General features: G+C 49.2%; 45 protein-coding genes and 1 tRNA gene (2 of these 46 cut by a window edge). 17 read left to right on the forward strand and 29 right to left on the reverse strand.

What is annotated here, in order from left to right:
- The 4 genes from GN278_09365 to GN278_09380 all read left to right on the forward strand — a co-directional run.
- A protein-coding gene (locus GN278_09365; protein ID XAT60924.1) for a DUF21 domain-containing protein crosses the window boundary here: on the forward strand, positions 1-762 show its 3' portion. It extends 546 nt beyond the left edge of the window; the window shows 762 of its 1308 coding nt (coding positions 547-1308); its start codon lies beyond the left edge, outside the window; it ends in the stop codon at positions 760-762.
- Between the two features lie 154 nt (positions 763-916).
- Positions 917-4513 carry a 5-oxoprolinase gene (locus GN278_09370; GenBank protein XAT60925.1) on the forward strand — a complete coding sequence of 1199 codons (3597 nt, stop codon included), beginning with the start codon at positions 917-919 and terminating at the stop codon, positions 4511-4513.
- 252 nt (positions 4514-4765) lie between these two features.
- Positions 4766-7153 carry an FAD-dependent oxidoreductase gene (locus tag GN278_09375; protein XAT62617.1) on the forward strand — a complete coding sequence of 796 codons (2388 nt, stop codon included), beginning with the start codon at positions 4766-4768 and terminating at the stop codon, positions 7151-7153.
- Between the two features lie 100 nt (positions 7154-7253).
- Positions 7254-7853, forward strand: coding sequence for an NTP transferase domain-containing protein (locus GN278_09380; protein ID XAT62618.1), 600 nt, complete (start codon positions 7254-7256; stop codon positions 7851-7853).
- Between the two features lie 75 nt (positions 7854-7928).
- Here the strand turns inward: GN278_09380 and GN278_09385 are convergent, their stop codons facing one another.
- The gene (locus GN278_09385; GenBank protein XAT60926.1) at positions 7929-8636 is read right to left on the reverse strand and encodes a hypothetical protein; all 708 of its coding nucleotides are present in this window, start codon (positions 8634-8636) and stop codon (positions 7929-7931) included.
- Between the two features lie 681 nt (positions 8637-9317).
- On the opposite strand from GN278_09385, the gene GN278_09390 reads away from it, so the two are divergent.
- Positions 9318-11090: an ATP-binding cassette domain-containing protein gene (locus tag GN278_09390; GenBank protein ID XAT60927.1), complete on the forward strand. Its 1773-nt coding sequence runs from the start codon at positions 9318-9320 to the stop codon at positions 11088-11090.
- A 16-nt stretch (positions 11091-11106) separates the two neighbouring features.
- Here the strand turns inward: GN278_09390 and GN278_09395 are convergent, their stop codons facing one another.
- The 4 genes from GN278_09395 to GN278_09410 are packed head-to-tail and all read right to left on the reverse strand — an operon-like array spanning position 11107 to position 15365.
- Positions 11107-12321, reverse strand: a complete 1215-nt coding sequence (locus tag GN278_09395) for a beta-ketoacyl-ACP synthase II (GenBank protein ID XAT60928.1) — start codon at positions 12319-12321, stop codon at positions 11107-11109.
- Positions 12318-12575, reverse strand: coding sequence for an acyl carrier protein (locus GN278_09400; GenBank protein XAT60929.1), 258 nt, complete (start codon positions 12573-12575; stop codon positions 12318-12320). Before GN278_09400 ends, GN278_09395 begins: the two co-directional genes overlap by 4 nt.
- 35 nt (positions 12576-12610) lie before the next feature.
- Entirely contained in the window at positions 12611-13705 is a 1095-nt protein-coding gene (gene lpxD / locus GN278_09405; GenBank protein XAT60930.1) for a UDP-3-O-(3-hydroxymyristoyl)glucosamine N-acyltransferase, read from the reverse strand.
- A 25-nt stretch (positions 13706-13730) separates the two neighbouring features.
- Positions 13731-15365, reverse strand: a complete 1635-nt coding sequence (locus GN278_09410) for a L,D-transpeptidase family protein (GenBank protein XAT62619.1) — start codon at positions 15363-15365, stop codon at positions 13731-13733.
- Positions 15366-15670: 305 nt separating this feature from the next.
- On the opposite strand from GN278_09410, the gene GN278_09415 reads away from it, so the two are divergent.
- Positions 15671-16240: a DUF882 domain-containing protein gene (locus tag GN278_09415; GenBank protein XAT60931.1), complete on the forward strand. Its 570-nt coding sequence runs from the start codon at positions 15671-15673 to the stop codon at positions 16238-16240.
- Positions 16241-16305: 65 nt separating this feature from the next.
- Here the strand turns inward: GN278_09415 and GN278_09420 are convergent, their stop codons facing one another.
- The 4 genes from GN278_09420 to GN278_09435 form a co-directional block, all read right to left on the reverse strand.
- Positions 16306-18117, reverse strand: a complete 1812-nt coding sequence (locus GN278_09420) for an adenylate/guanylate cyclase domain-containing protein (GenBank protein XAT60932.1) — start codon at positions 18115-18117, stop codon at positions 16306-16308.
- A 180-nt stretch (positions 18118-18297) separates the two neighbouring features.
- Complete coding sequence (tgt, locus tag GN278_09425; GenBank protein ID XAT60933.1) at positions 18298-19428, reverse strand: tRNA guanosine(34) transglycosylase Tgt; 1131 nt, start codon at positions 19426-19428, stop codon at positions 18298-18300.
- Between the two features lie 321 nt (positions 19429-19749).
- Entirely contained in the window at positions 19750-21084 is a 1335-nt protein-coding gene (locus GN278_09430; protein ID XAT60934.1) for a trigger factor, read from the reverse strand.
- A 25-nt stretch (positions 21085-21109) separates the two neighbouring features.
- A tRNA-Leu gene (locus GN278_09435) sits at positions 21110-21194 on the reverse strand.
- Between the two features lie 356 nt (positions 21195-21550).
- Here GN278_09435 and GN278_09440 point away from each other — a divergent pair.
- Both GN278_09440 and glnA read left to right on the forward strand, forming a co-directional pair.
- The gene (locus tag GN278_09440; protein ID XAT60935.1) at positions 21551-21889 is read left to right on the forward strand and encodes a P-II family nitrogen regulator; all 339 of its coding nucleotides are present in this window, start codon (positions 21551-21553) and stop codon (positions 21887-21889) included.
- A 28-nt stretch (positions 21890-21917) separates the two neighbouring features.
- Positions 21918-23324, forward strand: coding sequence for a type I glutamate--ammonia ligase (gene glnA, locus GN278_09445; GenBank protein XAT60936.1), 1407 nt, complete (start codon positions 21918-21920; stop codon positions 23322-23324).
- 88 nt (positions 23325-23412) lie between these two features.
- Here the strand turns inward: glnA and GN278_09450 are convergent, their stop codons facing one another.
- A complete protein-coding gene (locus GN278_09450; GenBank protein XAT60937.1) occupies positions 23413-24144 on the reverse strand; it encodes a DUF3445 domain-containing protein in 732 nt (243 codons plus the stop codon).
- Positions 24145-24247: 103 nt separating this feature from the next.
- Here GN278_09450 and GN278_09455 point away from each other — a divergent pair, with 103 nt between their 5' ends.
- The 3 genes from GN278_09455 (at position 24248) to GN278_09465 (ending at position 28284) form a co-directional block, all read left to right on the forward strand.
- Positions 24248-25591: a M24 family metallopeptidase gene (locus GN278_09455; protein ID XAT60938.1), complete on the forward strand. Its 1344-nt coding sequence runs from the start codon at positions 24248-24250 to the stop codon at positions 25589-25591.
- Positions 25592-25733: 142 nt separating this feature from the next.
- Positions 25734-27035, forward strand: coding sequence for an adenylosuccinate lyase (locus GN278_09460; protein ID XAT60939.1), 1302 nt, complete (start codon positions 25734-25736; stop codon positions 27033-27035).
- A 196-nt stretch (positions 27036-27231) separates the two neighbouring features.
- A complete protein-coding gene (locus GN278_09465; protein XAT60940.1) occupies positions 27232-28284 on the forward strand; it encodes a flagellar motor switch protein FliG in 1053 nt (350 codons plus the stop codon).
- A gap of 63 nt (positions 28285-28347) precedes the next feature.
- Here GN278_09465 and GN278_09470 read toward each other — a convergent pair whose 3' ends face one another.
- Positions 28348-29088 carry a DUF1223 domain-containing protein gene (locus GN278_09470; protein ID XAT60941.1) on the reverse strand — a complete coding sequence of 247 codons (741 nt, stop codon included), beginning with the start codon at positions 29086-29088 and terminating at the stop codon, positions 28348-28350.
- Positions 29089-29264: 176 nt separating this feature from the next.
- Between GN278_09470 and acnA the strand changes: the two genes are divergently transcribed.
- Complete coding sequence (gene acnA, locus GN278_09475) at positions 29265-31952, forward strand: aconitate hydratase AcnA (GenBank protein XAT60942.1); 2688 nt, start codon at positions 29265-29267, stop codon at positions 31950-31952.
- A gap of 102 nt (positions 31953-32054) precedes the next feature.
- On the opposite strand, the gene GN278_09480 is transcribed toward acnA, so the two are convergent.
- The 9 genes from GN278_09480 to yajC form a co-directional block, all read right to left on the reverse strand.
- Positions 32055-32597, reverse strand: coding sequence for a DsbE family thiol:disulfide interchange protein (locus GN278_09480; protein XAT60943.1), 543 nt, complete (start codon positions 32595-32597; stop codon positions 32055-32057).
- Complete coding sequence (gene ccmD / locus GN278_09485; protein XAT62620.1) at positions 32590-32739, reverse strand: heme exporter protein CcmD; 150 nt, start codon at positions 32737-32739, stop codon at positions 32590-32592. The genes GN278_09480 and ccmD overlap by 8 nt, the downstream gene beginning before the upstream one ends.
- On the reverse strand, positions 32739-33467 hold the full coding sequence (locus GN278_09490) for a transcriptional regulator (GenBank protein XAT60944.1): 729 nt from the start codon (positions 33465-33467) through the stop codon (positions 32739-32741). Before GN278_09490 ends, ccmD begins: the two co-directional genes overlap by 1 nt.
- A gap of 40 nt (positions 33468-33507) precedes the next feature.
- Complete coding sequence (gene ccmB, locus GN278_09495) at positions 33508-34164, reverse strand: heme exporter protein CcmB (protein XAT60945.1); 657 nt, start codon at positions 34162-34164, stop codon at positions 33508-33510.
- Complete coding sequence (gene ccmA / locus GN278_09500) at positions 34161-34781, reverse strand: heme ABC exporter ATP-binding protein CcmA (GenBank protein ID XAT60946.1); 621 nt, start codon at positions 34779-34781, stop codon at positions 34161-34163. Before ccmA ends, ccmB begins: the two co-directional genes overlap by 4 nt.
- A gap of 53 nt (positions 34782-34834) precedes the next feature.
- Positions 34835-35191 carry a hypothetical protein gene (locus GN278_09505; protein ID XAT62621.1) on the reverse strand — a complete coding sequence of 119 codons (357 nt, stop codon included), beginning with the start codon at positions 35189-35191 and terminating at the stop codon, positions 34835-34837.
- Between the two features lie 116 nt (positions 35192-35307).
- The gene (gene secF, locus GN278_09510; GenBank protein ID XAT60947.1) at positions 35308-36267 is read right to left on the reverse strand and encodes a protein translocase subunit SecF; all 960 of its coding nucleotides are present in this window, start codon (positions 36265-36267) and stop codon (positions 35308-35310) included.
- A gap of 2 nt (positions 36268-36269) precedes the next feature.
- Positions 36270-37925, reverse strand: a complete 1656-nt coding sequence (gene secD, locus GN278_09515) for a protein translocase subunit SecD (protein ID XAT60948.1) — start codon at positions 37923-37925, stop codon at positions 36270-36272.
- Positions 37926-37958: 33 nt separating this feature from the next.
- Complete coding sequence (gene yajC / locus GN278_09520) at positions 37959-38243, reverse strand: preprotein translocase subunit YajC (protein XAT60949.1); 285 nt, start codon at positions 38241-38243, stop codon at positions 37959-37961.
- Between the two features lie 218 nt (positions 38244-38461).
- Between yajC and GN278_09525 the strand changes: the two genes are divergently transcribed.
- The gene (locus GN278_09525) at positions 38462-39691 is read left to right on the forward strand and encodes a hypothetical protein (protein ID XAT60950.1); all 1230 of its coding nucleotides are present in this window, start codon (positions 38462-38464) and stop codon (positions 39689-39691) included.
- 81 nt (positions 39692-39772) lie between these two features.
- A complete protein-coding gene (gene serS / locus GN278_09530; protein ID XAT60951.1) occupies positions 39773-41062 on the forward strand; it encodes a serine--tRNA ligase in 1290 nt (429 codons plus the stop codon).
- Between the two features lie 18 nt (positions 41063-41080).
- Here serS and GN278_09535 read toward each other — a convergent pair whose 3' ends face one another.
- The 3 genes from GN278_09535 to GN278_09545 all read right to left on the reverse strand — a co-directional run bounded on the left by GN278_09535 (position 41081) and on the right by GN278_09545 (position 44583).
- Complete coding sequence (locus GN278_09535; protein XAT60952.1) at positions 41081-42517, reverse strand: ribosome biogenesis GTPase Der; 1437 nt, start codon at positions 42515-42517, stop codon at positions 41081-41083.
- Between the two features lie 47 nt (positions 42518-42564).
- Positions 42565-43854 (reverse strand): PQQ-binding-like beta-propeller repeat protein, encoded by a 1290-nt coding sequence (locus GN278_09540; protein XAT62622.1) that lies wholly within the window; start codon positions 43852-43854, stop codon positions 42565-42567.
- 69 nt (positions 43855-43923) lie between these two features.
- Complete coding sequence (locus GN278_09545) at positions 43924-44583, reverse strand: hypothetical protein (GenBank protein ID XAT60953.1); 660 nt, start codon at positions 44581-44583, stop codon at positions 43924-43926.
- 223 nt (positions 44584-44806) lie between these two features.
- Between GN278_09545 and GN278_09550 the strand changes: the two genes are divergently transcribed.
- Both GN278_09550 and GN278_09555 read left to right on the forward strand, forming a co-directional pair.
- A complete protein-coding gene (locus tag GN278_09550) occupies positions 44807-46111 on the forward strand; it encodes an efflux RND transporter periplasmic adaptor subunit (protein XAT60954.1) in 1305 nt (434 codons plus the stop codon).
- A complete protein-coding gene (locus GN278_09555) occupies positions 46108-49695 on the forward strand; it encodes an AcrB/AcrD/AcrF family protein (GenBank protein ID XAT60955.1) in 3588 nt (1195 codons plus the stop codon). The genes GN278_09550 and GN278_09555 overlap by 4 nt, the downstream gene beginning before the upstream one ends.
- Before the next feature lie 7 nt (positions 49696-49702).
- On the opposite strand, the gene GN278_09560 is transcribed toward GN278_09555, so the two are convergent.
- Positions 49703-51520 (reverse strand): ATP-binding cassette domain-containing protein, encoded by a 1818-nt coding sequence (locus GN278_09560; GenBank protein ID XAT60956.1) that lies wholly within the window; start codon positions 51518-51520, stop codon positions 49703-49705.
- Positions 51521-51620: 100 nt separating this feature from the next.
- The gene (locus GN278_09565; protein XAT60957.1) at positions 51621-53498 is read right to left on the reverse strand and encodes a LysM peptidoglycan-binding domain-containing protein; all 1878 of its coding nucleotides are present in this window, start codon (positions 53496-53498) and stop codon (positions 51621-51623) included.
- Between the two features lie 103 nt (positions 53499-53601).
- Between GN278_09565 and GN278_09570 the strand changes: the two genes are divergently transcribed.
- A complete protein-coding gene (locus GN278_09570; GenBank protein XAT60958.1) occupies positions 53602-54153 on the forward strand; it encodes a TIGR00730 family Rossman fold protein in 552 nt (183 codons plus the stop codon).
- Here the strand turns inward: GN278_09570 and rarD are convergent.
- The 4 genes from rarD to GN278_09590 form a co-directional block, all read right to left on the reverse strand.
- On the reverse strand, positions 54129-55010 hold the full coding sequence (gene rarD / locus GN278_09575) for an EamA family transporter RarD (GenBank protein ID XAT60959.1): 882 nt from the start codon (positions 55008-55010) through the stop codon (positions 54129-54131). The genes GN278_09570 and rarD overlap by 25 nt on opposite strands.
- Before the next feature lie 123 nt (positions 55011-55133).
- Positions 55134-55733: a superoxide dismutase gene (locus tag GN278_09580; GenBank protein ID XAT60960.1), complete on the reverse strand. Its 600-nt coding sequence runs from the start codon at positions 55731-55733 to the stop codon at positions 55134-55136.
- 161 nt (positions 55734-55894) lie between these two features.
- Positions 55895-56485, reverse strand: a complete 591-nt coding sequence (locus GN278_09585) for a sarcosine oxidase subunit gamma (GenBank protein ID XAT60961.1) — start codon at positions 56483-56485, stop codon at positions 55895-55897.
- Positions 56454-57671 carry the final stretch of a sarcosine oxidase subunit alpha family protein gene (locus GN278_09590; protein ID XAT60962.1) on the reverse strand. Its footprint extends 1782 nt past the window's final position, so 1218 of the gene's 3000 nt are visible here — the last part of the coding sequence; its start codon lies beyond the right edge, outside the window; its stop codon occupies positions 56454-56456. The genes GN278_09585 and GN278_09590 overlap by 32 nt, the downstream gene beginning before the upstream one ends.

Below are 57671 nucleotides of genomic sequence, written 5' to 3' on the forward strand. Positions count from 1 at the left end.
GCTCTTAAACTGGGCCATTCCGAAGGCGTAGTGGAAAAAGAGGACCGTGACCGCATTTTAGGTGCGCTTGATTTGTCCGATCGCACTGTTGAAGAGATCATGCTTCACCGCTCTAGCATTGAAATGATTGATGCTGATCAAACGCCGATGGCGATCTTGAACCAATGTTTGGAAAGCAGCCATACACGGCTACCCGTGTATAAAAATGAACCTGAGAATATTATTGGTGTCATCCATGCCAAAGATTTGGCCCGCACCATGTACCGCATCGTAAGCGAGACCAACCAACCGCTGCAAGCGCTAGAGGGGTTCGATATTCGCGAAGTGGCGATGGAGCCGTATTTTGTCCCCGACACAACTGCACTTGATGATCAAATGCGGCAGTTTTTGCATCGCCATACGCATTTTGCATTGGTGGTTGATGAATATGGAAGCCTAGAGGGTTTAATCACTCTAGAAGATATTCTGGAAGAAATTGTCGGTGAGATTACTGATGAATTTGATGAAAGCGAAGAAGACCCGATCGCAAAATCAGAGGACGGTCATTTTCTGGTCGAAGGCACTATGACAATTCGGGACTTCAATCGCGCCACGGAATGGACCCTGCCCGACGAAGAGGCAAATACCATAGCCGGTTTGGTGATGCATGAAGCCCAGATGATCCCAAGCATTGGTCAGGTGTTTAGCTTTCACGGGTTTCGCTTTGAGGTCACAGGCCGCGAAGCCAACCGGATCACGGAACTCAAGATTCGTCCAATTTGAACCGTTGGTAAAGATAACCTTTGCGGATCGCTCTTTTATTGGCTGTCCCAGACATCGCATTGTGGATGCCATCACTGTTGTATTGACAGTAAATCATAGACACTTATCACATTAGCAAGGGAAAAGATCTTTGCGATCAAAGGAGACCTGACTAATGTGGCAATTCTGGGTAGATCGTGGCGGTACCTTTACCGATATTGTAGGCCGCGCGCCCGAGGGCACATTGCACTCGCATAAGCTTTTATCGGAAAACCCCGAGCAGTATAAAGATGCCGCGGTTCAAGGCATTAGAGAACTCTTAAAACTTGCCTCTGGTGATCCGATCCCGAAGCATTCGATCTCGGCAGTCAAAATGGGCACCACGGTCGCCACCAATGCTTTGCTTGAGCGCAAGGGCGAGCGAACGCTCTTATTGATCACGCAGGGGCTTGGGGATTTATTGCGCATTGGCTATCAAAACCGGCCAAAGCTGTTTGATCTTAATATCAAGCTGCCGGAACAGCTTTATGAACGTGCTGTTGAAGTCCCCGAGCGGGTAACAGCGCAAGGTGAGGTGATCACCCCTCTGGATGAGAACGCCGTGCGAAATAGCCTCCGCGATGCCTATGCCAGCGGTTTTCGATCGGTCGCCGTAGCTTTGATGCACAGTTACAGATTTCATAATCATGAGCTAAAAATTGGTGAAATTGCACGCCAAGAAGGCTTTACTCAGATTTCCCTTAGCCACCAGACCAGCCCCTTGATAAAACTAGTCGGGCGTGGGGACACCACAGTTGTCGACGCCTATCTCTCCCCGATCCTGCGCCGCTATGTTCAGCAGGTCAGCGATGCGCTCGGCGACGGGCTTCAGTCCGGCGGCGCCTTGATGTTCATGCAATCCAATGGCGGGTTGACCGATGCGGGACTGTTTCAGGGCAAAGACGCCATATTATCCGGCCCTGCGGGCGGCGTTGTAGGCATGGTCAAAAGCGCACAGGCCGCTGGCTTTGACAAGCTTATCGGGTTCGACATGGGCGGTACATCCACAGATGTGTGCCATTTTGCAGGCGACTATGAGCGGTCCTTTGAAACCGAAGTGGCCGGGGTGCGGATGCGGGCCCCGATGATGAGTATTCATACCGTGGCAGCGGGTGGCGGATCTATTTTAAGCTTTGCAAATGGCCGCATGCAGGTTGGCCCGCACAGCGCCGGGGCAAACCCCGGCCCCGCCTGTTACCGCCGCGGCGGACCGCTAACCGTGACGGATTGCAATGTGCTTTTGGGTAAATTGCAGCCGGATCAATTTCCCCATGTCTTTGGCCCGAATGCCGATCAACCGCTCGACCCAAAAGTCGTTCGCGATCTGTTTGAGAAGTTATCCAAACAAATCGCCGCAGAAACCGGTCAGGCGCAAAAATCGGCCGAAGACCTGGCCGAAGGCTTTTTGCGCATTGCGGTCGAAAACATGGCCAACGCGATTAAAAAGATTTCGGTTCAGCGCGGCTATGATGTCACGCAATATACTTTGAACTGTTTTGGCGGCGCAGGCGGGCAGCATGCCTGCCAAGTGGCCGATGTTCTTGGGATAAAAAGCATCTTTATTCACCCCTATGCCGGGGTGCTGTCGGCCTTTGGAATGGGTCTGGCCGATATAAGATCCATGCGCGAGCATCAATTTGCAGAAGATATTTCTCAAACTGCCCAAGCTGAAGAAATTTTCACCAAGCTCGAGGCAACAACCCGGCAAGAAGTGCTTGATCAGGGCATTATGCCCGATCACATCACACTGTCGCGCATTGCCCATATTCGCACCGCTGGTTCACAGCAAACCTTAGAGGTGGCGTTTGGCTCTGAGCAAAAGATGCGGTCCGATTTTGACGCAGCTCATCTAAAACGGTTTGGCTTTATCCCTAAATATCAACAGCTTATTATTGATCTCTTAAGCTCGGAAGCAATCGGGGCCACAGGAGAGGCAGCTTCAGCTTCGGTGGAAAGCAGCCCCAAAGCCGCCGCTGATAAAGTCACGGAGCTCTATGAAAATGGCGCAGGAAGCACGGTGGCGCTCATTGACCGCGCCAGCTTGCAAAAAGGACAAAAACTCACGGGGCCAGCGGTTATCTTTGAAGACACCGGCACCAATGTGATTGATCGGGGCTGGCAGGCAGAAACTATAGACGGCGGAAATTTGGTTCTAAGACGTATCGAGCCGATAATGCGGGCCGAGGCCATTGGCACCTCGGTCGATCCGGTCATGCTTGAGGTGTTTAATAATCTTTTTATGTCTACTGCCGAGCAAATGGGGGCCACTTTGGCCAATACGGCCTATTCGGTAAACATCAAAGAGCGGCTCGACTTTTCCTGCGCAATTTTTGGCCCTGAGGGGGATCTGGTGGCCAATGCGCCACATGTGCCCGTACATCTTGGCTCGATGAGTGAAAGTGTGCGCCGCATTTTGCAGCAAAATGAGGGGAAAATCCGACCCGGGGATGTGTTCATGATGAACAATCCGTTCAATGGCGGCACCCATTTGCCAGATGTCACAGTCATCACTCCGGTTTTTGATGACTGCGAAACGGATATTATTTTTCTGGTTGCCTCGCGCGGGCATCATGCGGATATCGGCGGCAAAACCCCCGGCTCTGCGCCACCCGACAGCCAGCATATTGAAGAAGAAGGCGTGCTGATTGATAATTTTTTATTGGTAAGCAAAGGTGTGTTTCAAGAGAGTGAAACCCGCGATCTATTGGCCTCAGCGCGGTATCCTTGTCGCAATATCGATCAAAATATGGCCGATCTGGGCGCACAAATTGCCGCCAATGCCACCGGCGCAGAGGGGCTGCGCAAAACCGTAGATCATTTTGGACTGGATGTGGTGCACGCCTATATGGGCCATGTTCAGGACAATGCCGAAGAAAGCGTGCGCCGGGTGCTTGATGTGCTTAAAGATTGCTCATTTCGCTATCCTTTGGACAGCGGCGCCGAAATAGCCGTAAAAATCGAAGTGGATAAATCTGCGCGCAAAGCGGTGATTGATTTTACCGGCACGTCGCCGCAGGACCGGCAGAATTACAATGCGCCGCGCTCGATTTGCCGCGCTGTGGTGTTATATGTCTTTCGCACTCTTGTTGGCGCCGATATTCCGATGAATGAAGGCTGTCTGAAGCCGCTTGATATTCGCATCCCAGACGGATCAATGATCAACCCCCGCTATCCCGCTGCCGTGATATCCGGCAACACCGAAGTAAGCCAAGCGATCGCGGATACGCTTTACGGCGCTTTGGGCGTGATTGCCGGCTCGCAGGGCACAATGAACAACTTTGTCTATGGCAATGAACGCTATCAAAACTATGAAACCATTGGCGGCGGCACTGGCGCCGGTCCTGACTTTTGCGGCGCCAGCGCTGTGCACAGCCATATGACCAACACCCGAATGACAGATCCCGAGGTTCTGGAAAGCCGCTTTCCGGTGCGGGTTGATGAATTTTCCATTCGCCATGGTTCAGGCGGCCAAGGGGCCTATAGCGGCGGCGATGGCATCACCCGCAAGTTGGCCTTCTTAGAGCCGATGACAGTGACTGTTTTATCGTCTCACCGTGTAACTGAGCCCACTGGATCCATGGGCGGCGGTGCAGGAAAATGCGGAGAAAACATGATCGCGCGGCAAGATGGGGCATTAGAAAAGCTGCAGGGCAATGATGCAGCACAGATGAGCGCGGGGGATGTGTTTATCATGCACACACCTGGCGGGGGTGGGTATTTTGCGCAAATATAACACGTCCTGAAGCAGTGAGCGGCATTTGAGTATTTGAGCAAAAGAAAAATTGGAACTTTTGTAAAAAGGCTATCCGCAATGGCTATAAGCCATCTGATAGCATAAAACTAAGGTGGCTTTCCTACCGTAGCATTCGATATATTGCACATTCTGCCAGTGAAAAATGATCTTTTCCGACAGAGGATGTCGGTCTACGGCTTGCGAAATGCACGCATGTTACGGAAGTTGAAAGGCAAGGAAAGCGAGGCTTTGATGAAAACCACCACCCAAGTCGCAGTTATTGGCGGCGGCGTTGTCGGCTGCAGTGTGTTGTACCATCTGACCAAACTGGGATGGTCCGATGTGTTGTTAATCGAGCGCTCGGACTTAACCTCGGGCTCTACATGGCACGCGGCGGGCGGGTTTCACACGCTAAATGGCGATACCAATATGGCAGCGCTGCAGGGGTATACCATCAAGCTTTATAAAGAATTGGAAGACATCACCGGCATGTCCTGCGGTTTGCACCATGTGGGCGGCATTACACTTGCCGATAACCAAGACCGGTTCGACATGCTTTTGGCCGAGCGGGCGAAACATCGCTATATGGGGTTGGAGACCGAAATTGTCGGTCCTGAGCAAATACGTGAAATTGCCCCCATCACCAATACCGATGGCATTATCGGGGCGCTTTATGATCCGCTTGACGGTCATCTGGATCCGTCGGGCACCACCCATGCCTATGCCAAAGCGGCCCGTATGGGCGGCGCAGATATCATCACCCACACCAAAGTGACAGCCACCGAGCAGCGCGCCGATGGCAGCTGGGATATCACCACCGATAAGGGCTGCATTCATGCAGAGCATGTGGTCAATGCCGCTGGACTTTGGGCACGCGAAGTGGGGGCGATGGCCGGTCTATATTTTCCTCTGCACCCGATGGAGCATCAATATATTGTCACCGACGATGTGCCGCAAATATATGAGCGAGATCAAGAGCACCCGCATGTTATGGACCCTGCGGGCGAAAGCTATTTACGTCAGGAAGGGCGCGGATTGTGCATTGGGTTTTATGAACAAGCCTGCAAACCCTGGGCCGTTGATGGAACGCCTTGGAATTTTGGCCATGAGCTTTTGCCGGATGACTTTGACAAGATTAACGACAGTATCGAGTTTGCCTATCGCCGCTTTCCAGTGCTTCAAAGCGCCGGTGTAAAATCGGTTATTCATGGACCTTTCACCTTTGCGCCGGATGGTAATCCTCTGGTTGGACCGGTGCCCGGGGTGCGCAATTACTGGGCCGCTTGCGGGGTAATGGCGGGCTTTAGCCAGGGCGGCGGTGTGGGGCTTATGTTGGCCCAATGGATGATCGAAGGAGAACCAGAGCGCAATACTATGGCCATGGATGTTGCACGCTTTGGCGATTGGATCAGCCCCGGCTATACGCTTCCCAAGGTTATCGAAAACTACCAAAAACGATTCTCTGTGAGTTATCCGAACGAAGAACTGCCTGCGGCGCGGCCGCTGCGGACCACACCGATGTACGACATCTTTGATGCGATGGGGGCGGTTTGGGGCGCGCAGTACGGGCTTGAGGTTGTAAATTATTTTGCCCAAGACGATGAGCCGCGTTTTGAAACGCCCTCTTTTCGCCGCTCAAACGCCTTTGAGGCCACACGGCGCGAGGTTCGGGCTGTGCGCGACACTGTCGGGATCAATGAAACCCATAATTTTGGCAAATATAAAGTCACCGGAGACGGGGCACGAAGTTGGCTAAATCGTATTATGGCAGGCCGGATTCCAAAACCGGGAAGAATGAGCTTAACGCCGATGCTGTCACCTAAGGGGCGGCTGATAGGCGATTTTACCGTGTCTTGTCTGTCTGAAAACGAGTTTTTCCTGATCGCAAGTTATGGCAGTCAAAACTATCATATGCGTTGGTTTATCAGTAATTTATGTGGGGAAGTTGAGGTTGAAAATATCTCGGATGAACGGACTGGATTTCAGATTGCCGGCCCCAAAGCGCAGGCGCTTTTAAAGGCTGCGGCAGGCTCGGATATCTCGGACATCAAGTTTATGGATGTTCGTAAGATTGTTGTTGGGATGATCCCTTGTTTGGTGCAACGTGTCAGTTATACCGGTGATCTTGGCTATGAAATTTACTGTCAGGCCTCTGAGCAGCGGCAGCTTTGGCACAGTTTGTGGTCCAAAGGGCAAGCCTTTGGGCTTAAACCCTTTGGCATGCGGGCCATGATGAGCCTTCGGCTAGATCGGTTCTTTGGGTCATGGTTATCCGAATATTCCCCCGACTACACCCCGGCGGAAACCGGCCTTGACCGCTTTATATCATGGTCAAAACCCATTGAATTTATTGGGAAAGAGGCTGCACTTGAAGAAAGGAAAAATGGCTCAGCTCGGAGGCTTGTGGCCTTTGAGGTGATGGCGAATGATGCAGATGTTGTTGCCTATGAGCCGGTCTGGATGGAGGGGGCTGTGGTAGGGTTTTGCACATCAGGCGGCTATTCGCATTATGCGGGTAAATCAATTGCGCTGGCGCTTATTCCTGCCGAACGGGTAACGCCCGGACTCACGGCCGAGATTGAAATTCTTGGCCAGAAGTGCGCCGCTCAATTGCTGGATAGCCCTTTGCTGAAGGTTTGAGCCGAGTAAATTATCGCTCTCTGTCCTAGCTTTAGATTGCTTTGGGTCAGGTTTGCAAAAAAATGTTTTGTTAAATGGATCGATAGCTGTATTCTTGGCTATGGTTCAAATTGGCATTTTAATCTTGGCAGCGGGCAAATCATCCCGGATGCGCGGCGATGACAAGCTGACTCATAAAATTGATGGGGTTGAACAAATCAAGCGCATTGCCCTTTCAGCATGTGCAACCGGCTGTGTTGTTGCGATAACATTGCCGGATGCAGCCCATCCACGAGCGAGTTATCTACTTGATCTTGATTTGCAGATAGTATCAGTTCCCGAAGCGCATTTGGGCATGGGGAGATCAATTGCAGCGGGGATTTCGCTGCTTGCCTCAAAAGATTTAGATGGGGTAATGATTGTGCCCGCAGATATGCCTGAGATAACACAAATTGACTTCGGCACTGTGATGAAAGCGTTTTTTAAAGCGCCGCACTTAATTGTTCAGGCCTGCACAGCAAAAGGTCAACCTGGGCATCCGGTCATATTTCCAAAATCCGTATTTCATAATCTTCAGAGGCTCTCGGGTGATCGCGGAGCACAGGCAATCATTCAGGCAAATAAGCATTTACAACAGCTCGTCAAACTGCCGCATCTTAATGCAACCACAGATCTTGATACGCCCGAGGAATGGCAGGAATGGCTGTCAGAACCTAAGTGAGGTTTTGATGTTTGTAATAATTTTTAAACCTACATGCATTCCTGAGCTATTTTTCCGATTTCATCAGTGCCGCACTTAGTTTGATCCATAAATCCCAAGCGCGCGGTTGGTGCGAGAAAACTTCTGTTTTGCGCGGGTGCCACTCATAACTGGGCGGCTGATGGCAATTGGATTGGGTTCCTCTACCGCCAAAAGTGCATTTTGTGCTGCCGTTAAAATAGTGCTGCAGGCATCTGAAGGCATAAAACTTGATGAGGACCAAATGCCGTTTGCCAGAATAATTTCATGGTTTTCGAATAGAACGGCAAATATAGAGCCCTGGTTCGTTTGATACCGCACACCAGCCCGATCTTGAATCAGATCTTCGGCGCGAACCAGATATTCGCAAAAACCGGTTGCAGCGGGCGTATCCAAGACTAGCAAAAGTTGCTCAGCCGGCATATATATGTCTTCCATCGGAAGGTTGCAGCCTAGGGCACCTTTCCGAATTAGGACCGTTTTAAATCCTCTGTTTGCTGGACGATCAGGGCATCGCAATAAACCTGCCAAAGGTTGATATCCATGATCGCGGGTCAAAATAGGTGTACCAACGGATAATTGTGAAACCGGAGCCAACCCGTGTTTTGTCGCTATCATGCTCTCGTCACAAAACCCACAGTGATAACCCTGCGAATACGAGTGCTCTTCTGCAGCAAACTGAGTGCTAAAATCTAAAACAATAGGAACCGCCGTCGAACTAACCCGATCCCATGAAGTATTTCGGTCAAAATGTTGTTCCGACATAAATATTAGTCCCAACCAAATCCCTAAATCGCGCTTTGGCACTTTTAACAACTACCAATTACCAATCACGAAACTTCCAACCAGACTGATAAAATAATTGGCTGGAATTTAACTAAAGCTTTTAATAAAAGTGCCCGCCCCCGTGAACACGCCATCAACCTAATCCTTACGAATACTAATATATATACTTTAGGATATTTTTGTCAAAAGTGAGGCGATCGAGAAACTCAATAACATATCATAAAGATATTCATTTTTATGTATTATATTCATTATGTTAAGTGAACTTATTTATCTAAATTTTAGGTAAGAGAAAAAATTTATTTTTAAAAATAGAATGCGCCCGACAAAAAAAACAAAACTAAAACGTCCATGAGATCATCATTGTATCTAGGGTGGCAACAGACAGCCTCTGCCGCTTCCATATATGCGAATCACCTACCCACTATTTGGAACTACAATAAATTTGTTGTATCAAGAATTCTTTGGTGAAAGCAGCGTCAGCCATAAGTGGCTGTGAAAAACAGTTTTGGTCAGCTTCAAATATATCCACCGCAAGAGCGGTTTAGGATCGGCTAAGTTTTGCAGGTTTTAATTGTCCAAAGTTTGGTTGATTGAAAATCTGTTGAAAGCACTATAGGAACAGACCCAAAGCGTTCCCGGTGCAGGCATAACAACTCAATGCGTAAAAAATTGTTCACGCCCAAAGATATTGCCAATATGCGCTGGTTCTGGAGCGATTACCTAAAGCAAAAAACCGGCTGGCTGTTTGTGATTTTCTTGATGATTGTTCTTCAGGGGGTCGTTCTTCAACAATTTCTGGCCATCACTGAAACCGGCCTAAGGGTGATTTTTACCCAAGGCGATCTGCGCGATCTGTTTGAGGTTTGCGCGTTAATCTTTGGCATCTTTGCTGTGCGGGCTGCTACGTCCTATTTCATTCCCAGCCTCTCGGCACGGCTTGCCGGCGAAGCCATTTTTCAAATGCGATCAGATTTAATCACCCGCGTACTCTATTTCGATCAGAAGTTTTTTGACAGCACACATTCCACAGACCTTATCCTGCGCTTGGTCAATCAGGTTCAGGATCTTGGTCTATTTGTAGGACAGGCCACCGTGAATGCCCTACGGGATTTCGTGATTATCGTGATTGTATCGGGCTATTTAATTTACAAATCGCCCCTGCTGTTCTGTTCGGCCTTGGTGGCATTGCCGGTTATTTTCTTGATGATGCATTTCGTTTCCGCGCGCATCAAGGTTATCCGGCGTAATTTTGAATCCGTTCTGGGCCGCTACATGAGCAATATTGACGAGATGGCCGGCGGCATGCGGACGATCAAAATGGCGCGTCAGGAAAAGCCGGAAATTAACCGTATGGTAGAGGCCTCTTCGGGGATTAAATCGCTGTTTGTCAAACTGCAGCAAAGCGAAGCCCTGATGTTGCCATCTATCGATCTGTCTTCGGCCGTGGTCTATATGCTTGTGGTGGGCGGCGGCGGATATATGGCGCTATCGGACCAGTTTGATATCGATGGCGCATCGATTATTTCCTTTTTGCTCGGACTGGTGATTATTTTTGATCCGGCTAGGTTATTGGCGCAATTTTTTGCCAAACTGCAAGCCAGCCTGATCCTGCTTGATAGTATCCGCAGCTTAATGCTGACCGAGCGAGAAGTCAGTGACCGCGACGATGCCAAAGTCTTTGACGCCAAAGATATCGAGATTAAAATCGCCAGTGGGCGCTTTGGCTACACCCCCTCTGAAGCGCTGTTCAACGATTTGAATCTAACATTCAAAGCGGGGCAAAAAACCGCCATTGTTGGCGCCACAGGATCAGGTAAAACAACAGTTCTAAGCCTTATCACACGGCTTTATGAACTTACATCTGGCAAAGTTTTGTTCAATGGTCACGATATCAAAGATTTCACTCTTCGCTCTGTTCGCGACAAGTTTTCTATCGTTGCGCAGGATGTGGTTATTTTTGATAAAAGCATTAAAGATAACATTCGCTATGCTGATCCAGACGCCAGCGATGAGGCGGTACTAAAAGCTGCGCAACTGGCGCGCATTGATGATTTGATGCTTTCTCGCGGGGATGCCTCGGTGGGGCCAAAAGGAAATTTGCTGTCTGGCGGCCAAAAACAGCGGATTGCCATCGCCAGAGCGTTTTTAAAACCAGCCCCTGTTTTATTGCTGGATGAAGCCACCTCGGCGTTGGATGCCATCACCGAAGAAAGTGTTAATTTGGCATTTCAAGAATTGCAGCACGGGAAAACCACTATTGTGGTGGCTCATAAACTATCCGGTATTCAGGATGCAGACCATATTTATGTGCTCGACAGTGGACGGGTGATCGAAGCGGGCACGCATGCGCATTTGATTTCGGAAAACGGGCTTTACGCCAGCATGTGCATGGCACAAAGCAAACCCAAAGAAAGCCTGCAATCTCGTTGATTTTTGTGCGGTGCAGCTAGCCGTTAAATTTTCGCAGCGCCAAAACCGCGTTTAGCCCGCCAAAGGCAAAAGCATTACTGAGGGTCGCTTCGACATTCACTTCGCGGGCTTGATTGGGAACCACATCAAGCGCACATTCCGGATCAGGTTCTTCATAGCCGATGGTGGGGGCTATCACCCCGTCCCGCACCGCCATAATACAGGCTAGCAATTCAACTGCGCCAGTGCCGCCGATCAGATGGCCATGCATGGATTTGGTTGAACTGATCATCAACTGGTCGGCATGGCGGCCAAAAACCCCTGCAACAGCAGCGCATTCGGTTTTATCATTCGCCGAAGTGCCGGTGCCATGGGCGTTGATATAGGTCACATCCTCAGGTGCCAGCCGCGCATCACTGAGTGCGCCCGCAATGGCGCGCCCTGCCCCTTGTTTTGAAGGCATCACAATATCAGAGGCATCTGACGACATCGCAAAACCGGCCACCTCAGCCTGAATGTCCGCGCCGCGCGCCTTGGCGTGCTCTAGCTCTTCAAACACAAAGACCGCTGCGCCCTCGCCCTGCACCATTCCGTTTCTGTTGGCTGAAAACGGCCGGCAGGCATCATGGCTCATCACACGAAGTCCTTCCCAAGCTTTAACACCACCAAAGCACAGCATAGACTCCGAGCCCCCCGCGAGCATGGTTGGCGCCATGCCCGAGCGCACCATTTGAAACGCCTGTGCCATCGCATGGTTTGAGCTTGCGCAGGCTGTGGACACCGTGAAGCTGGGGCCTTTCAGGTTGTATTCTATTGAAATATGACTGGCCGCCGCATTGTTCATCAATTTGGGCACAACAAAGGGATGCACGCGGTTTTTGCCCTCTTCGTAGACCGCGCGGTAATTATCATCCCATGTGCTGACACCCCCGCCTGCGGTGCCCAAGACCACGCCGGATTTTGCGGCAAGCTCACCCGCAAAGCTTAGACCCGCCTGCCCCAAAGCTTCTTTGGTGGCCAGCAGGGCAAATTGGGTAAAGCGATCGTAAAGCGTCATTTGCTGGCGATTAAACCCCTGCTCAGCTTTGAAATCGCGCACCTGACCACCGATTTTAATCGCCAGCCGGTCTACATCGCGAAAGTCCAGAGGTCCAATACCGCAACGCCCTTCGCGCATCGCTTCTTCGGTCTGCGCTACGTTCTGGCCAAGAGCATTTATGGTGCCTGCCCCAGTGATGACAACCCGTTTCACGATTGCTGGGCCACCAATGCGCTAATACCGGCGATGATACTATCAACGCTTGAGATATCAAAATCACTCTCACTGGGATTATTGGCATTGAAGGGCACCTGAATATCAAAGGCTTCCTCAATTGCGAAAATACTTTCGACCAACCCTAAACTGTCAATTCCCAAGCTTTCCAAGGTACTGTCCAGCGTTACGTCCGCAGGGTCGAGCACCGCTTGCTCAGCAATAATATCAATTACTTTGTTTTGAACGCTCATTGCACTTCTTCCCTTATCGACTTGCAAGGCTAAAATTAGTTTTTCCCTGTTGGCTTGAAAACTGCTTTTTGCAACTTTGCCACTTCGCGAAATAATCTCGGAAGACGGCGTAAAGCTTTGTAGGTTTCTAAATGCTGATCCATCTTTATGGCAGGATAGCCAAGCATAACACGGCCTGCCGGAACATTGGACAGTACTTTTGTCGCACCACCTGTGATTACATGATCACCGACAAAGACATTATCGCTAATACCTGTTTGCCCACCTAAAACAACATGATTACCAATCCGCGCCGAGCCGGCAATACCAACCTGCGCACAAATAAGACAATCATTGCCGATCTGCACATTATGCCCGATCTGGGAGAGGTTATCGCATTTGACCCCATTGCCGATCACCGTATCGCGTACTGTGCCGCTGTCAACGCAGCTATTGGCACCAAGTTCCACATCATTGCCAATCCTGACACTGCCCAAAGAATGGATGCGAGACCAGCTTTGAGCGCTAAGCTCACCGCGCTCTTCACCCAAGCTGCTGCGCACATGCTCAACTGCAGATACTTCTGGCGTAACAAAAGAAAACCCATCTCCGCCTACCACCACGCCAGGCTGGGCAATAAATCGATCACCGATCGTCACCCTCGCACCGATTTTAACCGCTTCGCGCAGTTTGGCATCCCTGCCTAATTTTGCTCCGCTTCCGATGTAGCACTGCGCACTTATTTGGGCATTATCGCCAATCACAGCCTCTTTCCCGATATAACAGAAAGGTCCAATTGCCACATCTTGGCCCAAAGTTGCGCTGTTTTCGATCACTGCAGTTGGATGAATGCCGTTTTGCGCGGATTGCCCCGGATCCATCATTTCTGATAGCCCTGATAAGGAAAAGCGCGGCCGTGGGGCAACTATCGCAGCGCGAAGCCCCATCGCTTGCCAATCAGCACCAGGCCAAAGCATGGCGACTTGCGCTTGTCCTTTGGGCAAATCAGCGGCGTATTTTGCATCCATCGCCAAAGCAATATCGTTAGCTTTGGCTTGGGAGGGTTCGGCCACGCCAGAGACAATAATATCGCCATCGCCAAAAACTTTAGCGCCTAGAGCTTTGCCAATCTGTTTAACCTGATAGTCCATCACCATTCCCATATTGGGCTATGGATTACCCTTGATTTGAGGTTATGACCACCCCTGCTTTTTGCAAAGCGGCAAATATCTGGGCATCGCGCCCATATATATCGCGGCGAAAACCGATCCGTCCGTTAGGCGCGGTTACCGCAGTGCGATAAATGATATGAACCGGAACCGGCTGCCGCAAGAATATTATATTCTCTTGGCCTAGATCCAATGCGGTCTGGAACCTTTTTTTCGGCGTACTGGTTTGCCGCGCCAAGAGCGCATAGGCAAAATCAAATGGTTGGTGCAGCCGTATACAGCCGTGGGAAAACGCACGTTCATCCCTAGAAAAAAGCGCTTTTTGCGGTGTGTCATGCAAATAAATATTATGCGGGTTGGGAAACATAAATTTAACCAGCCCAAGAGCATTACTATGCGATGGCTTCTGTTTCAAATCATATGGAAAATCTTCCGGAGTATAATCATTAAAGTTAACCTCAAAACGATCTACTTCTTCGCCTTCTGGGCTGATTAACGTCAACTCGCTTAACGCAAATGGATCCAATTGCAGTTCGGGCAAATATTCCCCTACGGTGATCGAACGCGGTACATTCCATGTCGGATTGACAACCATATGTTCCATCCGATCCGAAAATTCAGGGCTTCGGCGCTTTTCATCATTGGCCCCAATCACGGAACGCGTTTCAAAAACCACGACACCATCGTCTAAAATTTTGGCCGAAAAATCAGTGAGGTTTACTTGAATTTGTCGTGCGCTCTTTGGCAGATCGAGCCAGTTTTCACCATTGTTCCATCGTTCACGTTCCATAGCCACGCTGATGGCTTTTAAACGATCTTTTACAGAAACGTTTAACTCAGCCAATGTCATTGGCCCTGCCACGCCATCAGGGGATAGGCCATGATCTTTTTGAAATCGCTGCACTGCGCTGCGCAAGATTTTTCCATACCGATCAGACAGAGTGTTTTCCATATACCCCTGCTCTATCAAACGGTTTCTCAACGCCACGACCGCCGGACCACGTTCACCCGGGCGCAATTGTTCTTCGATTAACTGTGGACCCCATCCACCTGTTTTAAGCACAGCAAGAAAATCCTGACGTGCCGCCAATAGATTGCGGTAATTGTCTGTTTGCGGCGACAAAAGCGCAAAAAACTGTTCAGCACCTGTCGATAAAAGCGGGTTCAAATAAGCCGCGTCATCAAGATAATTGACCTTACGAAAAATATTTTCGTCGACTTTTTTAGGAACCACCAAACCAGTATGAACATCAGCAGAATATCGCAGAAAGGACAGCGTCATCTGACCCTCTAGCACACCCAAATCATATTGTGATTTTGCAGTGCGACTAAGCGCCAGCAACCTATTAAGGCCATATTTATATTTTGGAAGCCCATGGGTATCAGCAGTCTCAAGGGCCTGAATAAGGGCGTTACGCCGCGCCTGAGCTGAGGGGCTTGGGTTGACCCAAATTGGTGTGAAATTACGACTTTGATAAAAGGAAAGTGCTGTTTCGCGACTTTCAAGCGTTTTGGCAAGAGCAAGCCGAAAACCAATATTTTCTGCTGCGGACCCTGTCGAGAACAGTGTTGAAAACATGAAAAACGCAACACTTAAAAACAGTAAGAAGCGTGCCGTGTAAAAAGTTGATTTGCCGATCATAAAGTGGATCATGATTTAACGCCCTAAAGGTCAATTGAGTGACTTCTAATCTATGCTAAAGACTTACTCATTTGTCCAATCACATTCAAGATAGCGAACCGCTTTTGCTATCTTTGTTTGAGGGTGCTGAGCTCAGCGAAGATATTTAAACAAGCAGGATAATGCGCAAATCAACTCTCAAACCTTGTGGCGTTTATTTTTGACTTGGTTGAACAGGGTTTTTATGCAATAAGCCTTGCTATCTGGGGAGATACAAGCGACCTGTACCCATGCCAATGGGCGCAGATAAGAAAAGACAACGCGTGATGGTTGAAACATCTAATAAAATGATAACCCGGCGTGGTTTGCTCGGAGCGTTCGCCGCGACGGCACTTGTCGCGGCACCAGTATATTCACGCGCAGCCGGCTATGTGAAAGGCGCAGGTGATTGCCGCTTTATCAACATTTACTCGCGGCGCAGCGGTGAAGATTGCAAAGCTGTTTACTGGATTGACGGCGAGTATTTTAAAGAAGCTGTTGATGAGATAAGCATGATCATGCGTGACTGGCGGCGCAATGAGATCAAAGATATCGACCTTCGGACCATTGACATTATGGCGGCTACCCATCGTCTTTTGGACACCAGTGAACCGTTTCAACTTCTATCAGGATATCGCAGCGCCAAAACCAATGCGATGCTACGGCGTCGGTCACGGTCGGTGGCGAAGAAATCGCTGCACATTACGGGCCAAGCGGCCGACTTACGGCTTTCATCACGTTCAGTCCGTCAACTGGCGCGCGCTGCGCGCTCCTGCCAAGCCGGCGGCGTAGGCAGCTATTCGCGCTCGCGCTTTGTACACTTGGATTGCGGACCGGTCCGCACTTGGGGTCGCTGAACAGCGATAAGATCAAGTTTCACGTCTGCCCTTTATGGGCCCCCTGCCTTATAGCCTCAGAAAGCTTACGCAGCGATCCGGCAATGCGGCGCCATGTGATCGACGAAGACTTCACGCAATGTGCTTTGCACCACTAGGTCAATTTGCCCAAAGTTATCAATCACTGGCTCTAAACTTGTAGCATCGGTAATTTTGAGGTCATTCACCAACCAAGAGACATCTTTAAGGCCTGAGAATTTCTCAACCGCCAGCGCCGCTGCACAAAGTAAAGTCCGCGCATCGCGGCTTTCAATTTCTTCGGCCAAAGACAGGCCCTGATCAATACGGTCATCCATAAAACAGGCAAATACCGCATCGGCTTTACGCTTGTCGCCGTTGGTCTGCCCTTGCGGAACCGGATCATATTCAAGCGCCAAGAGCGTCAGGTCACAGCCCTTTTTCGTACCACCCGTTTTAAGCAGCGCCTCGCCGTATTGCTGCAAAATTCGCGGGTCGTTGGGCACCATATCATAGGCTTTTTTACCATGCTCAACAGCCAGCTTTAGCTTTCCGGTTCCGCTGTAAACGGCAGAGAGCAGGCGGTGACATTCAAAATCATTTGCATCTATCTTGACCGCCGTATCTAGAAGCTTGCTAAATTCGGGTACCAGTTCTTCGAAAGAGCGTTGAATAAAGCCCCGCGCCATGCCCTGGCCAAGGGTGCAGGCCTTCCAGGCATAGGCCTGTGCATTGTTTGGATCCGCTGCAATTGCAGCATCAAACATTTCGAGCGCCAACTTATTAGAGGCACTTTCAAACTGGTGGTGCATTTCCTTGCCTTTGAGCAAAAACTCATAGGAACTCATATTTTCGGTTGGCTTACGTTTGGCCCGCTGCAGGCTCACCAGCTCAATTTCGCCCAATATTTCTTGGGTTACGCTTCGCACAATTTCATCTTGCACTTCAAAAATATCATCAATGCTGCGATCAAACCGTTTGCTCCACAAAATCTCGTTGGCATCGGTTTCAATCAGCGAAACAGTCACCCGTACTTTATTGCCCGATGACCGCACAGATCCCTGAATCATGTAATTGACTTTGAACTGTTTGATAAAATCGTCCAAATCATCATCACTACCGGCAAAATTAACACTGGACTGGCGCGACACGATCGACAATTGCCGCACCATAGACAATTCGGTTAGGATATCTTCGTAAATACCATCGATCAAAAACGAGCTGTCCTCGTTCGCATTCATGTTTTTAAACGGCAACACCGACAAGATGGGCTTGATATCACGTTTAATGTCTTCCTTTTCCTCTTCAACCTCGGCAACTTCTTCTGCCGCCGCTGTCTGATTGGTGGAAATCGTAAAGACTTCAAATTCGCTAGAAATATTTTTGAGCTTTTTAGTACCAGCAGCGCGGGATATGGCTTCTATCCGGGAAGCCACCTGTTCATTAATCAAGCGCGACACTAAAATTTGACCTGGGGTACATTGGGCCTCTAAGCGAGCCGCAATATTAACACCGTTGCCATAAACATTTTCTTTCTCAACGATCACATCGTCACAATGAATACCCACGCGCCAAACAAGCTTTGTATCCTCTACCTTACCCTGATCTTGGGCTTCGATGCCCTTGTTTCTTTCGGAAATCGCCTCTTGAAAATTAATTGCACAGTTTACCGATTCAACAGGGCTGGCAAATTCAGCCAGTACAGAATCTCCTGCTGTATGGAAAATTCGGCCACCATGTTTGGCAATAAACGCATCAATGATTTCCCGGCATGCGTTTAAGCTTTCCAAGGTTTGTTCTTCGTTTTCAAGCATATGCTTGCTAAATCCAACGCAATCCGTGGCTAAAATGGTTGCAAATTTTCTATTAACGGACCGCAATTTGGTTCTCCAATTAGATAATGTTCTAAGCACTGAACAGAAGCTGGTTTATAAAGCTTAAAATATATCATTGAATTCTATCAGCAATTCAAATCATACCCTGCCACCCCTTTGCCCAATGCCCATACCAAATGGGCAGATAGACAGACAAAAGTATTGGCAGAGAGAAAATGGCCTGCGTTACAAAGGCTCTATATCACCGGCAGCGCGCACCGCATGGAAGCTTTGCTCGAACTCCGCAAATTTCTGCATTGCAATAGCATCTCGCATGGATTGCATAAGCTCTTGAAAATAGTGCAAGTTATGCCAAGTGAGCAACATACCAGAGATCATTTCCTGAGCCCGAAACACGTGATGTAAATAGGCCCGAGAATATCCGGTGCAGGCCGGACAGCTGCAATTTTCATCAAGCGGCCTTGGATCGTTTTGGTGGCGGGCGTTTTTAATATTGATCACACCGCGGCGGGTAAACACTTGTCCTGTGCGGCCGGACCGCGACGGCAAAACGCAATCCATCATATCAATGCCGCGCTTGACTGCCCCGACGATATCATCGGGCTTGCCAACGCCCATCAAATACCGCGGTTTATCACTGGGTAGCATATCGGGTGCATATTCAAGCACTTTAAACATCGTCTCTTGGCCTTCGCCCACCGCAAGGCCGCCCACCGCATAGCCGTCAAATCCGATGCTTTTTAAGGCTTCCGCACTTTCTGCTCGCTGGTCTTGATAAATGCTACCTTGTTGAATGCCAAACAGCGCATGGCCCGGGCGGTCACCAAAGCCATCGCGCGATCTCTTGGCCCAACGCATGGACAATTGCATGCTTTGCAATGAAGTATCAGGATCGGCAGGAAACGGTGTGCATTCGTCAAAGGCCATCACGATGTCGCTGCCCAGCAAGCGTTGAATTTCCATTGAACGCTCAGGTGATAAAACGTGCTGTGATCCATCGATGTGCGATTTAAAGGTCACACCACTTTCGGTCATTTTACGCAATCCGGACAGCGACATAACCTGAAATCCGCCACTATCGGTGAGAATCGGGCGATCCCAATTCATAAACTTGTGCAAGCCCCCCAAAGCGTCAATGCGCTCTGCCCCCGGGCGCAGCATCAAATGATATGTATTGCCAAGCAAAACATCCGCGCCTGTCGCCCCTACGCTTTCCGGCAGCATGGCTTTTACCGTTGCCGCAGTGCCCACCGGCATAAAGGCCGGTGTTCTAATATCACCACGCGGGGTCGAGATGAGACCGCTGCGCGCTTTGCCATCAGTGGCATTGAGGGAAAAGGAAAAATTTTTACTCATGAGGCCGTCTATTGCCGTATCACACCGCAAAAGCCAAGCCCAATAGCAACCGAAATCGATGCCTTGTAAGGGGCATTTTTCGCACCTGCGCAATACTGCCGTGAAACTGACGCAATACCGACAAGGAAAATCAGCTTATTCTGTGCAGAAATCACCAGTAACAGCATCACCTAATCTCACCAAAAAAAGGGCTAAATCCCCATTACTTGGGCTATCAAATAGATACTTTAAATTTGGCATTGGAAAATACCGCACACGAAAAAACCCGCCCTGATAGGGGCGGGTTTATCAAACTTACACGCGATGCGTTTCAGCTGTTGGTTAGGCCTCTTCTTCGAGCGCCTCAACAGCTTTTTGCAAATCGTCCTTGCTAACTTCTTTTTCTTCGACCTGTGCCAGCTCAAACATGTAATCCACCACTTTGTCTTCAAAAATCGGAGCCCTGAGCTGTTGCTGCATTTGTTGATTTTTCTGCACGAATTCAAAGAATTCACGTTCTTGACCGGGGTATTGACGCGCCTGCGCCATCACAGCTTGGTTGATTTCAGCTTCGCTGACCTCAACCTTGGCCTGTTGGCCCAATTCCGCCAGCAACAGCCCAAGACGTACACGGCGCATTGCCAATGTTGTGTGCTCTTCTGTGGTCTCGATCTCTGGGTGATCATGGCCTTCGACATCCGGATTGTCTTCATGCCACAATTGATGCGAAATCTGCTTGGCTTCGGCATCGACCAATGAGGGTGGAAGCTCAAAGCTAACAAGGGTGTCTAGTTGATCCAGCAACCCGCGTTTCATCACCGCCCGCGCCGCACCAACATATTCGGCTTCAAGCCGTTCGCTGACTTGCGCTTTGAGAGCATTTAAATCTTCAGCGCCAAATTTTGTCGCCATTTCATCGTTCAATTCTGCAGGGGCAGGTTCTTTTACGGCTTTGATTTTACATTCAAAAACGGCAGCTTTACCGGCCAGATTCTCGGCGCCATAATCAGCCGGAAAGGCCACTTCGACGGATTTGTCTTCATCGGCTTTGGCGCCGATAAGTTGATCTTCAAAACCCGGGATGAAGCTGTTTGAGCCTAGCACCAGAGGATAGTCTTCGGCAGATCCACCTTCAAATGCTTCGCCGTCAACCTTGCCCAGAAAATCAAACACAACCTGATCGCCCGATTTGGCTTTGGAGCCCTTGCGGCGGTCTTTGAAATTTGGTGAGGTTTCAGCCAGCTTTTCCAGCGCTTCGTCAACGGCAGCGTCATCGGCTTTGGTAACAAGCTTTTCCAAATTGATAGATTTAAGGTCAACTTCAGGGATCGTGGGCAGCGCTTCATACGTCAGATCGACATGCACGTCATCGCCCTCTTTCCAATCTTCATTGGTCATCTTAACATCCGGCTGCAACGCCGGCCGTTCACCACTTTCTTCAAAGTGCTGGTTCATCGCACCGTCGATACTTTCTTGCATTGCTTCACCAAGAAGGCGTTGACCGAATTGTTTTTTAAGCAAGCTCATCGGCACTTTGCCTTTGCGAAACCCTTTCATTTCGACTTCAGGCTGAGCTTTCACCAGCTTTTCGTTTACTTTTGCGTCAAGCTCGCTGGCGCTAACGATGATAGAGTAGCCACGCTTTAAGCCTTCATTCAAGGTTTCGTTGACCTGCATATCCTGTGCGTCCTTTTTTACATTTTGGTGCGGGTGGAGGGACTTGAACCCCCACGCCTTGCGGCGCCAGAACCTAAATCTGGTGCGTCTACCAATTCCGCCACACCCGCTAAAAATATTATCAAGCCGCAATAGTGCTGCCCAATCTTTCGACGCTCTCTAGCAAATGATTCTAGCAGATGCGAGAGTAAAAATGCAGCTAAAGCTAAGATAAATGATGTTTAAAATCGCCAAACAATAATGCAATCATCAATTAACAATGCAGAATTGTGCAAAGTTTATGCTAAATCCATTCATACGCATCAGCTCATAGATTTATTTATTGCCTAATTTTTAGGCATTCCGCCCACTTTTGGTTCAATAGATGATTTGAAGCTCACTAAAAGCCACCTCAACCCAATAGGTATATTGTTAGATATGGACCACTATGTTGAGTGCAAAAAGTATCTAAGAACCGGAGGTCTTAATGAAAAAAATAGAGGCTATAATAAAACCTTTTAAGCTCGATGAAGTGAAAGAGTCCCTACAAGACATTGGTGTTCAGGGTCTGAGCGTCATTGAAGTTAAGGGGTTTGGGCGGCAAAAGGGCCATACGGAACTATATCGTGGCGCTGAATATGTGGTTGATTTTTTGCCAAAAGTGAAAATCGAGGTAGTTCTTGATGATGATCAAGTAGATGACGCGATCAAAGCCATCGTAGAGTCCGCAAAAACTGACAAAATTGGCGATGGAAAGATTTTCGTTAGCTCAGTCGAACAAGCCCTCCGCATTAGAACCGGTGAATCTGGTTCCGACGCCCTTTAAACAAACTCACTAAAAAGGAATAACTGAGATGAGTACACAAGCAGTTCTCAAGACTATTGCAGATGAAGATATCGAATATGTAGATATTCGCTTCACTGACCCGCGGGGAAAGCTGCAGCACGTTACTGTGATGGCGGATCAAGTTGATTCTGACTTTATTGACGAAGGCTTTATGTTTGACGGATCTTCAATTGCCGGTTGGAAGTCAATTGAAGCTTCGGATATGAAATTGATGATCGACACTGAAAGCGCGTATGTTGATCCTTTCTACGCAGAAAAAACCTTGTGCGTACATTGTTCGGTGGTAGAGCCAGATACAGGCGAAGCATATGAACGCGACCCACGCGGAACAGCACAAAAAGCCGAAGCTTACTTAAAATCGTCCGGCATCGGAGATACGGCTTTCTTTGGCCCTGAAGCCGAGTTTTTCCTTTTTGACGATGTTCGCTTCTCGAACTCAATCAACAAGGTTTCATACGAAGTTGATGCACTTGATGCGTCATGGAATACTGACACCGAGTATGAAATGGGTAACACCGGCCACAGACCTGGAGTCAAGGGTGGTTATTTTCCAGTTAACCCAATTGATGATGGTCAGGATATCCGCTCAGAAATGCTTTCGACCATGAAGCGTCTGGGCATGAAAGTGGATAAACACCACCATGAGGTCGCCTCTTGCCAGCATGAGTTGGGACTAATTTTTGATAGCTTGACCAAACAAGCCGACGAACTGCAAAAATATAAGTATGTCATCCATAACGTCGCGCAAGCTTATGGCAAATCAGCAACATTTATGCCCAAACCTATTGCGGGTGACAACGGCACAGGGATGCACTGCAATATGTCAATCTGGAAAGATGGCAAACCACTTTTTGCAGGCGATCAATACGCAGACCTTAGCAACGAAGCGCTTTGGTTCATTGGCGGCATTCTAAAGCATGCAAAGTCTCTGAACGCGTTCACCAACCCATCCACCAATAGCTACAAACGCCTTATCCCTGGGTTTGAAGCCCCGGTTTTGCGCGCGTATTCAGCACGTAACAGATCAGGATGCGTGCGTATTCCATGGACTGAATCGCCAAAAGCAAAGCGGGTTGAGGCACGTTTCCCAGATCCTTCTGCAAACCCTTATTTGTGCTTTGCTGCCTTGTTGATGGCCGGTCTTGATGGTATCAAAAACAAGATTGATCCTGGTGAGGCCATGGATAAAAATCTGTATGACCTGCCAGCGGAACAACTAGCAGATATTCCGACTGTTTGTGGGTCACTGCGCGAAGCCACTGAAGAATTGCAGGCGGATCACGACTTCTTGCTGGCTGGTGATGTCTTCACAAAAGATCAAATTGATGGATACATCGAGTTGAAAATGGAAGAAATTGAAACTTATGAACATACTCCACACCCTGTGGAATTTGGCATGTACTATAGCTGCTAATTTAAAGTTCATTTCAGGAGAAGGCGCTCGTAATTGGGCGCCTTTTTTAATTGTAATCACCATTTTGAAACAAACCCACTAACCAATCCTAAACCACCATTAAAATATGGGTATGTATTGAAAAAATGACAGAATTCGACCGCGGGAGCCTAAAAAGAACCTGCCTTTCTGAACGCAAGAACCGTCGATCAGTTCCTTTCAAAATCGGTCTTCGATTTGCGGTTTTTCTTGGTTGGAATAAATTTGGTGTGTCATAATAAAGCTCATTAAATCGCCACAATGGCTTTTGCGGCTTGATACCGTCAAACAAGCGCTGAACACGGCGAGTTACATCTTTATCATAGGATTGAATTGGCCCGTGAATGATCGATAAAGGTCGCAAAAATTGTTCTTCTAGGCTCCAACTAGATGGAAAACATAAAATTGCGCCTTTCAAAACATGCTCATCTTTATGTTTTTGTAAAATGCAAAAGTCACATTGCACTAAATTACCAATTGTTGACAAAGGTTCCGAATAGTCCAAGGAAACCACACGGCCATCCGGGCACTTCACAATCTCTTTGGTAATATTAAATCCATGAAGCAACGGAAGAAAATTCAGAACAGTTTCTAATAACTCTTGCGCCGCTCCAAAGGCCAATGGGTCAAGCCGCGTGACGTCCTTTGTGCGATATTTAATCAATCTTTCTCGCTCTGCCATTTGTAAAGCATAGGCGCTGTCGATGATGATTAGATTCTTCGGATCAAGCGGTGCCACCGCTGGCAATGACCTTTTGGGGTTCAACCTGTATGGCAAACTGTCTTGTAAAATCTCTGTCATGGTCAAAGAATTCTACTAAAGCGACCCTAAAGCAAGTCGTAAACGGACGAGAAGGTACTGTTTTATGGGTTAGCATCCTATCAAGCAAAGCCGGAGTAGCAAAATGAACAGCCACTATAGTAACAGGCGCAAGATTGATCCAACGAAAGGCAGCGTTTTAGGGGACAATACCCCAAATGATATGAACAGGGTTGAAATTGGGCCCACCCAACTTGCATTTGAAGAGTGGGAAAAAGCCAGCTTAATCCTTCCAGACTTGCAAAAGATGCGCAAATACCGCTGGGAACGATTAACACAGCACATTGTCGACCGAGATTATGGCGGGCTTTTAATGTTTGATCCTCTTAATATCCGCTACGCAACTGACAGCACGAATATGCAGCTTTGGAATACCCACAATCCATTTAGAGCCGTATTGCTCTGCGCTGATGGATATATGGTGATTTGGGATTATAAAAATTCTCCTTTTTTGTCGGAGTTTAACCCCTTGGTAAAAGAACAACGCTCGGGCGCAGACTTATTTTACTTTGATCGCGGTGACAAAGTAGATATCGCAGCAGATGTTTTCTCAAACGAAGTTCGTGAACTCATTGCAAGTCATGGGAATAATAACAAGCGCCTGGCCGTTGACAAAATTATGCTGCATGGACTTCGAGCTTTAGAATCGCAAGGCTTTGAAATTATGGAAGGCGAAGAGGTAACTGAAAAATCTCGTTCGATCAAAGGCGCCGATGAAATACTGGCAATGCGCTGCGCTTCTGAATCTTGTGAAAATGCAGTGCAAATTATGGAAAAAGTTGCCCGTTCTGGTGTGCCAAGTGGAAATATGAGTGAAGATGATATTTGGGCAGTCCTACATGCCGAAAACATCAAGCGCGGGGGCGAATGGATAGAAACGCGACTTTTGGCTTCCGGGCCGCGCACGAACCCTTGGTTTCAAGAATGTGGCCCGCGGATTGTACAAAACAACGAAATAGTTGCATTTGATACGGACTTAATCGGTTCCTATGGGATATGTGTAGATATTAGCCGAACATGGTGGATCGGCGATAAACCACCGCGGCCAGATATGATCTATGCGATGCAGCACGCGCACGAACATATCATGCGAAACATGGAAATGTTGCGGCCAGGCGTTCACATGCGTGACCTTACAATGAACACACATGTTTTGGATGACCAATTTCAAAAAGGTAAATATGGCTGCTTGATGCATGGCGTTGGCTTATGTGATGAATGGCCATTAATTCCCTATCCAAATAAATTTGTTGAGGGCGCATATGATTATCATCTCAAAGAAGGGATGGTTTTATGTGTTGAGGCTCTGGTCAGTCCAGAGGGTGGTGATTTTTCCATCAAGCTAGAGGATCAAGTGTTAATCACAGCTAATGGATTTGAAAATCTTTCCAAATATCCATTTGATGCTCAACTTATGGGGCTAGGATAATCAGGTAGCTGACCTTTATCAGTAAGAGGTTCATTTAGTCAGAGTTTTGCACCGCTTTTGTAGCCTGTTAGCTTGTGGCTCAATGGCTGCAGTGCTATGACCGCCCTAACTTTTCACATTACTCACACAGGCTAAAAGCAAGATGATTCCACGTTATTCTCGCCCCGATATGGTTCAGATTTGGTCACCAGAAACAAAGTTTCGTATCTGGTACGAAATCGAAGCGCATGCCTGTGACGCGATGGCAGATTTGGGCGTAATACCAAAAGAAAATGCTGAAGCAGTTTGGAAGGCAAATGAGGTTGAGTTTGATGTTGTCAGAATTGACGAAATTGAAGCTGTCACAAAGCATGATGTTATCGCATTCCTGACGCATTTGGCAGAGCATATTGGCTCAGAAGAAGCGCGTTTTGTGCATCAGGGCATGACAAGCTCAGATGTGTTAGACACCTGTTTTAACGTGCAACTTGTTCGAGCCGCTGACATATTGATAGCAGATGTAGATACACTTCTGGCAGCGCTTAAAAGACGTGCATTTGAGCACAAAGATACTGTTCGTATTGGACGCAGTCATGGCATACATGCCGAACCAACCACACTCGGGCTTACCTTTGCGCGCTTCTACGCGGAAATGGATCGAAATAGGCAGCGATTGGTGGCTGCACGCAGTGAGATCGCGACCGGTGCCATTTCGGGCGCAGTTGGAACATTTGCCAATGTTGATCCAAAAGTTGAAGATCATGTTTGTGCAAAACTGGGTCTTACACCTGAGCCCATTAGCACCCAGGTCATTCCTCGTGATCGTCATGCCGCGTTCTTTGCTGCTTTAGGCGTGGTTGCAAGTAGCCTTGAAAATATCGCGACTGAAATTCGTCATATGCAACGGACAGAAGTTCTCGAAGCAGAAGAGTTCTTTTCAAAAGGCCAAAAGGGCAGTTCGGCGATGCCCCACAAACGAAATCCCGTTTTAACCGAAAATTTAACAGGCTTGGCCAGATTAGTGCGTATGGCGGTTGTGCCGGCGCTTGAAAATGTTGCGCTTTGGCATGAACGCGATATTTCCCACAGCTCGGTTGAACGCAATATTGGACCGGATGCAACAATTACACTTGATTTTGCTCTGGCTCGGATGACCCAAGTCATCGAAAAACTTGTGGTTTATCCCGAAAATATGTTGAAAAATTTACATAAATTTAAAGGGCTGGTAATGAGCCAACGCGTCTTATTAGCTCTTACGCAATCGGGGTTAAGCCGCGAAGATTCTTATCGTCTTGTCCAGCGCAATGCAATGAAGGTTTGGGAACAGGATAAAGATTTCAAAACTGAACTATTAGGGGACATGGAAGTAACTGCTGCCTTAAGCGCCGAGGAAATCGAAGAAAAATTCGATCTTGGATATCATACAAAGCATGTAGATACTATTTTTTCTCGGGTCTTTGACTGAACCCACAAAGCTTGAAAAATAACATTAGGTTTAGGATTCTTTTCATAATTTGTTTACGCGGTGCGTATTTGTGCACTTTGGAACAACACAAATAATTGTGCTATTTATCGAAAGAGCAAATTAAAAGACAAAGCTTCAGACTTCTTTCATCCTTGCGTGATTTCTATGACCAATTAGAACTCACAAAGGGAAAACAATGCCTGAGGAGCAGTACAATCAAAAGTTAGAAAACCTTCCGCCTGTAGGCTCGGCTTACCCACCAGTTATAGAAATTAACCATCGACAAAAAGCAGCAATTGTCGTGAGTTTATTGCTTCAAAATGGCGCCGATATGCCCTTATCTCAATTGCCTGGTGACTTACAAACTGATTTGACGCACCAAATGGCGCAGCTTCGTCTAGTGGATCAAAAAACATTGAAAGCTGTTATTGATGAGTTCACGCGTGAACTCAATTCAATTGGGCTCAGTGCAAGTGGAGGGCTTGAACGCACATTAACTTTGTTAGAGGGAAAAATATCTAAATCGACCATAAACCAGCTTCGAAAAGATGCTGGTGTGCAACTTGTTGCAAATCCTTGGGCGCGTATAAAAGCTCTGAAAACATCAGACCTATTACCTTTTGTTCAAAATGAATCCGTTGAAGTATCAGCAGTGATTATGTCCAAGCTCGATGTACAAAAAGCAGCTGAGATATTATCCCAGTTACCTGGTGATCAAGCCCGTAGCATCAGCTATGCCATATCAATGACCGACAATGTGACACCTGCCAGCATGGATCGCATCGGTCAAAGTCTAATTGCTCAAATGGATAATCAGCCAGAACGCGTTTTTGAAAAATCGCCTGCCGAAAGAATTGGCATGATTTTAACCGTGACCTCACAAAAAATAAGAGAGGAAGTTTTATCTGGGCTTGGAAAAACAAATCAAGCGTTTGCAGACATGGTTCGACAATCTGTATTTACATTTGACGACATATCCGAACGCTTATCGGCAAAAGACATCCCCCAAATCATTAGAAGTATTGACCATGAGGATTTGGTTAAAGGGCTTTCACATGCAAAAACCCAAAATTCATCTGATACTGTTGACTTTATTATTTCAAGCCTGCCCAAAAGATTAGGCGAAACTCTTTTAGAAGATATTGAAAGCCTAAGCGCAATCGCGCCAAAAGATGGTGAACAGGCAATAAATAGGCTTATTGGTTCTTTGCAATCAATGCTCGCAAAAGGCGAACTTTTTTTAAACTAAATTTGCCTGAAGTCGTTGCAAGGGGATATTTTTAAAAACAGGTGTCATTTAAACTTAGTATATTCAACGTAGAATAGATGCCGCGACGACCTTACCCTGCCCGACCAACTGAACGATCACTGCAACATTCTGATCCGGCTTGGATAAAATGGTTTTATGCCAAGGCTCTTGAGCATCCCATTGACCAAGGTTTTTTACTTTCGTTACAATATTTGAGTAATTCATAACACGGCCCGAATTTTCACCTCTTTCGATTTTAACCCGTGCTTCTGGGATGAAATATATGGCAAGGATATCTGCCCTAAAGGCCTCAGCTGACTCTGCTGCATTAACTTTAACCTGAACTTGATCGCCCGCAGATTTAAACGCGATTTCAAAAAACTGTTTTCTTTGAAGGGACTTGGAAATTTCGCGCTTGAGTTTATTGGGTTTGGATCCAGCAATAGCTGTTTGTCCATTAATCATGAATTGTGGAGTGTAAACCGCTGTTTGGGATGCCAGACGGGCATATATCTTTTGCCTTTGGGAAAAACTGGGGTCTGCAAAACTGTCTTTCCAGCCAATATAATCCCAATAATCAACATGAAACGCTAACGCCACCACATTAGGATTGTTAGATAAACCCGTTAGAATTATATCTGCCGGGGGGCAGGAAGAGCATCCTTGTGACGTAAATAGCTCTACCAACACCGGGGCACGCTCATCAGCGGGTACGTGGGAAGCCCAAAATGCAATTATGAAACCAACAACAATTTTTTGAATTGTAAACAATAGAGATGCCCCAAAGTAATCTACGATACGCATGAGTTACGCTAATCTGCTGCAGATGACCAATCAATGATTTGCTACTTAGATCACAAAATTGTGCAACCAATTATACACCATTGCATACCATCAATTTCAAGCCCTTGAACATATCAGCTAGTTGCGTCAAAAGCGCACCAGCGAAACCCTTACACAAAATCCAAAGGGAGGCCAATATGCCCATCTCAGTCGGTAAAGACACTGCAAAAACCCGAAAAAATCTAACAGTCGATGGCGAAACAATCGCCTATTATTCAATCCCTGCAGCAACAGTTGCTGGACTTGGGGATTTTTCGAAATTGCCAGCCGCCTTAAAGGTGGTGTTGGAAAACATGCTTCGCTTCGAAGATGGCAAAACTGTCACGACAGATGACATTCGCGCATTTGCGGATTGGGGTGAAAAAGGTGGGAAAAATCCGCGTGAGATTGCCTACCGGCCGGCTCGAGTTCTAATGCAAGATTTCACTGGCGTTCCGGCGGTTGTTGATCTGGCGGCGATGCGAGATGGGATTGTGTCACTGGGCGGCGATGCGCAAAAAATCAACCCCCTTAATCCAGTAGATTTAGTCATCGATCACTCTGTTATGATTGATGCATTTGGAACCCCACGGGCTTTTCAGACCAATGTTGACCGCGAATATGAACGTAATATGGAGCGCTATACATTCCTTAAGTGGGGCCAAAACGCGTTTAATAACTTTCGCGTTGTGCCCCCAGGAACAGGAATATGCCATCAGGTTAATTTAGAATATCTAGCCCAAACCGTTTGGACCGACAAAGACCAATTTGGCGAAAATGTCGCCTACCCAGATACTCTGGTTGGAACCGACAGCCATACAACAATGGTTAATGGGATGGCGGTTCTGGGCTGGGGTGTTGGAGGTATTGAGGCAGAAGCTGCGATGCTTGGTCAACCGATTTCCATGCTTATCCCTGAGGTCATTGGCTTTGAATTGACCGGAGAAATGACCGAAGGCACCACGGGAACCGATCTGGTTTTAAAAGTGGTTGAAATGTTGCGCCAAAAAGGAGTTGTTGGAAAGTTTGTCGAGTTTTTTGGGGCAGGCTTGGATAATTTACCGTTAGCAGATCGCGCCACCATCGCAAATATGGCCCCCGAATATGGCGCCACATGTGGATTTTTCCCTATCGACAATGAAACCCTTCGCTACCTTCGCAACTCAGGACGTGAGGAAAGCCGCATAAGTTTAGTTGAGGCCTATGCAAAAGAAAACGGCTTTTGGCGGGATGAAGATTACGCGCCAGTCTATACGGATACATTACACCTGGACATGGGCACCATCGTACCCGCTATTTCCGGACCAAAGCGCCCACAGGACTATGTCGCGCTTGATATGGCCAAACATGCTTTTCGCAATGAAATGCAAAACACCTTTGACAGGCCAATGGACAAAGAGGTTGCTGTTGAGGGCGAAGATTACACCCTAAGCTCTGGCAAAGTAGTCATTGCTTCGATCACATCTTGCACCAATACATCGAACCCCTATGTGATGATTGGTGCAGGTTTGGTGGCGCGAAAAGCAGCGGCTTTGGGGTTGACAAGAAAACCGTGGGTCAAGACCTCGCTTGCGCCCGGATCACAGGTTGTAAGCGCCTATCTTGAAGCTGCAGATTTACAAAAAGACCTTGATAAAATTGGATTTAATCTTGTCGGCTATGGGTGCACGACGTGCATAGGTAATTCGGGACCCATTCAAGCAGAGCTTAGCAAAGCTATCGCGGATGGCGATTTGGTCGCAACATCAGTGCTGTCTGGAAACCGCAATTTTGAAGGCAGAATATCGCCTGATGTCCGCGCCAACTACCTTGCCTCACCGCCTTTGGTGGTGGCTTATGCTTTGGCAGGAACCATGGATATAAATTTAACCACCGATCCACTGGGGCAGGATTCCCAAGGCAATGATGTCTATCTCAAGGACATTTGGCCGTCGAACCAAGAAATAGCCGAACTTGTTGAACAAACCGTTACCCGCGCGTCCTTTCAATCAAAATACGCAGACGTTTTTAAGGGTGACGGAAAATGGCAAGCGGTTGAAACCACTGATAGTCAAACCTACGACTGGCCTGCGACCTCCACATATGTTCAAAACCCACCTTATTTTCAAGGTATGGATAAAGAGCCAGGAACCATCAGCAACATCAAAAATGCGCGGGTGCTTGCCCTTCTTGGCGATATGATCACCACCGACCATATTAGTCCAGCAGGCTCGTTTAAAGACACTACACCCGCGGGCCAGTATTTGGTTGAACGGCAGGTTCCGGTGCGTGAATTTAACAGCTACGGCTCGCGTCGGGGCAACCACGAAGTCATGATGCGGGGCACCTTTGCAAATATTCGCATTAAAAATGAAATGCTGGAGGGCACAGAAGGCGGCTATACCAAAGGCCCTGACGGAAACCAAACTTCTATATTTGAAGCAGCCATGGACTATCAAGAAAATGGCATCCCTCTTGTGATCTTTGGCGGCGAGCAATACGGCGCCGGTTCTAGCCGTGATTGGGCTGCCAAAGGAACAGCTCTTTTAGGCGTTAAGGCTGTGATTTCAGAAAGTTTTGAACGCATTCACCGTTCGAATTTAGTTGGAATGGGCGTTATACCGTTTGAATTCACTAATGGTGAAAACCGCAAAAGCCTTGGTTTAACAGGCGATGAATTGGTTAGCATCAACGGATTGGATAGTATCCAACCCCTGCAAGAAGTTTCCTGTGACATCACCAAGCCAGATGGTGAAGTTTTGTCCATTAAGTTGAAATGCCGGATCGATACTGCCATTGAAATCGAATATATCGAACACGGCGGCGTTCTGCATTATGTGCTCCGTAATCTGGCGAAAGCGTCCTAAGATTATCAGCAGTCATGTTATGGAAAAGCGGCCTTTTCAGGTCGCTTTTTTATTTTAAATTTACCTGTCGATGACTGTTTTACAAACCAAACCAAAATTAGTTTAGTTTTCTCTCAACGCGGCCTTTAAATTAGGTAAAAATCGATTTTCATAGTCTGCTCCAATCAATGGACCAGCAAATCGAAACACCACTTTTCCTGTGCGGTCTATTATGAACGTCTCGGGCGGTGCAGTTACGCCCCAATCGATCGCCGTCCTTCCCTTGGGATCAAAGGCAATTGAAATAAAGGGGTTTTCCGAAGACCGTAAATAGGCAGCTGCATCATCAGAATCATCTTTTAGATTGATCCCAATAATGGGCAAACCAGAGGCAGCCAATTCTAGGAGCTTGGGATGCTCTGCACGACACGGCGGGCACCAGCTAGCCCAAAAATTTACTAAGGACACTTCGCCCAAACGAAGGTCTTCTGACGTAACTGCAGGGTATCCTGCCAGTGACATCTCAGTTATTTGAGGCGCTGCCGATCCAATTAAAGTCGAGCGCAACTCGTCCGATCCCGATCCTTTCATGCCTACGAAAAACAACAGAGCCAAAATAGCAAAGATGAGCAGTGGCGCGATCGCCATTGGCGAAACTTTAGCCATCCTTTGGTGTCTCTTGGGCAGCCAAAGTAGCTTTTGCCAGTGCGCTTCGCCGTAAAACATAGATAACCAGTGCACCTAAAATAAGCGCTGTGGCGCCGTAGGCACTTAAAACCGAAAGCGCATATTTCCCCAACTCAGGCATCATTGTGCATTACCTCGAAGCGACAGCGCCCGTGCCCGCCGCAATTGAATTTCAGACCGTGTACCAAGCAAGACAAGCGCAAAAAACAGCAGAACAAAACCCGCAATCGAAAATAACAGGGGTTGATAGAAAACATCCGCAACATTTTCCTCCTTATCCAACGACAAAGACGCCCCCTGATGTAATCCTTGGCTCCAAAAGTTCACTGCGTAGCGGCTTAAAACCGCAAAAACAGAACCGACAATACATAAAATTGAGGTCAAATCCGCAGCCGTATCCGGGTTGGCTATGCCGGCCCAAAGTGCCAAATAACCCAAATAGAATAGAAAGAGAATTAAAAATGAGGTTAAACGTGGGTCCCATACCCACCAAGTTCCCCACATGGGCTGGCCCCAAATTGCACCGGTGACGAGCGCAATCAGCGTCATAGCCACACCAACCGGTGCGGCAGCCTTGGCGGCCAATGCGCTGACATGATGGCGGCGGATTAGCCAAACCAGCGAGGCAACCAACATCATGAACCACGCATTAATAGCCATTAATGCCGAGGGCACATGAAGATATATAATTTTAACTGTTGACCCCATGCGGTAATCATCAGGCGTAAAAAAGTACCCCCATACCAAACCGATAAAAAGACACACAAGGCCGATACCCCAGGCCCAAGGCAAAATCTTGCCAGAAAGCCCAAGAAATTTAACCGGGTTTGCATATTCCCACAGCGACATCATTTACCCTAAATATTTATTCATACTGTCAAAACAAGCCTTATCTGAGGTTGATACGCAACACAGCCGAAGAAGCAAAGGGCAAAACCGCCACTGTGCCAAAACTGATCCCAGCCAAAAGCAAAAGCGGTGTTTGCACAGCAGAGCCCTCGATCCCGCGCTGAGCAACCTCAGCCCCGAAAATCAATGTTGGTATGTACAGCGGCAGCACCAAAACCGATAAGAGCAGGCCACCGCGCTTCAGTCCCAAGGTCAGAGCTGCTCCAAAGGTTCCTATTAAACTAAGCGCTGGGCTGCCCAGTAAAAGCGAAATGGCGAGCCAGAAATAGCCGTTGTCTGGCAGACCAAGCAGAACTGCAAGCAAAGGCGCGACAACAACAAGTGGCAGGCTTGTAGTGATCCAATGGGCAAGTGCTTTTGTCATGATGACCGCCTCCAATGGCAAGGGCGCTGTCGCCAAAAGATCTAAGGTCCCGTCTTCGTGATCGAGAGCAAAAATACGATCAAGTGATAAGAGGCATGCCAGAAGTGCCCCAAGCCACAGAACACCAGATGCGATTTTGGACAAAACAGCCATTTCCGGCCCAACACCCAAGGGCACAAGCACAATGACAATCAGAAAAAAGACAAGCGCCAACCCAAAGCCGCCCCCTGCGCGGATTGCCAACTTCAAATCACGAACCAAAAGAGCGTTCATAAAAAAGCCTCTTCACTGGCTGATAAACCTGTTTTGGTGGCCGCAAATTTACCAAGATCTATTGTGACTTCTTGCCCCTTTAAATCCAGCGCAGAGTGCGTGGCGATAATTGTAGATCCGCCTGCCCCAAGGTGCTCGTTTAAAACTCTGGTCAATTGTTTTATCGAACCAAGATCAAGCGACACTGTTGGCTCATCAAGTAGCCAAATGCTCCGCCCGGTGACCAGCAATCGTGCGAGACCGAGCCGCCGCTTTTGTCCTGCTGAAAGTGCCCCTGCCATTACATCGCGCAAATGATAAAGCTCAAATGTTTCCAACGCAGTATCCACATTTGATCTGCCAAAAACTGCGCCCCAGAATTGCAAATTCTCGGCCACACTCAAAGCATGTTTGATGCCGTCTAAATGTGCTGAATATACCACCCCGTTTTGCGGGACATCAACGTATCCTGAATTAGCGTCTTGCAAACCAGCGAGCGTTCGCAACAGACTAGTTTTGCCAATCCCGTTTTTTCCGGTAAGTACAATTGCCCGACCCGCCTGCAAATCAAAGGTCACGCCCTCAAGCAGGACACGTCCCCCGCGACTTACGGATACATCACTTACTGACAGCAGCATAAAACAGGCTTAGCTCATTCTGTTAAAAGAAAAAAGGCGCAACTGTGTCTAGCTTAATCAACAGGTAAAAGCGCTGCGGCAATTCGACGACCTTCCGAGAGAAGAACATTGTAAGTGCGGCAAGCAGATGGGCTGTTCATGACCTCCACACCGATACCAGCGCCTTCAAGCTTGTTTGTTAATTCTGCAGGCAGCTGTGAAATTTCAGTTCCAGTTCCAATAAATAATACGTCAATCTGTTCGCCTAAAGCCAAAAGTGATTGATCATCAGAAAATCCGCGCCATTCTTTAACACCCGCAAGAGAAAGAATAACGCCACTTTGCCAGACATCACCGCCAATTCGAAAAAAACCCGGCCCGTATCCATCTACTGGTAGAGCGCTGCCAAAATTTACTTCTCGAAGCTGCATCATTTGTTCCCAATACTAAGTTGACACAAAAACCTTTGGCGAAAACTTGGTTATTTTGCGTTATATACAAAACGCTTTGAGCATGTCTAAAGGCCGCGCGCGTTGCGCGGCATCCGTTATTGAGGAACCTGTGTTCCCGCTTCGGCGTTTGGCTTTGACCAATCGCGTTTTACCCCCAAACGCAAGAGCGTTGATGAGGCCACAAACACAGAGCTATAAGTACCAACAATAACTCCCCAAATCATCGCAAAAACAAATCCTCGAATAACATCTCCACCAAGGATAAACAGCGCAATTAGTGCCAAAAGCGTGGTGACCGAGGTCATCACCGTCCGGCTAAGAGTTTCATTGATGGATAGGTTAAGCACTTCTTGCAGAGGCTTTTTCTTATATTTGCGCAGGTTTTCACGTACCCGATCAAATACAACAACCGTGTCGTTCAACGAATACCCAACAATCGTTAGTAAGGCCGCTATAATGGCCAAATCAAACTTGATTTGCACTACGGAAAACACACCGATGGTCAACAGCACATCATGGATAAGCGCTGCGACCGCACCGACGGCAAATTGCCACTCAAATCGTAGCCAAATATACACCAAGACAGCCGCAATTGCTAAAACCACCGCAATTATTGCCTTTTGAATGAGCTCGCCTGAAACCTTCGGACCAACGCTTTCCACTGATACAAACACGATATCTGGCGCAACATCTTGTAAGACAGACAAAGCTGCATTGGTGGTTTTGGCAGATACTGCCTCTTGCCCCTCTTGGGCTTGAATACGGATCATTGCGACATTCTGATCTGCATCAAAGGTTGGATCAAAAACCTCTGAAATGGTCACATCACCCAACTCCAAAGCGCTAAGTGCTTGACGATAGGCAGCCACATCAATGCTTTGTGCGCTTTCTGTCCGGATCGTAGTTCCGCCACGAAAATCAATGCCAAAGTTCAAACCCTGCAAAAGAAACGAAACCAAAGAGCCGATCAGCAAAAGCGCGGAAATACCCAACCATAGTTTTGATTGGCTAAAGAAATCCCAATTTGTATTCTTGGGGACTAATCTTAGGCGCATCTCTACACCTCCAAAGTTTTGGGGCGGCGGCGTTCAAACCACATCACCACCAGCAATCGGGTGACAAAAATTGCCGTAAAGACCGAGGTTAAAATCCCGAGCCCCAGCGTAATTGAAAATCCGCGCACGGGGCCCGATCCCATTGTAAATAAAATAACCGCAGTAATGAAGGTTGTAATATTGGCGTCCAAAATAGCACTTAGTGCCTTTTGATAGCCCAACTCAATCGCTCGCGACGGTCCTTTGGCTGTTTTTACTTCTTCGCGAATACGCTCAAAAATCAACACATTAGCATCCACGGCCATACCGATGGTCAACACGATCCCCGCAATCCCCGGTAAGGTTAATGTGGCGCCAATTAAGCTAAGCAACCCAAAGATCAGACCAATGTTAACAATCAGAGCAACGTTCGCGAAAAGACCAAACAGCCCATAGCTGAGCCCCATGAAAACAAGCACTCCGACAAAGGCCACTATACAGGCGATCTTACCGGCCTGAATGCTGTCAGCGCCCAGCTCAGGTCCGATCGTTCTTTCCTCAAGAAAATCAAGCCCCGCAGGTAAAGCCCCCGCACGCAGCAAAATCGCTAGATTTGAGCTTTCCTCAACTGAAAAGCTACCTGTTATTATACCTGAACCACCCGGAATATGACTTTGGATTACGGGCGCGCTAATGACTTCGCCATCCAGCACGATGGCAAAAGGTTCACCAATGTTTTCAGCGGTATAGTCGCCAAAGCGCCGCGCACCAGATGGGTTAAAGCGAAAGTTAACTGCCGGACGTCCGTTTTGGTCAAAACTTGGCTGTGCATCGACTAAATCTTCACCCGTCACCACCGGCGCTATGTCAAGAATGTAATAGCGCCCTTCTTCATCCAAAGACGGCAAAAGTTCATTGCCAAGCCCCGGTTCCGCATCGGGATCACTGGCAGGTCCAATCACAGGTTGGAATGTCAGCTGGGCAGTGGTTCCTATCAACTCTTTAAGCTCGGCTGCTGATCCAATTCCGGGCACTTGTATAAGAACCCGCAAAGCGCCCTGACGCTGAATGGTCGGCTCTCTTGTTCCGACCTCATCTATTCTTCTACGAATAATTTCAAGCGCTTGCTTTACAGTTCTATCATTTGTGGCGGCCCGCTCAGCCTCTGACAAAGTCACCACTAAAACATCATCTTCGCTGTAAACCTCAAGATCGCGCGCGCCAGCGCCGGTTAAGGTCGACACCGGCTGGCTTAGTGTCTCAGCCGCGGCAATCGCCCGTGCCATTTCCTCAGGTTGTGAAATCCTAACCCGTAATTCATCGCTAGGCCCGTCTTGTTGCAATCTGATCGTACCTATCGTTGCGCGTTCGGGGCGTAGGGTGTCGCGCAGGGTGGGCCAGAGGCTTTTCATCCGGGCGGCGTAAACATCTTCGACCTCAACCTCGGCCAGCAGATGCGCGCCGCCGCGTAAATCAAGGCCTAAATTCACCAGTCCAGAGGGTAAAAACGATGGCCAGCTGGGTGCGCCCTTAACCTCTAAGCCGCTGCTTTCAAATGATTTTTGTGCGTCATTATAGCCTTCAACACGGCTGTAAAACCCGTTCGGCATGGCCAAAAGCAAGCCAATGGCACAAAGCGACCATATTACGATCCGTTTCCATAGATCGATTTGCAGCATATCCCGCCCCTCTTTATCGTTGGCTGTGCCGGTTTACGCTTTGTTAGCGGGTTCGGTTTTGCTAAGCACCTGAGCGATGGTTGACTGCACCACGCGCACTTTAACGCCTTCTGCAAGTTCTACCTCTAACTCATTGTCTTCTTTAACTTTTACCACTTTTCCGATCAACCCACCTTGGGTGACAACCTGATCACCACGGCGCAGGGCGGTGACCATTGCCTGATGCTGCTTGACCTTTTTTTGCTGCGGCCGGATGAGCAAAAAATACATGATCGCAAAGATTAGAATAAGCGGGATAAATTGGCCAAAAGCGTCCATTGTCTGTCCTGTCTGTAAAACTTCACATTTTGCGCGAACCTATGCGCAGCGGCGGCTGTTTGCAAGGGGCGAAACGGCGCAAAATGGGGCATCTGTTTTACGTCGGTATCGCGGCAGTATCGCGGTAGTGTCAAATTCGCCGCCTTGGGGCGCAGTTTACCTTGCTTGGCGGGCGAAAATGCCGTTGACTGGCCCCATTCTGCTTAAGGTTATATTTGATGACAGATTTTCTATTTTGGGTAATTCAATGGCTATTTTATGGGGTCATTTATTGGGTAGCGAATTTTAAGGTCATTTTGCTTTTGAGCCCAGTGTTAGGGATCGCAGGCCTTTGGCTTTTCTTTCGGCTTGCTCCGAAAACTGGCCGCAAGGTTAGCGGTTTCATCAAAACCAATTATGTTGAACTGGTCTGGTCGCTTGGCGTTTTGCTGTTTGCCTATGCGTGCATCTTTTACCTGTGGGACATCATTCGCTCGGTGGCCGGTATGGTTGACCTTTTGCGGGCTGAGGCGGGGAAAGAGCCCCCCGCAACCGAAGACATTCGCAATCTAGCCTATGCGGTGGCGGTGCTTTTAGGCGTTTTGGTGGCGGCCAGCACAATTCCCTTTGGGCTAATAAAGCTTTGGATGAGTGAACGCAGCACCAATGCCGCCGAGCAAGGGCTAATCACCGACCGCATCACCAAGGCGGTTGCCGGATTGGGCGCGGATAAAATGGATAAAGTCGTGGCTGATGATGGCACATCCACCGATGTTACCAAACCCAATTTAGAGGTCCGCATAGGATCGATTTATGCGCTTGAACGCATCGCGCAGGATAGCGACCGCGATCATATTTCAGTGATGCAGATTTTATGCGCCTATATCCGCACCAACGCACCGTGGGATACCACAGCGCAAAACGCCGAGGACGCCGCGAATGAGCGCCCCCGCGATGACATTCAAACCGCGCTAAGCGTTATTGGCCGCCGCGGCGCGGATAAAATAAATCTTGAACGCGCTCAAAACTACCGGTTGGATTTGCGGCTTGCAAATCTGGAACGGGCAGATATGCGGGACGGTGATTTCGCCTATGCATGGTTCAGCGCAAGCCTGCTTGCGGGGGCTTGGGTTGACCGTGCTGATGTGATGCGGGCAGAGTTAATTCATACCAATTTGCAACACTCCGACCTTTTAAAGGCCATTTTTTTCAAAGCATATATACATGGGGCGGATTTTACCGGTAGCGACATCACCCAAGCGCAGATCAACGCAATGTTTGGCGATGGCTCGGTCACTTTTCCCGAACATCTGAAGTGGCCAAAGCATTGGCCGGAACATGCATTAGAGCTTGATGCGTTTTATGGCGAATACCATAAATGGCTGGACAACCCCGCGGGTTATACACCGCCAAAGCCGTCCAAACAGCCAGCTAAAAAGCCAGCCAAAAAGACAAATAAATCCACCTAATCAATTCCCCTACCCATAGGGCGCGAAGTGGTGCATAAGGGCGCCAGTAAAAAGACTCGGCAAAAAATAGGAGATTTCCAAATGCATGACATCCGGGCCATTCGCGATAATCCAACCGCTTTTGACGCCGCTTTGGCGCGGCGTGGGGTATCGGCTGTGTCCTCGTCGCTTTTGGAAATCGACAGCCGCCGCCGCGCCGCCATACTGGCTGCCGAAACCGCGCAGGCCGAACAAAACAAAGCCAGCAAATCCGTCGGCGCCGCCAAAGCCAGCGGTGATGAGGCCGAATTTGAACGGCTGCGGGCCTTGGTGGCCGCAAAAAAGGTCGAAGTGGCCGAAATGAATGCCAAAGCCAAAGAGATTGATGGCGAGCTGGAAGCGCAGCTGATGGGCATTGAAAATCTAGCGCTTGATGATGTACCCGAAGGCGAAGATGAGGCGGGTAATGTGGAAGTGCGCAGCTGGGGCACCCCGCGCCAGATCAACAGCGCGCGCGAGCATTTCGAAGTGCCCGGCGTGGCTGCGGGGATGGATTTTGAAACTGCTGCCAAACTCTCTGGATCACGTTTCGTGCTTTTGCGCGGCGCTGTAGCGCGGCTGCATCGGGCGCTGGCGCAATTCATGATGGATGTGCATATTGATGAGCATGGGCTCAGCGAAGTAAACACGCCGGTTCTGGTGCGCGATGCGGCCATGCGGGGCACAGGGCAATTGCCAAAATTTGCCGAAGACAGCTACCAGACCACCAATGGCTGGTGGCTGATCCCCACATCCGAGGTCACGCTGACCAACACTGTGGCGGGCGAAACGGTTGACGCATCCGCGCTGCCCATGCGGATGACCGCCCATACGCTATGTTTTCGCTCCGAGGCAGGATCAGCGGGCAAAGACACCGCCGGCATGCTGCGCCAGCATCAGTTTGAAAAGGTCGAAATGGTCACCATCTGCACGCCCGATAGCGCGCTGGATGAGCATGAGCGCATGACCAAATGCGCCGAGGCCATATTGGAAAAGCTAGAGCTGCCCTATCGGGTGATGGTGCTGTGCACCGGTGACATGGGCTTTGGCGCGCGTAAAACCCATGATCTTGAGGTCTGGTTGCCGGGGCAGAACACCTACCGCGAAATAAGTTCGGTTTCGGTCTGCGGTGATTTTCAGGCCCGGCGGATGAATGCCCGCTATAAGCCAGAAGGCGGCGGCAAGCCCGAGTTTGTGCATACGCTGAACGGGTCGGGCGTGGCCGTGGGCCGCTGTTTGATCGCGGTTCTGGAAAACGGTCAGCAGGATGATGGATCCGTGGCTCTACCAGCTGCGCTACATCCCTATCTGGGCGGAAAAACCACTTTGGCCGCCGATGGCAGCTTGGTCTAGCGCCGTTACACCGCTGCGTTAAAGATGTTTCTTTAGCCGCGACGGAGTGGATTTTTTGCGGTTCTTATAGGGGTTTTTATCGGCCTGTGAGCGCATGTGCAGGCGGATCGGCGTGCCCGGCATGTCAAAATCAAGCCGCAGCGCATTAACCAGATAGCGCGAATAGCTTTCCGGCAGTTTATCGGGATGCGAACACATCACCACAAAGCCCGGAGGACGGGTTTTGGTTTGGGTCATATAGCGCAGCTTGATCCGGCGTCCGCCCGGTGCGGGCGGCGGATGCGCTTCGACCATGCCCGCCAGCCAGCGGTTGAGCTGCGCTGTGGTGACCCGCGTATTCCAAACCTCATGCGCGCGCATCACCGCTTGGTGCAGCCGGTCAAGCCCACGGCCGGTTTTGGCCGAGACCGTTACAAGCGGCGCGCCGCGCAGTTGCGGCAAAAGCCGCTCAAAAGCTTCTTTCAAATGGGTCAGCTTTTGCTGTTTTTCATCCTCGACATCCCATTTGTTCACCGCAACCACCACGGCGCGGCCTTCGCGTTCGGCCAGATCGGCAATGCGCAGGTCTTGTTGCTCAAACGGGATCGCCGCATCCAGCAGAACCACCACCACTTCTGCAAATTTCACCGCCCGCAGCCCGTCGCTAACCGACAGCTTTTCAACTTTATCCTGAACCTTTGCCTTTTTGCGCATCCCAGCAGTGTCAAACACCCGCATCGGCGTGCCCTGCCAGTCGATCTGTAGCGAAATCGCATCGCGGGTAATCCCCGCCTCTGGACCGGTTAGAAGCCGATCCTCACCAAGGATTTTATTAATCAGCGTTGATTTGCCCGCATTGGGCCGCCCGACCACTGCCACCTGCAGCGGCTTTTGCTTGGTCGGCAGGCGGTAGCTATCAGTGGCGTCTTCATCCACGTCGATATCGGTTTCAGCAGCCTCTTCTTTAGCGCGTTCTTCAAACCCGTCGGCCAAGGGCATCAGCATCGACAGTAAATCCGCCATCCCCTCGCCGTGCTCGGCAGACAGGCGAAGCGGCTCGCCCAAGCCCAGCGACCAGGCTTCGATCACACCGGCATCCGCAGCCGAGCCTTCGCCTTTGTTCGCCCCTAAGATCACATGCGCTGCCCGCTTGCGTAAAATCTCAGCAAAGATTTCATCTGTGGGGGTCACTCCAGCGCGGGCATCTATCATAAACAGACAGATATCAGCCATATCAACCGCGCGTTCGGTTAGACGCCGCATCCGGCCTTGCAGGCTTTCGTCGGTGGCCTCTTCCAACCCAGCCGTGTCAATCACCGTAAAGCGCAGATCCCCCAGCCGCGCAGCGCCTTCGCGCAGATCGCGGGTCACACCCGGCTGATCATCCACCAAAGCCAGACGTTTTCCAACCAACCTGTTGAACAGCGTTGATTTGCCGACATTGGGCCGGCCAACAATGGCCAAAGAAAAGCTCATTCATGCGCTCCGCTCATTAAAGAATTGCCGCTTACACCAGTTTTACCCTAGCGGAAAGCGTGTAATTTGCCGTTTTTGGAGACAACATAAAGAACACCATCAGCGACAATAGGACTGGTGGTCGCCCCACCAGGAATTTTCACCGCGTCAAGTTCCGTTCCAGAGGCAGGATCAAATTGGCGCAAAAGCCCATCACCCGAGGCGACAATCAACCGCCCACCAGCCAAAATCGGCCCATGATGGGCAATCACCTCGGTGCTGCGCCATGAAAGCGATGTTTTATCTGTTGGTAAATCGGTCGCCCAGATGGTTTTTCCGTTGCGCGCATCCACGCGCACCAACTGGCCGATGTCATTGATCAAAAACACCGACCCACCGGCGACCCAAAGCGGGGTGAGCGCCCCGTGCGGCGCTGTCCAAAGCCGTGTCCCGCTGTCAAGGTTCATTGCCACAAGTCGGCCAGATGCGTTGGCCGCATAAACCCGCTTGCCAGAAATCACAGGGCTCGCGCCGATACCGTTTATTGTAGAAATAGCCTGGCCGCTGCGCGCACCGGCTAAGGTGGCCGTCCACAGCACCAGTCCGCCTTTTCGAAAGGCTGCTTGCACATCCCCAGAGCCATAGCCAAACAGCACAAACTTGTCAGAAACAGCCGGCCCAGTGGATCCACGCCGCATGTTGAGATCGCTGAGACCGTCTATTTGCCACCGTACCCGGCCATTATCGGCCTCAACTGCCCAACTGGTGGCACCCCCGCTCACCACGTAAACAAGCCCATTAGAATAAGCCGGCCGGCCGGCGGCCAAAGCCATTAGCGATTGTGTCCAGATTTTTTTACCGGTTTTGGGATCGACAGCGGCCATTTCACCATATCCGGTGGTGACATAAATTTTGCCGCCCCCAGCTGCGAGCCCGCCGCCATCAGCTTCACCCACTTGTTCGCCTGCCGGCGTCAAATCAAGCGACCAAAGCCGCGCGCCAGAAGCGGAAGTTGCGGTCAGAACAGACTGACTATCAAGGGTCACGATCATCCCATCGACAAAAATGGGATCTGCGGAAATGCGCACGCGTTGCCGGTCACCCCGTCCAATTGGCGCGGACCAGACTTTTGAGAGCGATGCGGCAAGCGCCGGATGCGTAGTTCTGGTTTTTGGGGTTCCATGGCCTTGCAGCCAGTTGCTATTATTTTTTTCGCTCGGAGCCTTAAAGGTTCTGGATTGATTTTCTTGTGCTGCAACGAGTTGGGCGCCACCATCGGTTAAAATGGCCGTCACCGGCTCACGTTTGCCAGACAAGGCAATATCGGGGTCTGTACAGCCAGCGGCCACAAACGCCATCAGTACGAAGGTGGGTATTATTGCGCGTGTCACCTTCAGTGCTCCCCTTCCACTACAGCCGTCACTCAATCAGTTACCGTTTGTCATGTCCTGCCCCAAAGCAATCAGCAATTGGCGTGTGCGCTGTTGCAAATTCTGGGTTAAATCTGCATCTTCTAAAAGTGCATTGAGCCGGTTAATTGCCGCGCCTTGATCGCCCGCTTGCAGCTCAAGCAAAGCCAATTGTTCCTCGGCCAAAACGCGTAGCGGTTTGCCTGGCTCAGCCAGCACTTGGAAACCTTCGGTGCGCTGAGCCGCATCAAGCACCTCATCTGCATGTAAAAGCTGTTTGAAATGCGCCAAGTCACGATAGTCCTGGTTGAGGCTTTGATTGTCCACAATGGGTTGCAAAAGCTGGAAAATATCCGCGCTCTTTCCTTCTTCTGCCAATACCCCCGCCTGTAAAATTGCAACGATTGCAACCGCTTCGGCTGAGTTTGATTGAACTTGCCCAAGCGCCGTGGAGCGCGCAGCTATATCGGGATTATCAAGCGCCGCCAAAAGCGCATCACCCAAAGCCTGAGCTGCGGCCTGCTGGGACGCACGGCTATATTCACGGTATGCCGCACCACCCACAACGAGTAAAACAACAAGAACTGCGATCCAGCCATAACGGCGCATCAGCCCGAACAATCGGTCCCGCCGAACTTCCTCTGTTACTTCGTCGATAAAGCTGTCTGTTTCGCTCACGATATTGCCTCATTGGTTGGTTTGGAAAACTCTTACCTTGTCTGGTCACAAGTGCCAAGCCAGAAACGAAAGCCGAGCATGATAAAGGGATACCACACCTTGCAGCCGGTTTTAGAAAAGTTTAATCTAATTGAACGGTTTAAACGTATCAACAATAGCTTTATATGAAAAATAAACTGGCTGAAAAAAATCAGCATAACTCATTGAGCGCGGAAAATAACGAATGCGAATAATATCTTTTTTGACGGCAATTTTAGTGACAGCCTTTCTTTATCTGATGGTATTTGAAAGAGATGCGCTCCGCGCTGTTTCTCAGGGTGCGCCGTTGAGCACACTTGTGAATGCTGTATTGGGCAACGAGCCTGCGGGTGTGGAGCAACAAGATGTCACTAAACCAATCGCAGAGAGCGCGCAAAAAGAAGAGGCCTCTATCGAGGATGATCGCGCCAGCGCTGAGCTGATAAAAATCGTTGCAGTGAAATCCAAGGCGCAAGAAATCGACAGCGCCGTTGTTCTGCGTGGTCAAACCGAGGCGGCGCGGCAAGTCCAAGTGCGCGCCGAAACCTCTGGTCAGGTCATTTCTGAGCCCCTGCGCAAAGGCAGTTTGATCAACCCGAACCAAATCTTATGTCAATTGGACCCTGGAACGCGCTCAACCAGTCTAGCTGATGCCGTGGCGCGTTTGGCCGAAGCCAAAGCCCGTGTTCCAGAAACCCAAGCTCGGCTAGAGGAAGCGCAATCACGGCTTGAAGAGGCGCAGTTCAACCTAAATGCCGCTGAGAAACTGGCCGAGGGCGGCTATGCGACGGAAACGCGTGTCACGTCCGCACAGGCGGCCACCCGATCTGCCGAAGCAAGCGTTGCAACGGCCAAAGCCGGCTTTGAATCTACCCGCTCTCGGATACAATCCGCCGAAGCAGTGGTCGCATCGGCAGAAAAAGAAATTGAACGTCTCACTCTGGTGGCTCCTTTCAAAGGTATTTTGGAAACCGATACAGCAGAAATCGGAAGCCTACTCCAACCCGGCTCACTGTGCGCAACAATTATCCAAATTGACCCCATTAAGGTTGTTGGTTTTGTTCCTGAGGGCGAAGTTCAACGGGTTCAAATAGGAGCCAAAACAGCAACGCAGCTGGTGTCTGGCCAAGCAGTGTTTGGTAATGTCACTTTCATTTCACGCGCTGCTGATCCTTTGACCCGCACATTTCGAGTCGAAATAGAGGTGCCAAACCCCGATCGTAGCATCCGCGATGGACAAACCGCCGAAATCCTCATTGCCTCAGAAGGCAAACAGGCGCATCTGCTCCCGCAATCTGCATTAACACTTAACGATGACGGCAACTTAGGGCTTAGGCTGGTCGGAGAAGGTAATATCGCTATATTCAAGGAAGTTGACTTATTGCGAGATACCATAGAGGGTGTTTGGCTTGCAGGATTACCTGATGAAGTCGCCGTAATTGTGGTGGGTCAAGAATATGTCAATGATGGGGTTGAAGTTGCGCCGACATACCGGGAGATGACGCAATGACTGGTTTGGTAGATTGGGCCGCTGAACGCGCCCGTATGATTGTTGCATTGATTATTGCGGCCCTGACTGCAGGTATTTTTGCCTATACAGGCTTGCCCAAAGAAGGCGAGCCAGACATCCAAGTGCCTGTGCTATTTATTTCCGTTCCGTTTCCAGGCATTTCTGCTGCTGACAGCGAAACACTCTTGGTCAAGCCAATGGAAACCGAATTGGCGGATTTGGCCGGCTTAAAGAAAATCACTGCCTCGGCGGCAGAAAACTATGCCGGCGTTGCGCTCGAATTTGAATTTGGTTGGGACAAAGCAAAAACGCTGGCAGATGTCCGCGATGCGATGAATTCTGTTGAGGCCAAATTCCCCGAAGGTGCAGATAAGTATTCTATTAATGAAATCAATTTCTCGGAATTTCCGATTATCATTGTGAACCTGACCGGCAATGTTCCCGAGCGCACGATGACTCGCGTTGCCGAGGACCTGCAAGATAAGATCGAAGCCATTGATGCCGTACTGGAAGCCGCAATATCAGGCAATCGTCAGGAAATGGTTGAGGTTTCGATCGACCCACTGCGGCTTGAATCTTATAATGTCACCGCGAACGAATTGATTAGTGTTGTCCGCAACAATAACCAGTTGATTGCTGCTGGCGAAGTGGACTCGGCCCAAGGCACATTTGCTGTCAAAATTCCATCAAGTTTTGATGAGCCGCGCGATATCTATTCATTGCCCGTGAAAACCAACGGCGACCGTGTGGTCACATTAGGTGATTTGGCCACCATAAAACTAACCTTTGAAGACCGCGCCGGCACTGCCCGTTTTAACGGTGAAACAACAGTTGCGCTGCAAGTGGTGAAGCGAAAAGGCTTTAACCTGATTAAAACCGCCAAGCAGATTACCGAGTTGGTCGAAGCCGAAAAGGCCACATGGCCGCAAGATTTGCGTGCAGCGATAAATGTTGGCACATCGAACGATCAATCGCGTGTGGTTGACAGTATGGTTAGCCAGCTTGAAGGCTCGGTTCTGACCGCAATCGCTTTGGTGATGATGGTTGTTCTGTCTTCGCTGGGCACGCGCGCAGCGCTTCTGGTTGGCTTTGCAATCCCGACCTCATTCCTCTTAAGTTTTGTGTTGATGGGCGTGATGGGGATTACCATTTCAAACATTGTGATGTTCGGGCTTATCCTCGCCGTGGGGATGTTGGTGGATGGCGCGATTGTTGTGGTTGAATATGCCGATAAAAAGATTGCCGAAGGCATCGGCCCGATGAGCGCATATGTAGAGGCTGCAAAACGCATGTTCTGGCCGGTTGTGAGCTCAACCGCAACCACCTTATGCGCCTTTTTGCCGATGTTGTTCTGGCCCGGTGTTGCGGGTCAGTTCATGGGCATGCTTCCGGTGACATTGATTTTTGTACTTTCTGCGTCGTTGATTGTGGCGTTGGTGTTCTTGCCAATTATCGGCGGCGTATCCGGCCGGCTGAGCCGCATGTTTGAAAATGGATCAGACGTCTTGCGGTCGACTTTGCCCTGGGCGGTTCGCGCCGCGCTGGTGCCAGTGGTGTTTTATGCTGTTTTTCTAAGTGCCATGCAGGTTGTAAACCCGGCCTATCTATTAGACTTGGACCGAGAAACCTCAGGCATTTGGGCGATATTTCCGGGAGCTGCGATGTTTATTTTGTCGGCCTTTGCGGGCTCGACAGTTCTGGGATCGGTTAAAATCGAGCGCCCGGCCAAACGTGTGCAAGTGGGGTACCGCAGAACCCCGTTTGGGTATTTCATTAAGCTGGTGGCCGGCAACCCGATCATGCCTTTAGTGACCATCGCAGGTGTGGCTTTGTTCGCGGTTTCTGTTTTTACTTACTACGGCGCCAATAACAAAGGCGTAGAGTTCTTTGTAGAATCCGAGCCCGAGCAAGCTATTGTCTACGTCAAAGCCCGGGGAAACCTTTCGCTTGATGAAAAAGACGTTCTTTTACGCCAAGCTGAAAAGATCGTTATTGATCATCCCGGGATCGCAAGTGTGTTTTCGTTTGCAGGCGCAGGCGGCTTAAACCAAAACACCGCAGGCGCTTCGACGCCAAAAGACACCATTGGACGAATTCAGCTTGAAACCATTCCATGGGAAGATCGCCGCGAGCAGCCAGAACTTGATGGCAATATTGTGGTTGACGAGCTGACCACGCAGCTCAAACAAATTCCGGGCATTCAAATCGAGGTGCTGGCTCTTGGCCGCGGCCCAGCCAGCAGCAAGCCAGTGCATCTAAGGCTTACAGGTGATAATTGGGATGATCTTCTGTCCAGCACAGAAAAGATGCGCGCGGTCTTTGACGGCACCTATGGACTAAACTTGGTAGAAGACTCACTACCCCTGCCGGGGATTGACTGGCAGATTGACGTGGATGTGGAAAAAGCCGGTCGCTATGGGGCGGATGTCGCCACCGTGGGCGGCATGGTGCAATTGGTCACCCGCGGTCTTTTATTGGATACGATGCGGGTTGATAGCAGCGATGAAGAGGTTGAAATTAGAGTACGCCTCCCACGCGAAGACCGGTTTTTAAGCACGCTAGATACCTTAAAAGTGCGCACTCAAGATGGTCTTGTTCCGTTATCCAATTTTATCACCCGAAAACCAGTTAAAAAGCTGGCTGAGATTAATCGGATTAACCAAAAACGTTACTTTGACATCAAAGCGGCGGTTCTGCCGGACCTAAAACGGACTGTGACGGACGAAAATGGTGAAAGCCGTGAAGTTATGATCAATGCAAATGAGCGGATTGCCTATTTAACCGAATATCTCGAAGCTAATCCGATGCCTGCAGGTATTTCTTGGGAATGGACCGGCGATCAACAAGACCAAGCTGAAAGTCAGGCTTTCCTATCGAGTGCCTTTAGCGCGGCTCTGGCGCTGATGTTCATTATTTTGCTGGCACAGTTCAACAGCTTTTATAACGCAACAATTGTTCTTTTGGCCGTTGTCCTTTCGACCGTAGGAGTGTTGATCGGAATGTTGGTGATGGACCAAGCCTTTTCCACCATCATGACCGGAACTGGTATTGTTGCGTTGGCAGGTATTGTGGTGAACAACAACATTGTTTTAATCGACACCTATCAAGATCTTTCAAAATATATGCCGCGTGTGGAAGCTATTATCCGAACAGCTGAACAGCGCATCCGGCCCGTACTTTTGACCACGATCACCACCATGGCCGGCCTTGCACCGATGATGTTTGGCCTCAGCCTTGACTTTATAGGTGGCGGCTATTCGGTTGATAGCCCAACCGCACTGTGGTGGAAACAGCTGGCTACTGCGGTTGTTTTTGGTCTTGGCATCGCAACGGTGCTCACATTGGTGTTTACCCCGGCGTTGCTGTCCTCTCGTGTTTGGGTGGTGACCTATGCAAAATGGTTTGCAAATGCGCTTCGCGTGCTTGGCGCCAACCGTCAGGCAAATATTGCGCAGGATTGGGCTCTGCGACGCAAAGCAAAGCGTATTAAACAACCTGAAATCATCTGGTCTGATTTGGTTGGCAGCGATGGAAAAGAAGCCCCTTTAGGCATGAGTGCAACCCCTTTAAGAGCTGCTGAATAACAGGCCACTACGCAGCAGTCTCTTTTTCCGACTGCTGCAATGTCCACAAGTCATGATAACGCCCTTTGCGTGCCAAAAGTGTTTTGTGATCTCCGCGCTCTACCACCTGTCCATCTTCCAGCACCACAATGCTGTCCGCTTTGGCAACGGTCGATAAGCGATGCGCAATCATAAGCACCGTGCGGCCACGCCCTGCCCGATCAAGCGCGTCTTGAATTTCATGTTCTGTTTCGCTATCGAGCGCGCTGGTTGCTTCATCAAGCAATAAAATTGGTGGGTTTTTCAACAAAGTCCTAGCAATACCAACCCGCTGCTTTTCACCGCCAGATAGTTTGAGCCCTCTTTCACCCACCAATGTGTCATAGCCTTGTGGCAAAGACTGAATAAAATCATGAATTTGAGCGTCTTTCGCCGCCTGCTCAATCTCGGCAAAACTAGCGCCCTCGCGCCCGTAGGCAATATTATAGAGAATTGTATCGTTAAACAGAACCGTATCCTGTGGTACCACGCCAATGGACTGATGCAGGCTAAGTTGGGTAACATCGCGCACGTCTTGACCATCAATGCAAAGCGAACCAGCGCTGGCATCATAAAAGCGAAACAGCAACCGGCCGATAGTAGATTTTCCAGAGCCTGACGGTCCAACAATGGCAATGGTTTGTCCTGCCGGAATATCAATGCTCACGTTCAGTAAAATTTGCCGGTCTGCTTCATAGCCAAAGTGAATTTTATTGAACGTCACATGCCCGCCCGTGACTTTCAAAATAGCCGCATCCGGTTTATCCGTAACTTCGGTTGGGTAATTCAGAAGATCAAACATTTCAGACATGTCCACCAGCGCTTGGCGAATTTCCCGATAAACAAATCCCAAAAAATTAAGCGGCATTGTGATTTGGATCATATAAGCTGTCACAACAACAAAATCCCCAACACTGAGTGAGCCATTTTGCACACCCACAGCTGCCATAACCATCATTGTGGTTAAGCCCAGCGTGATCAAAACCACTTGACCAAAGTTCAGCGCAGCCAACGAATAGCTGGTTTTTAGCGCTGCGTCAGCATAGCCCGCCATCGCGCTGTCATAGCGTTGAGCTTCACGTTCTTCAGCGTTAAAATATTTAACGGTTTCAAAGTTCAGCAGGCTATCAATCGCCTTTTGGTTCGCTTCTGTATCCTGTTCATTCATCCGCCGGCGTAATTTAACCCGCCATTCAGACACCGTGAATGTAAACCACACATAAAGCCCTATCGTGATAAGAACGACCAGAACGTACTTAACATCCAATTTGACAAACAAAACGCTGGAAATCATTACCAATTGCAAAATCAAAGGTCCTATAGAAAAGAGCAAAAATCGCAATAAAAAGTCGACACCTTTGACACCGCGCTCAACAATTCTGCTGAGGCCTCCGGTTTTTCGCGTAATGTGGTAGCGCATAGATAGGCTATGGATATGGCGAAACGTTTCCAGCGCCAATAGGCGCAATGCTCTTTGACCAACAGGTGCAAAAACAGCGTCGCGTAATTCCTGAAAACCACTTTCCAGGATGCGGGCGACCCCATAGGCGAGCGTTATTCCCACAGCTCCCAGAATAAAATCTGTAGTTATTCCGCTTAGGCTATCAACCGCAGCACCTTGTAAAAGCGGCAGGACAGTGGCGACAATCTTGGCCACTACAAGCAATATTAGAGCCAAAACAACGCGGGCTTTGACAGCTTTTTGACTATCTGGCCAAAGATACGGAATTACATTCTTGATGATTTTCCACGCGGAGCGTCGCTCTTCTTGGGCTGTAACATCTTTGGAAGTTGTTGTATCCGACATAAACCTTGGCCAATTAAAGAAACATTATAGTTTTCAGATAGGTTAAACATACCCTGAACACCAGAGCAGGCTGGACAAAATTAGACCGTAAGGAAGCTATTTAATCCGGCAATTGGAAAACCTGACCAGGATAGATAAGATCCGGATCACGGATTTTATCCCGATTGGCCTCGAAAACCTGTACATAGAGTACTCCTTGGCCATAACGGCTGCGTGCTATTGCCCACAGCGTGAAGCCAGGCTGTACGGTAATTACATTAACCCGCGCTGGCTCTGCCGAGGCGGCAACCTGTTCTGTTAGACGCTCACGGTTTTCACGCTGAAATGGCGTTTCCAACCGAGACACGACTTTTCCCCCAGTATCCAATTGATCAATGCGCAGCGTGTAGACCCCTGGATCGACATTCGTCAGATCGGTTTTCCATTGCCCCGCGCTGTCCAGCACCGTTGATGAAATGGGTGCATTATCCAGATAAACCATAACTTGCGCCGACGGCGAACCGCGGCCAGACAAAGCCACTTCACCCTCTTCATCATAACTAATCGCATCCAATGCCACATCTGAGGAAGATTGAGCCTCGCCACCTTGAACCACACGCACACCGTCTTGATCAGCGATCATCACAGTCGGGGTTTGGTCAGATTCCACTTCTGATACGGAATCTGCACCATCGGCGGTGTCTTCGACTAACTCATCCGTCGCTACTTGGGTGGTTTCTGCTTCAACAGTTGCCATTTCTTCTGTTGTATCTTCATTGGTGGCAGCAGCCACGCCCTCGTCGCTCTCTGCGGGTTGCGCTTTATCTGGGCTGCTTTCCGTTATCGCTGTCAGGTCGCCAACTTTGCTGTCATCTCCTTCAACCGCGACAGAACTGTCTGTTTGGGGTGCTTGCACCGCTGGCGCTTGGGTGCTGTCTTTGGTTGAAACGGTTGCAAGTTCTGCGCTTGACGTATCACTTTCAGAAGCATCCGCTTGCTCAGTTTGACCCTGTGTAGCAGGTTCGCTTGTCTGCTCCTCGGTGACGCTGACAACGATGCTTTCATCTGTGCCCGATGCGGTGGTATTTGGCTCATCGGCAGCCGATACAACAGATGCGTCTTCGGCAACCTGTTCTGTTTCGGCTGCTGCAACGGTCGAACCCGTATTTGTCGGCTCTGCGCTGTCTGCGGCCGGTTCTGCAACGCTTTGCGCAGCCGTAGAGGCTTCTTCCGTTTCGATCTCAGCTGCTTGTATATCCGATTCTGGCTGCTCAGCGACCGAACTCTCGGCAGTGTTACTTTCGCTTTGTTGCGATTCTGTTTCGGATGCGACATCAGCCTGCGCAACTTCGGTCTCTGCCACATCAGGTTTTGGTGTAACGTCCGGCTCTGTTGTGGCTTGGCTGGGCGCAGCAGCAGCAATTTGAGCCGGTGCAATAATGGCATCTTGGTCGGACACGAGTTCTTGGCCATCCACGATGCTACGCAGAGACAATACTCTGACGGCATCACTATAAGGCAAATCAAACAGGCTTACAAAATTGCCCTGACCATCAGCAATCGCAGTCTCAAACAATTCACCATTGACCAGAATTTCCACCAATTGACCGGGCACACCTGTACCCGCAATCACAACAGCACCATCGCTGTCCACTCTAACTGTTTGTAAAATAATAGAAGTCACTGAGCTGGTTTCAGTTTCAGGCGAATCTGAGGATGTAGTACTGGCGTCTTGCTCGTCAGTTTCCTCTGCCGAGGCGGCCGGTTTAGTCATAGGCTCGGACGGTTCTTGTGCGTCACTTTGTGACATATTTCCATCAGATGCGGGTGCTGCTTGTGGCGTAGGCTCTGCAGTTTGGTCTGCATCAGCAGAAACCTCAGGAGCAGTTGCCGTGCTTTTAAATACCGAGCGATAAATCATATCTCCGGCCACAGCGGCAACCAGAAGCGCGGCCACGATACCAATCAACAGCGAAGACTGCGACGATTTGTTATCCATTTTTATCCCTTGAAGGCAGCTTGAACCCCAATAAAGCGTTGAGCGACCATAGCGACACAGGCTAGCATCGTCAAAAGGTGATATGCCGCATAAGGACTTAAAAATGAAAAAACTATCGGTGTGTGTCTATTGTGGCTCGCGGACGGGCAACTTGCCAGCTTATGTCGATCAAGCCGAGGCATTGGGTCTGGCAATTGCTAGAGCAGGATGGCGGCTTGTCTACGGCGCAGGTGATATTGGCTTGATGGGCACGGTTGCAAGCGCCACACAGAACGCTGGTGGAGAAACTTTTGGTGTGATTCCAACACATTTGCTTAAAGCCGAGGTCGGCAAAACCGACTTAACCCGATTTATTGTGACTGAAAACATGCATGAGCGGAAAAAAGTGATGTTCATGAACAGCGATGCGTTGGTGGTCATGCCAGGCGGTGCCGGCTCGCTTGACGAATTTTTTGAAGTGCTCACATGGGCTCAGCTTAAATTGCATAAAAAACCCATCATCATCCTTAACGTAGCCCATTACTGGGATCCGTTGATCGCCCTCATTGACCACATGATTGAAAACGGCTTTGCCGACAGCTCACTGCGCGGCCTCTTCACCGTTACAAGCACCGCCGAGGAAACGATGGATTATATTGAACGTTTTGCGGTTTGAAAGCTGGCCCAACTATAAAGCGCCAATGCAATCCAAATAAGTGGAAACGCAAAGGCATGCCAGATGGATAAAGGCTCTAGGAATAAAACGGTTGCACATAGGAACTGCAAACTGGGATTAATATATTGCAATATTCCTACTGTCGCCAGTTCGACGCGCCGTGTGGCATAGGAAAAAAGGATCAATGGCGTTGCAGTCATCAGCCCAGATAAGATCAACAAAAGGCTTACGGAAAGAGACTGGCCAAATTGACCGCCGCTGTCCGAGGCATGATGAATATATAAAATCATCAGTGCAATTGGTGACAACAATAATACTTCCAACGTAACCGTTACGATGGCCGGTATGCTAAGGGATTTCTTAATGACGCCGTAAATGCCAAAACTGACCGATACTGAAAGCGCAATCCAAGGAACCTGCCCAAGACCGAAAGTTAATATAATAACAGCAGCGGCAGCCAACATCACCGCGCTGATTTGGGTAGGGCTAAGGTTTTCTCGAAACAACACAACACCGAAAACAACCGATACCAGGGGGAAAATAAAATAACCCAAGCTGGATTCTGTGGCGCGGTTGACTTGAATGGAATAAATGAAAACGAACCAGTTAAATGCAATCATTAAAGCTGCAATTAATAATATCGCAGCAATTTTTTTATCCTGCAAAACTTTAAAACTACCCTGTAAACGCCCTTGCATGAGCAAAATCAACGAAAACAACACCATTGACCAAATCGTACGATGGGACAAAAGCTCGATCGGCGGCACACTGACCAGCAACTTATAATAAAGTGGTGAAAGCCCCCATATAAGGCAGGCAACAACCATGGCAAGCACACCTTTTTGAACCTCGGTCATAAAAGCATATCCCTGCGGCTCTGGGTGTAGATCAAGCCAAAATTACTTCGGTCATAAAAAAATAAATGGCCTGCCAAGATAGTTCTTGGCAGGCCACGCATCAACATGCGCTGGACTGTTGAATTACATCCGGCTGGCAACGTTTTCCCAGTTCACAAGATTATCTAGGAAATTGCTCAAATATACCGGCCGCTTGTTGCGAAAATCGATGTAATAAGAATGCTCCCAGACATCGCAGCCAAGCAATGCGGTTTGCCCGTAACACAGCGGGTTAACACCATTTTCGGTTTTGGTCACTTTCAAGCTGCCATCGCTGTCTTTTACAAGCCAGCACCAGCCAGAACCGAATTGACCGGCCCCTGCGGCGGCAAATTGTGCCTTGAATTCATCAGCGCTGCCAAAGCTGTCATTGATCGCTGATGTCAGCTCAGAAGGCATCGCCGTACCGCCCGGCCCCATCATTTCCCAAAACTGCATATGGTTCCAATGCTGGCTCGCATTGTTGAATATTCCATTTTGGGCCACTGCGCCGGCGTCGTATGTCCCGGTGATGATGTCTTCTAAAGACTTGCTTTCCCATTCGGTACCCGCAATCAGCTTATTGCCATTATCGACATAGGCTTTGTGATGCAGGTCATGGTGATACTCAAGCGTTTCGGCAGACATACCGAGACCGGCGAGCGCATCATGGGCATAAGGAAGATCAGGAAGTTCAAAAGCCATATCAGGCCTCCTTCTTATGTTAAAATCTTGATGCCCTAAATGGTAGTCTTAGATACCGCGCGTCAAGAGGCAATACGCGTTTCAGATGAATTTTACAGAAATCTGACTGTCCCAAATCGCATTGGGTTTGGTAAATTTTAGCTTAATCGGTTCAAGCGGCTTTAGTTCCAAAGATCAACTTCACTGCCCGGGCGCGCCGCAGCGCTCAATTGATTAAACATAAACTCAGCCACCGAGCGGAAACAGATCACCCGCGCTTCGGTTTCTGACTGCAGCCAAAACGCTGCGGAAATTTGACCAAACCGTGTCCGGCGAAACATCCCGGGTACAAAATGGTCAGGAGCAAGATCAACCGGAGCCAATTTGGCAATCACTTCTCTAACCTTATCACCCGATACAGTGAAACTCACCCGCGCATCGGACACATCAGCGAGTAAAAAATGTTTCTTGCCTAGCGCCTTTTGAAGCCCGGCTTGCAACACGGCAACCTGATCATAGGGTGTAAGGATCAAAAGCTCATCCGGTGACATCCAGCCGACACTCATTTGCTCATCATGCGTGATCTGACAGGCAGAGGGCAAATCTGTTGACACCGATTTTTTCAAAACCGTGATAAAAGGCTTTGAGCTTAAATCCCCGCGCAGCGTCAACATCCCCATGGGCGCGTCTGCTGACACTGTGACATAGCCTTCAAACGGCGCGTTGGCTTGAGAAATCGAATTAGACATTCTGCTTCTCCCCATCTTTATCATAAAACACCTGATCGACAATTTTTACAGGCACGCGGCTACCATCGACCTTGGCAAACTCTACGGTTTCACCCATGCGCGATGGTCCATTATGAACAAGGCCCATGGCAATCCCACGTTTGAGCGTCGGGGAATAATAGGTCGAGGTCACCCGGCCCACGGTATTCAACTGACCATTGGCATTTTTGCCGGTCCCAACAGCATAGGCCCCATCGGGCAACACGCTGCCGTCAATTGTCTCCAATCCGACCAGTTGCCAGCGGTCTGGATCGGTCATATGGGTGCGCTCCTGCGCCCGTTTGCCTAGAAAATCTGTTTTCTTTTTTGAAATGGCCCAATGAAGTCCCAAATCCTGCGGAATAACAGTGCCATCGGTTTCATCGCCGATCATGATAAACCCTTTTTCAGCCCGCATCACATGCAGCGCCTCTGTGCCATATGGCATAACCCCAAATTCCTCACCCGCTTCGAGCAACGCATTCCAAAACGCCATGCCCTGACTTGCTGGCACAGCAATTTCATATGACAGTTCACCCGAGAAGGAAATACGATAGACCCGCGCCTCAAATTTACCGATTTTACCATCTGACCATTCCATAAATCCAAGCGCGTCTTTGCTTAGATCCATGCCGCCAAGTTTTTCCAACACTTTGCGCGCATTCGGGCCGACGACGGCGACCTGTGCGTATTGCTCAGTCAGATTTGCAGTATAAACTTTCCAGTCCCACCATTCGGTTTGCAGCCACTCTTCCATATGGGCGTGGATGTAATCGGCCCCGCCAGTTGTGGTGTGGCACAGGAATGTCTGCTCATCAATGCGCGCTACAACGCCGTCATCGCTAAGAAAACCGTTTTCACTGCACATGAGACCATATCGGCATTTGCCGACCTTCAGCGTGCTCATCATATTGGTGTAGAGCATATCCATGAATTTGCCAGCATCAGGGCCCGACACCAAAATCTTTCCCAAGGTCGACGCATCTAGAAGCCCCAAAGAATTGCGCGTTTGATTGATCTCGCGGGTCACTGCCTGATCATGGGTTTCACCTAAGCGGGGGAAACAATAGGGCCTGCGCCACTGACCCACCGGTTCCATGTAAGCGCCTTGGTCTTCATGCCAGGCCTGCATTGGCGTTTTACGAATGGGCTGAAAAATCTCGCCCCGCGCAGCGCCCGCAATCGACCCCAT

Source organism: Rhodobacteraceae bacterium Araon29 (assembly GCA_039640505.1).
In the GTDB taxonomy this organism is placed as follows: domain Bacteria; phylum Pseudomonadota; class Alphaproteobacteria; order Rhodobacterales; family Rhodobacteraceae; genus CABZJG01.

Bases quoted from the DNA above. Each gene is read 5' to 3' on its own strand.
- GN278_09580 (XAT60960.1), bottom strand. From the start codon at position 55,733: ATGGCTTTTGAACTTCCTGATCTTCCTTATGCCCATGATGCGCTCGCC.
- GN278_09525 (XAT60950.1), top strand. From the start codon at position 38,462: ATGACAGATTTTCTATTTTGGGTAATTCAATGGCTATTTTATGGGGTC.
- GN278_09380 (XAT62618.1), top strand. From the start codon at position 7,254: ATGGTTCAAATTGGCATTTTAATCTTGGCAGCGGGCAAATCATCCCGG.
- GN278_09450 (XAT60937.1), bottom strand. From the start codon at position 24,144: ATGACAGAGATTTTACAAGACAGTTTGCCATACAGGTTGAACCCCAAA.
- GN278_09440 (XAT60935.1), top strand. From the start codon at position 21,551: ATGAAAAAAATAGAGGCTATAATAAAACCTTTTAAGCTCGATGAAGTG.
- GN278_09375 (XAT62617.1), top strand. From the start codon at position 4,766: ATGAAAACCACCACCCAAGTCGCAGTTATTGGCGGCGGCGTTGTCGGC.
- tgt (XAT60933.1), bottom strand. From the start codon at position 19,428: ATGAGTAAAAATTTTTCCTTTTCCCTCAATGCCACTGATGGCAAAGCG.
- GN278_09560 (XAT60956.1), bottom strand. From the start codon at position 51,520: ATGTCGGATACAACAACTTCCAAAGATGTTACAGCCCAAGAAGAGCGA.
- acnA (XAT60942.1), top strand. From the start codon at position 29,265: ATGCCCATCTCAGTCGGTAAAGACACTGCAAAAACCCGAAAAAATCTA.
- GN278_09535 (XAT60952.1), bottom strand. From the start codon at position 42,517: ATGAGCTTTTCTTTGGCCATTGTTGGCCGGCCCAATGTCGGCAAATCA.
- GN278_09540 (XAT62622.1), bottom strand. From the start codon at position 43,854: ATGGCGTTTGTGGCCGCTGGCTGTACAGACCCCGATATTGCCTTGTCT.
- serS (XAT60951.1), top strand. From the start codon at position 39,773: ATGCATGACATCCGGGCCATTCGCGATAATCCAACCGCTTTTGACGCC.
- GN278_09550 (XAT60954.1), top strand. From the start codon at position 44,807: ATGCGAATAATATCTTTTTTGACGGCAATTTTAGTGACAGCCTTTCTT.
- GN278_09480 (XAT60943.1), bottom strand. From the start codon at position 32,597: ATGGCTAAAGTTTCGCCAATGGCGATCGCGCCACTGCTCATCTTTGCT.
- ccmD (XAT62620.1), bottom strand. From the start codon at position 32,739: ATGCCTGAGTTGGGGAAATATGCGCTTTCGGTTTTAAGTGCCTACGGC.
- rarD (XAT60959.1), bottom strand. From the start codon at position 55,010: ATGACCGAGGTTCAAAAAGGTGTGCTTGCCATGGTTGTTGCCTGCCTT.
- GN278_09430 (XAT60934.1), bottom strand. From the start codon at position 21,084: ATGCAGGTCAACGAAACCTTGAATGAAGGCTTAAAGCGTGGCTACTCT.
- GN278_09505 (XAT62621.1), bottom strand. From the start codon at position 35,191: ATGCAGCTTCGAGAAGTAAATTTTGGCAGCGCTCTACCAGTAGATGGA.
- GN278_09415 (XAT60931.1), top strand. From the start codon at position 15,671: ATGGTTGAAACATCTAATAAAATGATAACCCGGCGTGGTTTGCTCGGA.
- GN278_09400 (XAT60929.1), bottom strand. From the start codon at position 12,575: ATGAGCGTTCAAAACAAAGTAATTGATATTATTGCTGAGCAAGCGGTG.
- GN278_09490 (XAT60944.1), bottom strand. From the start codon at position 33,467: ATGTCGCTGTGGGAATATGCAAACCCGGTTAAATTTCTTGGGCTTTCT.
- yajC (XAT60949.1), bottom strand. From the start codon at position 38,243: ATGGACGCTTTTGGCCAATTTATCCCGCTTATTCTAATCTTTGCGATC.
- GN278_09585 (XAT60961.1), bottom strand. From the start codon at position 56,485: ATGATAAAGATGGGGAGAAGCAGAATGTCTAATTCGATTTCTCAAGCC.
- secD (XAT60948.1), bottom strand. From the start codon at position 37,925: ATGCTGCAAATCGATCTATGGAAACGGATCGTAATATGGTCGCTTTGT.
- GN278_09410 (XAT62619.1), bottom strand. From the start codon at position 15,365: ATGATCGGCAAATCAACTTTTTACACGGCACGCTTCTTACTGTTTTTA.
- GN278_09385 (XAT60926.1), bottom strand. From the start codon at position 8,636: ATGTCGGAACAACATTTTGACCGAAATACTTCATGGGATCGGGTTAGT.
- GN278_09370 (XAT60925.1), top strand. From the start codon at position 917: ATGTGGCAATTCTGGGTAGATCGTGGCGGTACCTTTACCGATATTGTA.
- glnA (XAT60936.1), top strand. From the start codon at position 21,918: ATGAGTACACAAGCAGTTCTCAAGACTATTGCAGATGAAGATATCGAA.
- GN278_09470 (XAT60941.1), bottom strand. From the start codon at position 29,088: ATGCGTATCGTAGATTACTTTGGGGCATCTCTATTGTTTACAATTCAA.
- lpxD (XAT60930.1), bottom strand. From the start codon at position 13,705: ATGGACTATCAGGTTAAACAGATTGGCAAAGCTCTAGGCGCTAAAGTT.
- GN278_09465 (XAT60940.1), top strand. From the start codon at position 27,232: ATGCCTGAGGAGCAGTACAATCAAAAGTTAGAAAACCTTCCGCCTGTA.
- GN278_09565 (XAT60957.1), bottom strand. From the start codon at position 53,498: ATGGATAACAAATCGTCGCAGTCTTCGCTGTTGATTGGTATCGTGGCC.
- GN278_09570 (XAT60958.1), top strand. From the start codon at position 53,602: ATGAAAAAACTATCGGTGTGTGTCTATTGTGGCTCGCGGACGGGCAAC.
- GN278_09555 (XAT60955.1), top strand. From the start codon at position 46,108: ATGACTGGTTTGGTAGATTGGGCCGCTGAACGCGCCCGTATGATTGTT.
- GN278_09390 (XAT60927.1), top strand. From the start codon at position 9,318: ATGCGTAAAAAATTGTTCACGCCCAAAGATATTGCCAATATGCGCTGG.
- ccmA (XAT60946.1), bottom strand. From the start codon at position 34,781: ATGCTGCTGTCAGTAAGTGATGTATCCGTAAGTCGCGGGGGACGTGTC.
- ccmB (XAT60945.1), bottom strand. From the start codon at position 34,164: ATGAACGCTCTTTTGGTTCGTGATTTGAAGTTGGCAATCCGCGCAGGG.
- GN278_09455 (XAT60938.1), top strand. From the start codon at position 24,248: ATGAACAGCCACTATAGTAACAGGCGCAAGATTGATCCAACGAAAGGC.
- secF (XAT60947.1), bottom strand. From the start codon at position 36,267: ATGCGCCTAAGATTAGTCCCCAAGAATACAAATTGGGATTTCTTTAGC.
- GN278_09460 (XAT60939.1), top strand. From the start codon at position 25,734: ATGATTCCACGTTATTCTCGCCCCGATATGGTTCAGATTTGGTCACCA.